Source organism: Streptomyces corynorhini, from assembly GCF_003346515.1.
Classification (GTDB): Bacteria; Actinomycetota; Actinomycetes; order Streptomycetales; family Streptomycetaceae; genus Streptomyces; species Streptomyces corynorhini.
In genome coordinates this window covers 1-57,671 of record NZ_QQNA01000030.1, presented here as the reverse complement: position 1 = coordinate 57,671, position 57,671 = coordinate 1, and the positions used below count along the sequence as shown (strand labels likewise).

The window sequence follows — 57,671 nt, the reverse complement described above, 5'->3', positions numbered from 1 at the left end:
CGTCGCCGAGGAAGGTGCCGTGCTCGATCTGGTAGTCGTCGGCGTTGCGGTCCCACCAGCCGCGGTTGGCGCGGCTGCTCTCCGTACCGTCGGAGTCACGGCGGGTCGCCTCGGGCTCGGCCTGGGGTTCTTGCTCTTGGATCATCATGTCCGTCGTCGTATTCTTCGGGGGATTCGGGGTGCCGCCGCCGGGGCCGTTGGCCTCAGCGAACGCGGGTTGTGCCGGGAATGAGAGGTTCAACCCCGGGTGTGCGCCTTCGCGCATTGACCGTGCCCGGCTGCCCCCGTATGCTAAAGGTTGCGCTGCGGGCTTGCGCGCCTCAGACGTAGCAGCCGCGCTCGCATCTGTGTGTCCCTCGGTTGTCGAGGCGCTTTCCCTTTGTCCGGGGCGGCGCTTCCTCGGCTGTCCGGCTTCTACAGGTGGCGATACGGGCTCCCGGCGTAGCAGTACCTACGACTCACTGTCCGCACCGGAGCCCTTTCCCACATGACGAGCAGCACCGAGACCACCGCCACCACTCCGCAGGTTGCGGTCAACGACATCGGTAACGAGGAAGCCTTCCTCGCCGCGATCGACGAGACCATCAAGTACTTCAACGACGGCGACATCGTGGATGGCGTCATCGTGAAGGTCGACCGGGACGAGGTCCTGCTCGACATCGGTTACAAGACCGAAGGTGTCATCCCGTCCCGCGAGCTTTCGATCAAGCACGACGTCGACCCCAATGAGGTCGTCAAGGTCGGCGACGAGATCGAAGCCCTTGTTCTCCAGAAGGAGGACAAGGAAGGCCGCCTGATCCTCTCGAAGAAGCGCGCCCAGTACGAGCGCGCCTGGGGCACGATCGAGAAGATCAAGGAAGAGGACGGCATCGTCACCGGTACCGTCATCGAGGTGGTCAAGGGTGGTCTCATCCTCGACATCGGCCTCCGTGGCTTCCTGCCGGCCTCCCTCGTCGAGATGCGCCGCGTCCGCGACCTCCAGCCCTACGTGGGCAAGGAGCTCGAAGCCAAGATCATCGAGCTGGACAAGAACCGCAACAACGTGGTCCTGTCCCGCCGTGCCTGGCTGGAGCAGACCCAGAGCGAGGTCCGCCAGACCTTCCTCACGACCCTGCAGAAGGGCCAGGTCCGCTCCGGCGTCGTCTCCTCGATCGTCAACTTCGGCGCGTTCGTGGACCTCGGCGGCGTCGACGGTCTCGTGCACGTCTCCGAGCTGTCCTGGAAGCACATCGACCACCCCTCCGAGGTGGTCGAGGTCGGCCAGGAGGTCACCGTCGAGGTTCTCGACGTCGACATGGACCGCGAGCGCGTCTCGCTGTCGCTCAAGGCGACGCAGGAAGACCCGTGGCAGCAGTTCGCCCGGACGCACCAGATCGGTCAGGTCGTCCCGGGTAAGGTCACCAAGCTCGTTCCCTTCGGTGCGTTCGTGCGCGTCGACGAGGGCATCGAGGGTCTGGTCCACATCTCCGAGCTGGCCGAGCGCCACGTGGAGATCCCGGAGCAGGTCGTCCAGGTCAACGACGAGATCTTCGTCAAGGTCATCGACATCGACCTGGAGCGTCGCCGCATCAGCCTCTCGCTGAAGCAGGCCAACGAGGCGTTCGGCGGTGACCCGGCCTCGGTCGAGTTCGACCCGACTCTCTACGGCATGGCCGCGTCCTACGACGACCAGGGCAACTACATCTACCCCGAGGGCTTCGACCCCGAGACCAACGACTGGCTCGAAGGCTTCGAGACCCAGCGCGAGGCGTGGGAGGGCCAGTACGCCGAGGCGCAGACGCGCTTCGAGCAGCACCAGGCCCAGGTCATCAAGTCCCGCGAGGCCGACGAGGCCGCTGCCGCCGAGGGTGCTGCCGCACCCGCCGCCGGTGGCAGTGCCCCCGCCGCCTCCGGTGGTGGCGGCTCGTACTCCTCGGAGTCCGACGACAACTCCGGCGCCCTGGCGTCGGACGAGGCGCTCGCCGCCCTGCGCGAGAAGCTGGCCGGTGGCCAGAGCTGACGCTCCGGTCGCCGCGTAAGCGGTAGCGGACAGCGGAAGTCGTACGTGAGGCCCGTCCCCTCCGGGGGGCGGGCCTCACGCGTGTCCGGCGGCGACACCACGTGGCTGGTCACCATCGACCACCGCCGCGAACCGGGCGCCCCCGCCGAGGTGTTCACCCACGCCGACGCGAACGCGTACCTCCGCGGCGGGACGGCGCACTGCCGCGTCCTCGGGCGAGGACGAGGGCCTCCTCGGGGTTGGCACCGCGGGGTGCGGGGAATGCCCGCGCTCTGTGGTGCGTTCTCTGTTGGGAACACGAGGAGGAGCGGTAACCGTGCTTGATCCGCAGGGTTTGTACGAATGGGAGCCCAAGGGCCTCGCCGTCGTCGACATGGCACTGGCGCAGGAGTCGGCGGGCCTGGTCATGCTGTACCACTTCGACGGCTACATCGACGCGGGTGAGACCGGCGACCAGATCGTCGAGAACCTGCTGGACACGCTGCCCCACCAGGTGGTGGCCCGTTTCGACCACGACAGACTGGTCGACTACCGGGCACGCCGTCCGCTGCTCACCTTCCGCCGGGACCGTTTCTCCGACTACGAGACGCCGACGCTCGACGTCCGGCTCGTCCAGGACGCCACCGGAGCGCCGTTCCTGCTGCTGTCGGGGCCGGAGCCGGATGTGGAGTGGGAGCGCTTCGCGCTGGCCGTACGGCAGATCGTGGACCGGCTCGGCGTGCGCCTGTCCGTGAACTTCCACGGAATCCCCATGGGCGTGCCGCACACCAGGCCCGTCGGTCTCACGCCGCACGGCAACCGGACGGATCTGATGCCGGGGCACCGCAGCCCCTTCGAGGAGGCGCAGGTCCCCGGCAGCGCCGAGTCCCTCGTCGAGTACCGGCTGATCCAGTCCGACCACGACGTGCTCGGTGTCGCCGCGCACGTTCCGCACTATGTCGCCAGGTCGTCGTACCCGGACGCGGCGCTGACCGCGCTGGAGGCGATCACGGCGGCGACGGGGCTGGTGCTGCCGAGCGTCGCGCACTCCCTGCGTACGGAGGCGCAGCGCACCCAGACCGAGATCGAACGGCAGTTGGGCGAGGGCGACGAGGAACTGGTCACGATGGTGCAGGGGCTTGAGCACCAGTTCGACGCGATCGCGGGTGCGGAGACCCGCGGCAATCTCGTCGCGGAGCCGGCGGAGCTGCCGTCGGCCGACGAGATCGGCCGTGAATTCGAGAAGTTCCTCGCGGAACGCGAGGGCGACGGAAGCGCGTGAGCGCCCAGCGGCCCAGCGGCCCGTGGCCTGTGGCCTGTCGGCCTCCGGAGGAGTTGTCGGCAGGCTCTGGGCGCCGTCTGACGGATCCCGCCTGGCGCGCGACGCCCGGCACGCACCGGCGCCGCGTGCTCGGGGCGCCCGCGTACGTCCCGTACACGGGTGATCCTGCGCCCCTCCGTCTGGCGAGAGCGCTCGGCATCCGGACGACGACAGAGCGTCGGGGCGGAGCGAGCGAGACGAGTGCGGCGCACCAGACGCCGCGCGGCAGGCGGGACTTCGAAGCCAGGGCCTAGGGTGGCTCCATGCTGAGGCTGGGACTTACGGGCGGAATCGGTGCGGGCAAGAGCGAGGTCTCACGCCTCCTGACCGGTTACGGCGCGGTACTGATCGACTCCGACCGGATCGCGCGGGACGTCGTGGCGCCCGGCACCCCCGGACTGGCGGCCGTGGTCGCCGAGTTCGGCCCGGAGGTGCTGACCGGCTCCGGCGCCCTGGACCGTCCGAAACTCGGCGGGGTCGTCTTCGGCGACCAGGACCGGCTGCGCGCGCTGAACGCCATCGTGCACCCGCTGGTCCGCGCCCGGTCCGCCGAACTGGAGGCGGCCGCGGGGCCGGAGTCGATCGTGGTGCACGACGTGCCGCTGCTCGTGGAGAACGGGATGAGCGCCCTGTACGACCTGGTGGTGGTCGTGGACGCGTCGCCGGAGACCCAGCTCGACCGGCTGGTACGGCTGCGCGGAATGACCGCGTCGCAGGCGCGCGAGCGGATGGCCGCGCAGGCGACCCGGGAGGAGCGTCGGAGCGCGGCGGACCTGCTCATCGACAACGACGGCCCGCTGGCGGACCTGGAACCGCAGGTCCAGGAGGTCTGGCGGGAGCTGACCGCGCGCGCCGCGGCCCGCTCCCGGGCCGGCCGGGCGGCCGAGGAATAAGCCTGCGCGGTTCCGGCGTTGAACGCGCGCAGCTAGGGAAGGATGCGATCGTGCCCGAGAGTCCCGAAACCCACGTCATCGACTATCGCGCGGCCGAGCAGCTGCTGGCCGCGCGGGATCCGCGCGGGGCCGTGAAGCTGCTGGACTCGGTCATCGCGGCCCACCCGGAGAACACGGCGGCCCGGCTGCTGCGCGCCCGCGCGTTCTTCGCCGCCGCGCAGCTGCGCCCCGCCGAACTCGAATTCGAGCTGGTCCTGGAGCGGGAGCCGGACAACGCCTTCGCGCACTTCGCCCTCGCCCGTACGTACGAGCGCTCGGGCCGTCCCGAGCAGGCGCAGCGGCACTTCCGGCTGGCGGCGGCGCTTGACCCGAAGCCGGAGTACGTGAAGGCCGCCCGGTTCGACGCCGACGGGGCCTGAGCGGGGGTCGGCGGACCCCCGCTCAGGCCCCGTCGGAGCGGGGGTCGGCCGACCGCTGGCCGCCGACCCGGGCTGGGGGCTCGACCCACCTCACGGGCTCACCTCAAAGGCTCAAAGGGGCGGGCTCAGGATGCCGGGTGCAGCTCAGGATGCCGGGTTCGAAGGGGCGGGCAGGGGCTGTCCGGCCCCTTTGAACCCGGTCAGGAGCGGCGCCGCCCGCCGCCCATGCCCGTACGGTTGCGCCGCTGACGTATCAGATCGCGTTCCCTCTCGCGGTCCTCCGTCAGGATCACGTTCGGCCCGTGCCCGGGTGGATACGGGCCGACGTCCCGCCCCGGCTGGAAGCGCGGGCCCTGGCGGAAGTGGCGCAGGATCACGACGAGGTCGGTCACGACGATCAGCAGGAGCACCGCGCAGGCCAGCGCCCACCAGGGCCGCCCGGCCAGCGCGAACACCACGGTGCCCGCGCCGGTCCAGAACACACCCCACAGGCTCAGCCAGAACCGCATGCGCAGGGGGCTGCGCGCGGTGACAGGTTCGCTTCCGGTACGCGTACGCATGACACATCGCACCTCCCGTCCGTTATGTGCCCATCTTCTATGTACCCACTGTCTTCTATGTACCCACTGTCCCGGCTTCGAATGCGCGTGCGGCCGGTGTCAGTGCACCACGCGGTAGCTCCGCCACGGACCGGCGCCGGGCGCGATCACGTCGGAGACCGTGGTGGCGACATAGATGGAGTCCTTGCCGGTGCAGTCGGTCGTCCGGTACATGACGATGTCGGCCAGAGTGCGGTTGGTGACCGCGACCGCCCCGGCCGGTGCCAGCCGGTGACAGCCCCGGACCGCCGGACTGTCCACCTGGACCATGCGCTTCCGCGCGGTCTCGTACGCGATGGTGCCCAGGGCGCTGCGGCCGAGGCCGGAACAGCCGGTGGTGGCGGCGAGAGCGAGGCACGCTGCCCCGGCCGCGAGGCCGAGGCGCCGGTGCTGGGTCACGGACATGGGCGGTCCTCGTCTGTGCGGGAGCGGCGTACGCGGTGCCGGAGCGGCCGGTCCCCGGCGGGTCCGGCGCTGGAGGTCACACTGCCCGATCGCCGGGGTGGCGGCACCCGGGGCGCGTCCGGCCGGGGGAGCGGGCGGGCGGCGGCGCGGCTCGCGGACCGTTCCGTACCCGCCGGTGTCGCGGCTCTTGGGCCGCACGTCTCGACCGGCGGGTCATACAGGGCATACCGTGGATATGAGCACCATCGGTCCGGCGTCTGGGGGCCCATCATGGTCGAGGAACTGGTCATCGCGGTCATCGCGGTGGTCTGCGCGTGCGCTCTCTACGGGATGGCGGCGGCTCGGGTCGTCAAACAGTACGAGCGGGGCGTGGTCTTCCGCCTCGGCCGACTGCGCGAAGGCGTCAGGGGGCCCGGGTTCACCACGGTCGTCCCGTTCGTGGACAAGCTCCACAAGGTCAATATGCAGATCGTGACGATGCCGGTCCCCGCACAGGACGGCATCACGCGCGACAACGTCACCGTGCGTGTCGACGCGGTGATCTACTTCAAGGTCGTGGACGCGGCCGACGCGGTGATCCGGGTGGAGGACTACCGGTTCGCGGTGTCGCAGATGGCCCAGACGTCCCTGCGGTCGATCATCGGCAAGAGCGATCTCGACGACCTGCTGTCGAACCGGGAGAAGCTGAACCAGGGGCTGGAACTGATGATCGACAGCCCGTCGATCGGCTGGGGCGTGCAGATCGACCGTGTCGAGATCAAGGACGTGTCGCTGCCGGAGACGATGAAGCGGTCGATGGCGCGCCAGGCCGAGGCGGACCGTGAGCGCCGCGCTCGGGTGATCAACGCGGACGCGGAGCTGCAGGCGTCGAAGAAGCTCTCCGAAGCGGCCAAGCAGATGTCCGGACAGCCCGCCGCGCTCCAACTGCGGCTGCTGCAGACCGTGGTGGCCGTCGCCGCCGAGAAGAACTCCACGCTGGTCCTGCCGTTCCCCGTCGAGCTGCTCCGGTTCCTGGAGCGGGCCACACCGGCCGAGGCGGTTCAGGCCGTGCAGGCCGTCTCGGGAGCCGTACAGGCAGCCGGGCCCACCGCACCCACCGCACCTGCCGCACCTGACGCATCCGCCGCGCCTGCCGCCCCCGGACCCGCACCGGCTGCCACCGCGCCTGCCGAGTCGGCCGCGCCTGTCACGCCCGCCGCGCCCGCCGCGCCCGCCGAGCCTGTCGCGCAGGACGAGCCGGCCGAACCCGCCGGGGCCTCGCCGCTCGACGCGGCTTCGGCGGAGCCGGTGCCGCCCCGGCTCTGAAACCGCTGGTCAGAGCCGACTGTCAGACCCCCCGCCTAGACTCGCAGAGGTAATCGGATCTCGGGCCGCCCCTGTGCGGGGCCCCGGGTCCGACGGGTTTTCGGCGGGAGGGAGACGACGACCATGCGGCCGTTCACGGTGCCGGCGGGCTGTGCCGCCGTCTTCCTGCCCGCCGGGCTGCCCCGCGAGGGGCGCGTCGCCTTCTGGTTCCCGGACGCGCCGGACCGCCCGCCGCCCCTGACCCCGGTGGCGGACGCGGGGACGGGGGCCGCCTCGGAGCGTTCGGGGCTCGGCGCGGGCGAGGTGACGGTCGTACGGGACGAGGGAGAGGGCGCTCGGGCGCTCACGGCCCTGGCCGTGCTGCTGCCCGTCGCCGAGGCGCTCCCGCTGCTGGTCGGCGCCCGGCACGACAGGTCGGCCCATCCCGCCGCCGCGTGCTGGGGCGCCGCCGCGCTGCACGCCCTGCATGTGATCGCGCGCGGCAGGCTGCTGCCCGGACTGACCGCGTCCGACCACGACGCCTGGCGGGCAGGACCGCTCGACGCCGACGACATCGCGCAGCTGCGCGCCGTCGCCGCCGCGATGCCCCCCGAGGCGCACGCCGTGCCCCTCACCCGGGAGGGCCCGGACGAGGAGGGGCTGCGGCTGCCCGAGCCGGAGGCCCTCGTCCGGGCGTTCCTGGACGCCGTGGCCGACTCCCTGCCGCGCACCCCGGCCGCCGCGCACGCGGCGGGCGCCCCGTTCGCGGCGCGGGCCGCGCAGCATCTGCCGGGGGCCAGGACCTGGGCGGCGGAGGCTGCGGCGGGGATGGACGCGGGGGTGCGGGTCTCGCTGCGGCTCGACCTGTCGGCGTACGAGCTGTTCGACCGGGCGGAGACGGCCGCCGGGCCGGACGACGCCGTGCGCAGGGCCGGGGCCGCCCTGGTCCAGATCCACAGCCTGGCCGATCCCACCCTGGTCATCGACGCCGCGGCGCTCTGGGCGGGGGAGAGCGCCGACAGCTTCGGCCCGCGCGCCCGGATCGACGCGATGCTCGCGCTGCGCAGGGCGGCCCGTGTCTGGGCCCCGCTCGCCCGGCTCCTGGAGAGCGACGTCCCCGACGCGCTGCCGCTCTCCGAGGACGAGCTGTACGACCTGCTCGGCCCCGGCGCCGCCCGGCTCGCCTCGGCGGGGGTCGCCGTGCACTGGCCCCGGGAGCTGGCCCGTACGCTGACCGCCGCCGCGGTCGTGCGGCCCGCGCCGGGATCCGCCACGGACGGCACGCCGTTCTTCGACAGCGAGGAGCTGCTCAAGTTCAACTGGCAGCTGGCGCTCGACGGAGACCCCCTCACCGAGGGCGAGATGGACGCGCTCGCCGAGTCGCACCGCCCGATCGTGCGGCTGCGCGACCAGTGGGTGGTCGTCGACCCCGCCCTCGTGCGCAAGGCGCGCAAGCGCGAACTGGGCCTGCTGGAGCCGGTCGACGCCCTGGCCGCCGCGCTCACCGGCACCGCCGAGGTGGACGGCGAGACGGTCCATGCCGTCCCGACGGGGGCGCTCGCCGCGCTGCGCGACCGGCTCGTCGCCGGCCCCGCCGCCGTGCCCCAGCCGCCCGCGCTCGCCGCCACGCTCCGCGACTACCAGCTGCGCGGGCTGGCCTGGCTCGACCTGATGACCTCCCTCGGCCTCGGCGGCTGCCTCGCGGACGACATGGGCCTCGGCAAGACCATCACGGTCATCGCCCTGCACCTGCACCGCGCCCGCCGGGCGCCCACGCTGGTCGTCTGCCCCGCGTCCCTCCTCGGCAACTGGCAGCGGGAGGCCGCCCGCTTCGCCCCCGGCGTGCCCGTACACCGCTACCACGGCGCCGGACGCACCCTCGACGGCGTCTCGGAGGGCTTCGTCCTCACCACGTACGGGACGATGCGCTCCAGCGCCGACGCGCTCGCCGCCCACACCTGGGGCATGGTCGTCGCCGACGAGGCCCAGCACGTGAAGAACCCGTTCTCGTCCACGGCCAAGGCGCTGCGCACCATCCCGTCACCCGCCAGGGTCGCGCTGACCGGCACCCCCGTCGAGAACAACCTCTCCGAGCTGTGGGCCCTGCTCGACTGGACCACCCCAGGGCTGCTCGGCCCGCTCAAGGCGTTCCGCGCCCGCCACGCCCGCATCGTGGAGAACGTCGAGAACGCCAGGAGCGCCGACGTCAAGGACGCGGAGAACGAGGAGGCGGTGGAGCGGCTGGCCCGGCTGGTCCGGCCCTTCCTGCTGCGCAGGAGGAAGTCCGACCCCGGCATCGTGCCCGAGCTGCCCCCGAAGACCGAGAGCGACCACCCCGTCGCCCTCACCCGGGAACAGGCGTCGCTGTACGAGGCGGTCGTCCGCGAGACCATGGCGGCCATCGAAGCGTCCGAGGGCATCGCGCGCCGCGGCCTCGTCATGAAGCTGCTCACCTCGCTCAAACAGATCTGCAACCACCCGGCGCAGTATCTGAAGGAGGACGCGGCCCGGCTCACCGGCCGCTCCGGCAAGCTCGCGCTGCTCGACGAGCTGCTCGACACGATCCTCACGGAGGACGGCTCGGTGCTCGTCTTCACCCAGTACGTGTCGATGGCGCGGCTGCTCTCCGCCCATCTCACGGCCCGCGCGATCCCGTCCCAGCTGCTCCACGGCGGCACGCCGGTCCTGGAGCGCGAGCGGATGGTGGACCGGTTCCAGTCGGGCGAGACCCCGGTCTTCCTCCTCTCCCTCAAAGCGGCGGGCACCGGTCTCAACCTGACCAGGGCCGGTCATGTCGTCCACTTCGACCGCTGGTGGAACCCGGCCGTGGAGGAGCAGGCCACCGACCGCGCCTACCGCATCGGCCAGACCCAGCCCGTCCAGGTCCACCGGCTCATCGCCGAGGGGACCGTCGAGGACCGGATCGCCGAGATGCTCGCCTCGAAACGCGCGCTGGCCGACGCCGTCCTCGGCTCCGGCGAGGCCGCGCTCACCGAGCTGACCGACCGTGAGCTGGGCGATCTGGTCTCCCTGCGGAGGCCCGCGTGAAGACGCGCCGCACGCCCCGGCACGACGACCGCCGCCGCACGTTCCCCGCCCTGCCCCCGAGGCCCGGCGCGCAGGGCGAGTTCGCCGCCACCTGGTGGGGCAACGCCTGGGTGGAGTCCATGGAGGAGAGCGCCCTCGACCCGGCCAGACTCCAGCGCGGCCGCCGCTACGCGGACGGGGGCCATGTCGACGCGATCACCGTCACCCCCGGCCGGGTCATGGCGTACGTCCACGGCTCCAGGCCCCGCCCCTACCGTACGGAGATCCGGCTGCGCACCCTCGTCCAGGACGACTGGGAGGATCTCCTCGACGCGGCGGCGGCCCGCCCCGACCACATCGCCGCCCTGCTCGACAAGGACATGCCGCACACGCTCGTGGCCGCGGCCGATCTCCTGCCCTCGGTGGGCGACCTGACGCCGGACTGCTCCTGCCCCGACGACGGCTACCCCTGCAAGCACGCCGCCGCGCTCTGCTACCAGACGGCCCGGCTCCTGGACGAGGACCCGTTCGTCCTCTTCCTGATGCGCGGCCGGGGCGAACAGGAAGTCCTCGCCGACCTGACCCGCCGCAACGCCACCCGCTCCGCCACCGAACGGACCGCGAGCGCACCGCCCATGGCGACGGTCGCGGCCGACGAGGCCCTCGTCCCACGCACCCGCCCGCCCCTCCCGCCGCCGTTCCCCGTCCCCGCGCTGCCCGGCAGGCCGCCCGCCTACCCGGATCTCACCGGCGCGCCCGACCCGCTCGCGCTCGACCTGCTCGCCACCGAGGCCGCCGCCCGCGCGCACACCTTCCTCACCACCGGCCTCGACCCCGTCGGCGCGCTCACCCCGTGGCAGGACGCGGTGCGCCTGGCCGCCGCCCATCCCGGTTCCGGCCTGGCCGCCTCCACCCGCGCCCTCTACCGGGATCTGGCGGCGGCCGTCGACCGCACCCCCACCGACCTGGCCCGCGCCGTCGCGGCCTGGCGCCAGGGCGGCCCGGCGGGACTCGCCGCGCTGGAAGAGGCGTGGGACCCGCCGGCCGGCCCCTTCGACCGGGCCCGCCCCGCCCTGGTCTCGGCGGACTTCCCGCACTTCCGCCCCTGGCGCAACCGGCTCTCCACCGATTCCCTGCAGCTCAGGTTCGGCCGCGACGCCCTCTGGTACGGATACGAGTCGGACCGCGGCCGCGAGGACTGGTGGCCGCGCGGCACCCCCGACACCGACCCGGTCGGCGCACTCGCCGCCCTGCTGGGGAGGTGACCGGTAAGGTCGGACGTCCGTACTGGTTCGGCGGTCGAAGGGGGCCCGGTGGGAGCCGAGTTGGCCATGGCGGTGATGACGGCGGTGCTCCAGCAGGTGGCGACGGACGGCTGGACGCGCGCCCGCGACGGGCTCGTGGGCGTCTTCCGGCGACGGCGCTCCGCGACCTCGGACTCGGTGGAGTCCGAGCTGGAGTCGGCGCGCGCCGCGCTCGCCGAGGCACGCCGCCGGAACGACGACGCGACCGCCGACCGGCTGCTCGCCGACTGGAGCGACCGGCTGCTGCGCAACGTCCTGACGGACCCGGACGCCGAGCCCGAACTGCGCGCCCTGCTGACCGAACTGGCGCCCGGCGCGGTCACCTTCAACGGTGAGGTCAGCGCGGGATCCGCGATCCAGGCGGGCGAGATCAGCACCCTGAACCAGCATCTGCACTTCCACGGCCCCACCGCCACGCAGCGGTCGGCCGGCCCGGCCGCCGTACCGGCGGGCCCGGCGGCCCAGGTGGCCCCGGCGGCCCCGGTGGCGGAACATCAGCTGCCGCTGGAGGAGGAGCCGTTCGAGAACAGGGACGAGCAGCGCGCCCAAGTGCTGCGGGCCCTCGACGAGCACCGCGAATCGCCCCTCGTCCGTCCGCTGACCGTCGTCATCAGCGGAGTCGGCGGCATCGGCAAGACCGCGCTGGCCGTCCGGCTCGCCCACGAACTCGCCCCCCGCTTCACCGGCGGCAGCGCCTACCTCGACCTGGACGAGTGGCGCACCGCCGGATCCGTCGACGCCGACGCGATCCTCAGACACCGGCTGCGCCGCCTCGGAGTGGCGGAGAGCTGGCTGCCGGGGGAGTACCGCGCGCTCGTGGACCTCTACAAGGACAGGACCCGCGGCGCGCGCACGGTCCTGGTCATCGACAACGCGTGGTCCGCCGACGAGGTCACCACCCTGCTTCCGCACTCGGCCGACGCGCTGGTCCTCGTCACAGGACAGCGGCGGCTGCCCGCCCTGGAGGCGCGCGGCGCGATCGGACTCGCGCTGGGGCCGCTGTCCCACGGGCACAGCTCCGACGTGCTCCGCAAGATCGTCACCGCCGTACGGCCCGACGAGTCGCCCCGCACGATGGCCGCGCTCGCCCGCCTCTGCGACGGCTTTCCCGCCGCCCTGCGCGCGGTGGGCACCCTCCTCCACGAACACCCCACCAGACGTACGGAGCGGCTCGTCGCCGACCTCACGTCCCAACTCCACGAGAGGGGCCTGCCCGTGGTGGAGGCGGTCTGGAACACCACGTACGACGAGCTGCCCGCGCCCGCCGCGCTGCTCTACCGGCTGCTGCCCCAGTACCCCGGCTACGACATCACCCCGGAGGCCGCGGCGGCCCTCCTCGGCACGGGCTTCGACGACGCGGAGGACGCCCTCGGCGCCCTGGTGCGGGCCGGGCTGCTGGAGATGTCGCCCACCGCGTCGCCCGCGCACGACGGCCGGTTCCGCCTGCACGGACTGCTGCGCGCGCACGCCACGCGCTGCGCCGACCGGCACGGCGACCCGGCCGAGACCGAGGAAGGGCTGCGCCGGCTCCTCCTCTGGTACCGCAGGCAGGCGGAGCGGGCCGACCGCACGATAGCCGCCGCCCGGCTGCGGCAGGCCGAGCCCGTCGCCGAGCTGCCGTACGCGCCCGACCTGCCGTTCGCGGACGAACCGGAGGCGCGGAGCTGGCTCGACGCCGAACGCAAGGCGCTCTACGGATGGGTGCGGATCGCGGCCGGCCTCGGCGAGGACACCCACGCCTGGGCGCTGTGCGAGCCGCTGTGGAAGCACTACGAGGACCAGGGCAATCACGACGACGCGATCCGCGCCTTCACCATCGGCCGCGACGCAGCCCAGCGCTGCGAACGCCCCGACGCGCTGATCCGGCTGCGCTGCCAGCTCGCCCAGGCACTCTGGTTCGGGGGCAGGGCGGCCGAGGCGGACACCGAGACGGAGCAGGCCGTACGGTCGGCCGAGGCGGTCGTCCCCGGCGGCGGACTGCACGCCTCGGCGCTGGAGTTCCGGGGCAAGTTCCTCGCCTGGCGCGGCGAGCCCGACCGGGCCGCCGACTGCTTCCGGCAGTCCCGCGACATCCATCGCGCGCTGCGCCCCGAGCCCAACGCGTACGGCGTCCTGCTCCAGAGCTTCCTGCTCGGAAGGACCCTGCGCGCCGCCGGTCGGCTGCCCGAGGCGGAGACCGAGACACAGACGGCGCTGGAGCTGGCGCGCGAGCAGCGCCACGACCGTATGATCGCGCGGTCCGAGGCCGAACTCGGCCGGATCCAGCGGGCTCTGGGGCGGCCCGAGCGGGCGGTGGCCGCGCTGGAGAGGGCACTGGAGCTGGAGCGGCGGCGCGGCTCGACGTACGACGAGGCCGTGCTCGGCGAGGAACTCGCGGAGCTGGCCGAGGAGAGCGGCGACCCGCGGGCGGCCCGGGAGTACCGCGCCCGCGCGCGCGAGCTGCGGGTACGGGCGGGGGCGGGAGCGGCGCCGCGGACACCCTGAAGGCGAAGGGCCCGGCGGGGCGCTCGCGAGACGCCCGGCCCGACGGCCTCGCGAGACGCCCTCGCCCGACGCCCTGGCCCGATGCGCCGATCCGGTGCGCCGATCCGGTGCGCCGACCAGATGACCTGAGCCGGTGACCTGAGCCGGTGACCTGCGCCGGTGACCTGAGCCGATGACCTGCGCCGAGGCCCCGCCCGGTGGCCGGGTGGCGCGCTCACAGCTCCGCGTCCGCGCCCCCGTCCGTCCCGTACGCCAGCGTCACCGTCGCGCGCCGCCCTCCCACCACGCAGTCGAGGGTCACCGGCAGGCGGGGTTCCGCGGTCGTCTCCAGCCAGCCGTGGACCCCGCAGAGGACGGCGGCCGGGTCGGGCCGTACCAGCGGCCCGCCCCCGGTGGCGGCTGCCGCGGCGATCCGAACGGACAGCAGCCCCGGTCCTTCGGCGCACGGCGGTTCGCGGCGGCGCAGCACGCAGTGGTCGGGCGCGAGGACGGCCGCGGCGCTCCGGCAGCCGGGGAACTCCGCCAGCACATGGGCGGTCCAGGCCGCCGCTGTCCAGCCCACGGCAGGCCCCGGCGCGCTACCGGGACCGGACTCGGAGCCGGGCCCGGGGCCGGTCGGCCTGGCCCGCCGGACGACGATCCCGGCGCTCCGCATCTCGTTCAGCGTCGAGAGGCCGTCCTCCGCCACCACGTGTCCGTCCCGGGGCCCGCCGTCCAGCGGATGGCGCGCGACCGACACGCTCGTCCCCGCCGTGTCGACCTGGGCCACCAGCGCCGTGGGGCGGCGCGCCGGGATCCGGGGAACGGGCAGCGGACGCGCGGGGACGGGCCCCGGGTACGGATCGAGCCCGAGCAGCGCGTAGCAGTGGGCGCGCAACCGTTCCAGCGAGTGCCCCTGCTCGGCGAAGGCCGCGGCGGCGAGCGCCGTGCCGTCCCCCGGCCGGTGGGCGACGACGGCGGCCTCGACCTGGGCGCCGGGCGGCTCCTGGTCCGACCAGCGGGCCGCTCGGGCGAGGAGCCCGGCCATGGGGCTGGCCGGGATCAGCTCCGTGCCGTCGTCGTAGCAGCCGATCACCGGCCGGTCCTGGGCCGCCGCGTACAGCGCCGTCGACCCGTGGTCGGTCAGTACACAGTCGGCGGCGACGAGGACCGAGGCCCACTCCTCGTGGGGCCGCGCCAGCAGCAGCCCCGACTCCGGCGCGGGCGCGAGCCGCTGCCGCAGCGCGAACTCGCCGAGGTCGCTGTGGACATTGGGGTGGACGACGAGAGCCACCTGATAGGCGTCGAAGGGCAGTTCCGCGGTCAGCAGCGCCGGCAGCCCCGGCCGGCGTGCGAGCAGCGACTCGGGACCCCAGGTGGACACCACGGCCACCAGCCGCCGCCCCCCGGTCCCCAGCGCCTCGCGGAACCGCTCCCGGCGCGGCCCCGAGGCCAGGATCCGGTCGAGCGTCGGGTCCCCGACGACGGCGGCCCGCGCCGCCACCGCGGGCGCCCGCTCGGCGAGCGCGGCCAGCTGGTCGGGGTGGGCGAGGGCGTGGAACGCGGCGAGCGGTGCCCCGTCGCGCAGCAACTGCCGAGGATGCAGACCGGAGGCGGAGTCGTCCCCGGAGGCGTGCGGCAGCCGCTTGTTGAACCCCGCGCCGTGCGGCAGCAGCACCAGCGGCCCCGGCAGCTCGTCCAGCGGCCCGTTCGGACTCGCCGCCACCACGAGATCGTGCCCGCCGCGCACCGCCTCCGGCCACGCCACGGTCCGCGCGCCGACCCCGTCGAGCGCCGCGAGCGCGTCCGTACCGAAGTCGGAGCCGGGCACGAGCGTGAAGCGGGGCCGCACCCGGGGGTCACCGGCGAAGACGGGAACGGCGTCGAGCAACCGGTGCAGCGCGGTCGCCGACCGTACGGCGTACAGCACGGTCCGCTGTTCGGTGTCCGGGTCGGGAGCGTGCGCCGCCCGCGGCGCGCGGTGCGACATGCCGGTCTCCTCAACTGCCCTTACGGCTGAGGGTCCGTGCGGTGGCTCCGGCGACATGGTGAAGATCGTACGCGCAGGGCACACGTCCCGCCCGGTACGTGACAGGCCGGAGCCGGGGGTACGGACGGTCGCGGCGCGGTGCGCGCGCGGTCGCCCGGTACCCCCGGCTCCGGGGCGGATCCGTAGGCCCGGCCGTGGCGGCGGACGGGTGGGGACCGAAGGGTGCGAGGGTCAGGCGGTGTGCAGGGTGAGGCCGTAGCGGCTCAGGATGGGTTTGATCGGCTGGTAGAAGGAGTTGCCGCCGCTGCTGCAGTTGCCCGAGGCGCCCGAGGTGACGCCCTGCGCCTGGTCACCGCTGATGAAGGAGCCGCCGGAGTCGCCGCCCTCGGCGCAGGCGCTGGTCTGCGTCAGCGAGTAGACGAGCTGGCCGTTGCCGTAGTTGACGGTGATGTTCTTGCCCTGGAGGGTGCCGCAGCGCCAGTGGGTCGTGGAGCCGGAGCGGCAGATCGAGGCGCCGACCGGGGCCTCGTTGGAGCCGCGGACCAGCTGGTCGGAGACGGTGCCCCAGCCGAGGACGACCGGGACGGTCCACCAGCCGCTGCCGACGTTCACCCAGGCGTAGTCGTTGCCGGGGAAGGTCGAGCCCTGGAAGTTGCCGATGTACGAGCGGTCCCAGCCGCTGACCGAGGCGCCGGTGCCCCCGCAGTGGCCGGCGGTGACGAAGCCGCCGTGCACGGAGAAGCCGATGGAACAGCGGACGTTGCCGGTGTAGTACGGGTCGCCGCCGACGGTGCCCGCCGCGGTGGTGCTGGGCGCCTGGGTGGTCTCCTCGACGGTGACGGGACCGGCCTTCTCGGCGCGGGCCACGAAGGCGCGGACAGCGCTGTCGTTCCGCTGGTCGGCCACGACGTTCACGACGACCTGGTTGGTCTTCGCGTCGACGCCCCAGCCGGCGACGCCGTCGGGCGCGGACTTGCCGAGCGCGTCGATCTTCGTCTTGGTGGCGTCGAGCAGGCTCGCGCTGTGCTCGACCACGCGTACCGTCGCACCGGTCGCCCGGATGGCCTCCGCCTTGCCGGAGTCGGTGACGGCGACCGTCAGGGTGTCGCTGGCCGCGTTGTACCAGGAGCCGCCGTACGACGCTCCGGCCGCGCGAACGGCCTTGCTCTCCACGGCGGTCGCGGTCTTCTCCGCGGCCAGCCGCGCCTTGGCCTGTCCGGCCGTCAGCCCCAGGTCCTTCTGCATGGCGGTGAGCATTCCGGCCGAGGCGGGTGCCTCCTCGGCGGAGGTGGCCGCGGCGGCGGGGGCGAATCCGGCGGTCGCCCAGCTGCCGACGAGGAGGAGGGCGGACAGGCCGGTACGTATGACTGTCTTGCGTCTCATGGGGGATGGCCCTTCTGGTTCCAACAAGGTGGGGGTGGAGCAGCAGGTGTATGAGAGCGCTCTCTGGCGCTGTCAGCGGGAGCGTAGCCGAGGAGCATTGGCAGGTCCATACCAATGAGGCCGGGAGTTGGGGCCGTCGGCCGGGGCCGATTATTCGTTCGAACTTCCGTCCCTGGCCTTGTTAATGTCCGAACGTGGCGAAATTGAATCAGATCATCGCAGTGGAGAAGGGCGTCAAAGCCAAGGCGCAGCAGGACGTGACGGCCGTTCAGCACGGTCTCCAGAAGCCGGCGCTGCTGGCTGGAATCTCCCGTACGTACCAGCCCAAGGACGAGGAGGGTGAGCAGCTGCCTCCCGAGTCCACCCGGGTCCAGGTCCAGGCCGAGGACGTACTGCGGGAGACGGCCAGGACCCTGACGAGACTGTTCGACGTGACGGCCACCAAGGACTGGGCCAACTGCTCGGCGCGTGCCGACGTCACCGTCGACGGGCGGGTGCTGATCGCCGAGGTGCCGGTGGCCCATCTGCTCTTCCTGGAGAAGCAGCTGACGGATCTGAACACCTTCGTGCGCAGGCTGCCCGTGCTGGACGCGTCGGAGTCCTGGAGCCAGGACCCGTCGACGGACGCGTGGAAGACGGAGGCCGTGCGGACGCTCCGGACGAAGAAGGTGCCGCGCAACCACGTGAAGGCGGAGGCCACGGAGAAGCACCCGGCGCAGGTCGAGGTGTACTACGAGGACATCCCCGTCGGCTACTGGACCACGGTGAAGTTCAGCGGGGCGCTGCCGGCCCGCCGGGTGAACGAGCTGCTCGACCGGGTCGAGAAGCTCCAGCAGGCCGTCAAGTTCGCCCGCGAGGAGGCCAACGGCGCCGAGGTCACCGACCAGCGGGCGGGTGACGCGATATTCGGCTACCTGTTCGGGTAGCCTCTGTGACTCCCCGGCCACCCGCCATGGGCGTGCCGGGGCGCGCGAGGAGCGCACGCTGAAACTGAAGTTTGTCGTGAAGACGCGGTACCGCCGATGAGCGGATCGCGTTCAATCTCAGGCTCTCGCTCCAGATTCAGTATTCGCCGCCGATCGCCGGAACGAACGGGCCCAGACCCCGGACGTCGAAATGCCGGTTCAAGTCCGGCCTGCGCAGCTCGATGCGCGGTGGTCCAAAGGCAGGACGCGGCGACTTCACACTGATCTGGGTTCTTCAATGTGCCGGTGTGCGACATGGGTGGCATCTCAGGGCCCGGGAGGTCGGCTACACCCCCCGGGCCCGCTCCTTTGTGCGGCCTTCTGTGGCCTTCTGCGGCCCGCTGCGGCCTTCTGCGGCCGTTGTGCGGCCCTCTTGCGGCCCTCGCTTCGCGGCCCTCACTGCCGGTAGCCGCTGAGGAAGCGGCCGATACGGCTGATGGCGGCGTCGAGGTCGTCCGCGTACGGCAGCGTCAGGATCCGGAAGTGGTCGGGGCGCGGCCAGTTGAAGCCCGTTCCCTGGACGACCTGGATCTTCTCGCGCAGCAGCAGGTCCAGCACGAACCGCTCGTCGTCGTGGATCTTGTGGACCTTGGGGTCGAGCCGGGGGAACGCGTACAGCGCCCCCCTCGGCTTCACGCACGTGACGCCGGGGATCTCGTTGAGCTTCTCCCAGGCCCGGTCGCGCTGTTCATGGAGCCTGCCGCCCGGCGCCACCAGCTCCTTGATGGTCTGACGACCGCCGAGGGCGGCCTGAATGGCGTACTGGGCGGGCGCGTTGGGGCACAGGCGCATCGACGCGAGCATCGTGAGCCCCTCCAGATAGCTCCGCGCGTGCTGCTTCGGGCCGGAGACGACCAGCCAGCCGGAGCGGAAACCGGCCACGCGGTACGTCTTCGACAGCCCGCTGAAGGTCAGCACGACCAGATCGGGGGCGAGGGCGGCGGCGGTGTGGTGGACCGCGTCGTCATAGACGATCTGGTCGTACATCTCGTCGGCGAACACCATCAGCTGGTGGCGGCGGGCGAGATCGAGGATGCCCTCGACGATCTCGCGCGGATAGACGGCGCCGGTGGGGTTGTTGGGGTTGATGATCACGACGGCCTTCGTCCGGTCGGTGATCTTCGCGGCCATGTCGTCCAGATCCGGGTACCAGTCCGCCGACTCGTCGCACAGATAGTGCACGGCCCGGCCCCCGGCCATCGTCGTGACGGCCGTCCACAGCGGGAAGTCGGGCGCCGGGATCAGGACCTCGTCGCCGTCCTCCAGCAGCGCCTGCACGGACATCGCGATCAGCTCGGACGCCCCGTTGCCGAGGAAGACGTCGTCGACGGTGACATCGGGCAGCCCCAGGGTCTGGTAGCGCTGGGCGACGGCGCGGCGCGCCGAGAGGATGCCGCGCGAGTCCGTGTATCCGTGCGCCTTGGGCAGCATCCGGATCATGTCCTGGACGATCTCCTCGGGCGCCTCGAACCCGAAGAGCGCGGGGTTCCCCGTGTTCAGGCGCAGCACGCTGTGGCCCGCCTCCTCCAGGGCGTCCGCCTGCTCGATGACCGGCCCGCGGATCTCGTAGCAGACCTCGTTCAGCTTGCTCGACTGCCGGAATTCCATGCGGTGGCCTCCCAGACCTTGGTGCGATACTTGGTTTTACCAAGTGTGAGCTTGGAAAGTCCAACGACATGTCTAAACTGAGTCGCATGCCACGCCGTAGAAGCTACGACCAGTACTGCGCCGCCGCCCGTGCCCTCGACGCCGTGGGCGACCGCTGGACCCTGCTGATCGTGCGGGAACTGCTCGCCGGTCCCCGCCGCTACACCGATCTGCACGCCGACCTGCCGGGCGTCAGCACCGATGTCCTCGCCTCCCGGCTCAAGGACATGGAGCGCGACGAACTGGCCACGCGCCGTAAGCTGCCCCCGCCGGCCGCCGCGTACGTGTACGAACTCACCGAGCGCGGGCGTGCGCTGCTGCCGGTCCTCGGGGCGCTGGCGGAGTGGGGCGCGCCCGCGCTGCGCGAGCGCCGGCCGACCGACGCCGTACGGGCGCACTGGTTCGCCGTACCGCTGCTGCGGGCGCTTTCCGGACCGGCCGGCCCGCACGCCGAGGGCGTGGTGGAGGTGCGCCTCGACGAAGGGGTGTTCCATCTGCGGCTCGGCGCGGCCGATCCTCTCGGGGCGCACGCTCCGGGCACCGGTGACACCGGCGTGTACGGGGACGGTCCGGCCGAGCGCCCCGACGCCTGTCTGGTAATGGACGCGGTGGCCTGCCGCGAACTGGGCGAGGGGACGGCGACGGTCGCGGACGGCGTGCGGGACGGGCATGTCGAGGTGCTCGGCGACGGCGTGCTCGCCAAGGCGCTGCGCGGGGAGTGAACCGGCCGGGGGCGCGCGCGGCGCCCCTCGGGGTGAGCGTCCTGGTCGCGCGCGGTCCCGTTTCCGGCCCGGGAAAAAAGGGAAGATTCACACCTGATGTCAGGTTTTCCCACGCGGTGATCGGGGTGGGACGGGCGACGATGACGGGACCGGAGGCACCTACGGATACGGAAGCGGCCACGGGCGGCGACGGAGCGCCCCCGGTCGCCGACGTGGCCACGGCCACGCTCGACGCCCGGGGCATCGTGTCCGCCTGGAGCGCGGGCGCCCGCGCGCTCCTCGGGTACCGCCGCTCCGAGATCGTGGGCCGGCCCGCCGCCCCGCTCCTCGCCGTACCGGCGCCCGGGTCCGGCCGGGCCACGCGCGCCCTGCGGACCCTGGACGAGCGCGGCCGGTGGCACGGGACGGTGACGCTGCGGCGCCGCGACGGCGCCACCGTGGACGTACCCCTGCTGGCCCACTCCCGCAGGACACGGGACGGCACCGACGAGTGGTTTCTCGTCTCCCGCCACGAAAGGCCCGCCGCCCAGGGACCGCCCGCCCGGCGGGCGGCCCCCGGCACGGACCGTGACCGTGACGCTCCGGACGACGAGCTGTTCGAGCAGTCCTTCGTCCAGTCCCCGTGCACGGAGGGCATCTACGACACGCAGCTGCGGCTGCGGCACGCGAGCGAAGGCGTGGAGCGCGTCCTGGGCTTCGCGGAGCGGGACATCCGCGGGCTGCGGCTGTCGGAGTTCGCGCCGGGACCCGTCTCCGACGACATCGAGCGGCATATGCGGCTGGCGGTGGAGACCGGCGAGGCGCAGGAGCTGGAAGTGCCCACCCGGATGGTGGGCCACGCGCGCGAACTCATCTGGTCGCTCTCCATCGCCCCGATACGGAACGCCGACGGCCGGGTGCGCGGTGTGATCGTCGCGGCACACGACAGGACCAGACAGTACGTCGCCCGGCAGCGGCTGCTGCTGGTCAACGAGGCCAGTACCCGCATCGGCACCACCCTCGACGTCGGACGCACCGCCCAGCAGCTGGCCGACGTCGCGGTCCCGCTCCTCGCCGACTTCGTCACCGTCGATCTGCTGCCCGCCGTCACCGACGGCGGTGAACCGCCGCCCGGCCCGCTCAGCGGTGACGTCACACTGCGCCGCGTCGCCCGCGGCTCGGTCCTGGAAGGCAGCCCCGAGCTGGTGGTTCCGCTGGGGGAGACCGCCGTCTACCCGGCTTCCACAACCCCGGCCAAGGCCCTGAGCGGCGGAAAGGGGCTCCTGGAAGCGGTGACCGACCCGGGGACGGCGAGCTGGGAGGCGCAGGACCCGGAGCGCGCCGCCCGCATCAGGGCGTACGGCTTCCACTCCACGATCGCCGTCCCGCTGCTGGCCCGGGGCACCACCCTCGGCGTGGCCACCTTCTCCCGCCACCGTCGGCCCGACCCCTTCGAACAGGACGATCTGCTCCTCGCCGAGGAGATCACGGCGCGGGCCGCCGTCTGCGTCGACAACGCCCGCCGCTACACCCGCGAACGCGAGATCGCCCTCGCCCTCCAGCGCAGCCTGCTGCCCGCGACGCTGCCCGAACACGCCGCGGTCGAGGCCGCCTTCCGGTATCTGCCCACCGACACGGGGGCCGGGGTGGGCGGCGACTGGTTCGACGTGATCCCGCTCTCCGGCTCGCGGGTGGCCCTGGTGGTGGGCGACGTGGTCGGGCACGGCGTGCGGGCCTCGGCCACGATGGGCCGGCTCCGTACGGCGGTCCGCACCCTCGCCGACGTCGATCTCCCCCCGGACGAACTCCTCACCCACCTCGACGATCTCGTCACCCATCTCTCGGCCGAGGCGGCGGGCGGCCGCGGCGCCGACGGCTCCCCGTCCGCCGGGACCGGCGCGCCCGCGGACGGGGAGCCGCAGGACGAGATCAGCGGGGACGTCGGAGCGACCTGTCTGTACGCGGTGTACGACCCGGTCTCCCGCCGCTGTTCCGTGGCCCGCGCCGGACACCCGGTGCCCGCGGTGGTCGGCCCGGACGGGGGAGTCGAATTCCTCGACGTGCCCGCGGGCCCCCCGCTCGGACTGGGCGGACTGCCCTTCGAGAGCGTCGAGGTCGAGCTGGCGGAAGGCAGTCTGCTCGCCCTCTACACCAACGGCCTCATCGCGTCGCGCGAGCGGGCCCCCGACGAGATGCTGGCCGCGCTGCGCACCGCTCTGGCCAGGCCCGCCGCCCCGTTGGAGGACATCTGCGACACCGTCCTCGACTCGCTGCTCCCGGCCCACCCGGCCGACGACGTCGCCCTGTTGCTGGCCCGGACCCGCGCGCTCGGTTCGAGCCAGGTGGTGACATGGGAGCTGGCCTGTGATCCCGCCATCGTGGCGGAGGCGCGCAGAGACGTCTCGGCTCAGCTGGCCGTCTGGGGCCTTGAGGACGCGGTCTTCACCACGGAACTGGTGGTCAGCGAGCTGGTCACCAACGCCATCCGATACGCAGAGGCCCCCATTCAGCTGCGCCTCATCCATGACGGCAGCCTCATCTGCGAGGTCTCCGACGGCAGCAACACCGCCCCTCATCTGCGCCGGGCGCGCGTCTCGGACGAGGGCGGCCGAGGGCTGCTGCTGGTCGCCCAGCTCACCCAGAGCTGGGGCACCCGGCAGGGAGCGGCCGGTAAGACGATCTGGGCGGAACAGACGCTTCCGGTGGAGATCGGCTGAGCCCGGACCGGCTCGGCCCTGGAGCGGCTGTGGTTCGGACCGGCTCGACCGTCCGTGCCCTGGGACTGGCCGGAGCGCGGCTCCCGTGGGACGGCGGGGCGCGGCGCCGGTGAACGAAGATGACCGGGTGCGACTTGAAGCGATCACCTGGGAGCGGCTAACGGACACCCTCGCCGAAAGGGTGCTGAAGACCGTGACGGCGGACGGCGGTGCCTGGCCGCGCGTCGCCGTGGACGGGGCACCGGCCGCGGGGACCGGCGAGCGGGCCGAGGCGCTGGCCGAGGCGCTGCGGCTGCGCGGCCGTTCGGTGCTGGTGGTCGGTACGGAAGGCTTCCTGCGCCCGGCCTCGCTGCGTTACGAGTACGGGCGCGAGGACCCCGACACGTACTACAGCGGCTGGTTCGACACCGGGGCGCTGTGGCGGGAGGTCCTCGGGCCGCTGGACCCCGGCGGTACGGGGCTCGTCCTGCCCGATCTCTGGGACCCGGCCACCGACCGGGCGACCCGCAGCCCGCGCGCCGGACTTCCGCCCGGCGGGGTGCTGGTGCTGCACGGGCCGCTCCTGATGGGGCACTGGTTCCCCTTCGACGTCACGGTCCATCTGCGGCTCTCCCCGGGCGCGCTGCGGCGTCGTACGGCGCAGACGGAGCGCTGGACGCTGCCCGCTTTCGCGAGGTACGAGGCCGAGGTCGCCCCGGCCGAGGCCGCCGACGTGGTGGTGAGGACCGACGATCCGCGACACCCGGCGTGGGGCGGCTTCGGCGGGAGCCACGGCGACCACACGGATCGCGGGGGCCGTACGGACGGCGGGGGCCCCGACGGGCCCCACTGACCTGGCCCCACTGGCTTGGCCCCGGCCTGGCTTGGCCCCGGCCTGATCTGGCCCCGACCTGACTTGGCCCCGACCTGACCCGACCGCCCCTGCCCCGACGCGCCCAGCCTCGACGCGTCCCACTGACCGGCCCCGACCGCTCTGGCCCGGCCGACCCGCCCCGACCGCCCCGGGTCACGGCGTCCGGGGCCGTCCGCCCGGGATCGTCACCGCGTGGGCGCCCGCCCGGCACCCCGCCGCCGCGGCCCGCTCGGGCGTGGCGCCCCTGAGCCGGGCGGCGAGAAAGGCGCCGGTGAAGGCGTCTCCCGCGCCGGTCGAGTCCACCGCTTGGGCCGGTATCGGGGGCAGCCGCGCCGTGACCGCGCCCGCCTCGGCCACCAGCGCCCCGTCGCCGCCGAGGGTCACCACCGCGAGCGGCACCTGTCGGCTCAGTTCGGCGGCGGCGTCCACGGGGTCGCTACGGCCGGTCAGGAGCCGCGCCTCGTCGGCGTTGGGGAGAAGCGTTTCCGCGCCCGTGACGGCCGACAGGAAGCGGCCCGCGCCCCACTCCTCGATGAACCCGGCCGAGGCGGGATCCACACTCACCGGAATCCCGCGCTCCCGCGCCGATTCCATCGCGGCGGCCGCGAGTTCGCGGGCGGTCGCCGCGAAGAAGAGATAGCCGGACAGATGCAGTCGGGCGACCCCCGCCAGCAGCTCCGGCGACCAGTCCGCGGGCGTCAGGCGCAGCGTGGCGCCGCTGTCGGTCAGCAGGGTGCGTTCGGCGGTGGCGTCGACCAGACAGATCACCGTGCCGGTCGGCTCCTTCTCGTCGCGGACGAGGTGCGCGCGTACCCCGGCCCGCCGCAGCCGCTCCTCGTGCCAGTCGTGGGCGTCCGCGCCGACGCGGGCCAGCAGCCGGACATCCGCGCACCCGGCGCGTACCGCCCAGCAGGCGGCGTTGGCCCCGGCGCCGCCGGGCAGCGTACGGATCTCGGCCGCCGTGTCGGTGCCGTGGGCGAGCGGCGTACGGTGGCGGGCCACCACGTCCGTGACCACGTCCCCGATCACCAGCAGCGCCCCGCCGCCCGCCGCCGTGCCGAGGTCCACCGTGCCGGGGCGCACCGCCTCGGGGCTCACCGCTCCGCCGCGGCGGACGCCACGGCGATCCGGGCCGCCAGCCGTACATTGCCGCGCACCGCCGCGAGGTTGGCCTCCAGGGACGCGCCCCCGGTGCGCCGCGTCAGCTGCTCCAGCAGGAACGGGGTGACGGCCTGCCCGCCGATGCCCCGCTCCCGGCACGCGTCGAGCGCCTCGGCCAGGACCCGGTCGTGCAGCGCCTGATCCAGCTGCTCGGACTCCGGCACGGGGTTCGCGACGATGATCGCCGACTCCGGGCCGCCCAGCCCGTCCCGCGCGGCCATCACCGCCGCGACCTCCTCGGGGGTACGGACCGTCCAGTCGACCGGCTCGCCGGAGGAGGCCAGGTAGAAGCCGGGGAACCGGTCCGTCCCGTACCCCAGCACCGTGACGCCCAGGGTCTCCAGCCGCTGGAGCGTGGCCGGTACGTCGAGGATCGACTTGACGCCCGCGCAGACGACCGTGATCCGGGCCGCCGCCAGCAGCCGCAGATCCGCCGACTCGTCCTGGGTCTCGGTCCAGCCCCGGTGCACCCCGCCCAGACCGCCCGTCGCGAAGACGCGGATCCCGGCGCGCGCGGCCAGGAACGCCGTCGCGGAGACCGTCGTCGCTCCGTCGGCGCCCGCCGCGAGCGCGGGGGCCAGATCCCGGTGGCCCAGCTTGCGTACGGAGTCGTCCTCCGCGATCCGCTCCAACTGGTCCTTGTTCAGGCCCACATGGGGTCGGCCGTCCAGGACGGCCACGGTCGCGGGCACGGCGCCCCCGGCCCGTACGAGGGACTCCAGCTCCCGTGCGACCGCCAGATTGCGCGGGCGGGGCAGCCCGTGCGCGATGATCGTCGACTCCAGGGCCACCACGGGGCGGCCCGTGGCGAACGCCTCACGTACCTCGGGGGACAACTGCGACGCGGTGCGGTGCGATGCGGTGTCTGACATGTCCCCATCCATGGCGCGCGCGGGGCCCGCGCAAACGTCGGCCGCCGCCGGAGCCTCCCGGTGGCGGCCGACGGAACGACGATCAGGCGGCCCGCACCCCGTCGAGCGCGCCGTGCGGGTTGAGAACGTACTTGCGGCTCGCGCCGTGGTCGAACTCCTGGTAACCGCGCGGTGCGTCGTCCAGCGAGATCACCGTGGCGTTGACCGCCTTGGCGATGTGGACCTTGTCGTGCAGGATCGCCATCGCCAAGGCCCGGTGATACTTCATCACCGGGCACTGGCCGGTGGAGAGCTGATGGCTCTTCGCCCAGCCGAGGCCGAGGCGCACCTTCAGCGTGCCGGTCCTGGCGTCCTGGTCGACGCCGCCCGGGTCCTCCGTGACGTACAGCCCCGGGATGCCGAGCGCGCCGCCCGCCCGCACCACGCCCATCAGGGAGTTCAGGACGGTCGCCGGAGCCTCCTCGGAGTCCCGGCCGTGGGCGCGCGCTTCAAAGCCGACCGCGTCGACCGCCGCGTCCACCTCGGGCTCGCCGAGGATCTGGGCTATCTGGTCCTCGACCGAACCCTGGGTGAGATCCACGGTCTCGCAGCCGAAGCTGCGGGCCTGCGCGAGCCGTTCGGCGTTGAGGTCGCCGACGATGACGACGGCCGCGCCGAGCAACTGGGCCGAGGCCGCGGCCGCCAGGCCCACAGGGCCCGCGCCCGCCACGTACACCGTCGAACCGACGCCCGTGCCCGCGGTCACCGCGCCGTGGAAGCCGGTCGGGAAGATGTCCGAGAGCATCGTCAGATCGAGGAGCTTCTCACGGGCGGCGTCGCGGTCGGGGAAGCGGAGCAGATTGAAGTCCGCGTACGGCACCATCACATACTCGGCCTGACCGCCGACCCAGCCGCCCATGTCGACATAGCCGTAGGCCGCGCCCGGCCGCGCCGGATTGACGTTCAGACAGATGCCGGTCTGGCGCTCCTTGCAGTTGCGGCAGCGCCCGCAGGCGATGTTGAAGGGCACGGAGACGACATCGCCCACCGTGACGAACTCGACGTCGGGGCCGCACTCCACGACCTCGCCGGTGATCTCGTGGCCGAGGACCAGCCCCTCCGGCGCGGTGGTGCGGCCGCGGACCATGTGCTGGTCGCTGCCGCAGATGTTGGTGGCGAGGACCTTGAGGATCACCCCGTGCCGGCAGGTGCGCCCGACGTTCTCCCGGGCCACCCCCGGTCCGTCCTGGAGCTGGAGCGTCGGGTAGTCCGTGGTCCTCACGTCCACGATGCCGGGTTTGATGTACGCGACCGCTTTGTTTCCACCGCTCATGCCGGTTCGCCGTCCCTTCGGATCTGCTCGTCGGAGTGCTCGTCGGATCGCTCGTCCAGCGGATGACTCGGTCCGGATGGAGTCTGCTACCGCTCGGGCGGTCCGGCCAGGGCCGCGTGCGGGAACGAGGGTGCCGATGCGCCGACTCCGCCGGGCTGTGCGCGCGGTGACGCTCCACCCTCAGCGTAGATCCGGCGCGGAAAGCGGACAAGTGGCGGCAAAACGAACGGATCGCCTCTCCTGGGTTCAGAAGAGCGGCGCGGGGAGCACCCCTTCCAGCGCCAGCAGCCGCCGCTTCGTCTCCAGTCCGCCGCTGAAGCCGCCGAGCCCGCCGTCGCTCTCCACCACCCGGTGGCAGGGCACCACCACCGGCAGCGGATTGGAGCCCATCGCCGCGCCCACCGCCTGCGCGCCACCGGGCCGCCCCACCCGCTCCGCCAGCTCGCCGTATCCCACGACCGTGCCGTACGGGACGCCGACCGCCAGCTCGCGCAGCACCCGCTCGTGGAAGCCGGAGGAGAGCGACCAGTCGAGCGGCAGCCCGAACTCCATCGGCTCGCCCGCGAAATACGCGGACAGCCTGCGTATCGGCTCGGCCAGCAGCCCCGAGGCGCTGGCCACCGGCTCGGCGTCCAGCCGGTCGGCCAGCCGCCCGAGCGCCCGCTCCCGCACCGGCCCCCGGGCGTGGAAGACGACGCTCACCAGCCCCCGCCGGGTCGCGGCCAGCAGCAACGGCCCGAGGTCGCTCGGCACGACCGCCCACTCCAGCGTGGGCCGGGACTCCCCGTACTCGTTCATGCGGACCACGGTACGACCCGCCACTGACAACCGGTCCCGACGCGGTCCCGAGGCCGGTCCGGGCAGCCGCTCCACCCCGCGCCGCCCCACCCGGCAGCCGCCCACCCGGCAGCCGCCGAGCCGCGTGCGTCCCGGGCTCAGCCCAGCGCCTCCCGCACCACGTCGGGACGGTTGGTGATGATCCCGTCCACGCCGAGATCCCTGACCCGTACCGCGCCCGCCGCGTCGTCGACGGTCCAGGTGTGCACCGTGAGCGGCTTTCCGCGGGGCCCCTTCAACCGGTGCGCCGCCGCGACGAGACCGGCGGTCAGCGACGTGTGCGAGGGATTGATCTGGTCCGTGAACTCCGCGTACCCGGGCAGGTCGGCCACCTCGGGCGTGCCCAGGAACCCCGTCGTGATCTCCGGCCGCCGCTCGTGCACCGTACGGACGCTCTCCGCCGAGAAGCTCTGGACGACCAGCCGCCGCGCGACGTGCGAGCGGTCCAGCCAGCCCTCCGCGCGCAGCACGCGCAGGAGATCGCCCTCGACGCCCGGGTACAGCTCGGGGGACTTGACCTCCAGCAGCAGCTTCTGCCCGTTGGCCTCGACGGTCCGCAGATACCTGCTCAGGGTCGGCACCCGCTCACCCGCCCACCGCGAGCCGAACCAGCCGCCCGCGTCCAGGCGCGCGATCTCCGCCGCCGTGAAGTCCGCGACCTTCCAGGGCGCCCGGTCGGGGAAGACCCGCGCGGCGTCGGTGGTCCGCGCCAGGGTGGTGTCGTGGATCACCACCAGTTCACCGTCCCTGGTGCGCTGGACGTCGTTCTCCACCCAGTCGATGCCCAGCTCGTGGGCCTTGTCGACGGCGGCCAGGGTGTTCTCCGGGGCGTACGCCGAAGCGCCCCGGTGCGCGATGACCAGGGGCTGTCCGGACCGCGCGGCCGCCCCCTCGGCGGAGCCGGCGGCCGTGCTGGTGCCCGGCGCGACCAGTAACGCGACACCCAGCAGTACGGCGGTCAGCGCCGCGGAGGATCGTGTCTTCAACGGAACTCCTCGTGCTCGTGAGAGACGTGAATCGAGGCCGCGGACGCACGGCGGACCCGAGTGAGGCCAAGGTCATATCGACAAATCGGCAGAGATCTGTTTGATTCGCGTGCTTGCCGTCCTACCCTCCCGGAACCAGCGCATCCGTACAGTAAGCACAAGGGGCGAAGGGCACACGACTATGCAGGGCACCATCGACGGATTCAGCTACGGCCTCGTCACACCCGTGGCGGCCTTTCTCATGGCCTGGCTCGGCGCGGCGCTCGGCCTGCGCTGCACCGTGAGATCCCTGCGCGCCCGCAGCTCCTGGAAGCCGGGCGGACTCGCCCTCGGCGCGGCCTCGATCGGCTCCGGCATCTGGACCATGCACTTCATCGCGATGACGGGTTTCTCCATCGCGGAGGCGCCGATCGGCTACGACGCGCTGACGACTTTCGCCAGCCTGGCCGTGGGGATCGTCATGGTCGGGATCGGGATCTTCATCGTCGGCTACCGGGGCTCGACGCGGATGGCGCTGGTCACCGGCGGCATCATCACCGGTCTTGCCGTCGCCACCATGCACTACCTGGGCATGGCCGGGATGCGGGTGAACGGGCGCGTCGACTACGACATCGCGACCGTCGCCCTGTCCGTTCTGATCGCCGTCGGCGCCGCGACCGCCGGGCTGTGGATCGTCGTCTCGCGCCGCGGCTTCCTGGCCGGCCTGACCGCCAGTCTGGCGATGGGCGTCGCACCGACCGGCCTGCACTACACGGGGATGGCCGCCGTCCACGTCCACCTGGCGGACGTCAACAGCGCCCCCGGCGGGGAACCGGCCGCCGACCTGCTCATTCCGATGCTGATCGGCCCGGCGGTCTTCCTGCTGCTGGCCGGGGTGGCCGTGCTGTTCGACCCGTTCATGGTGGCCGGCCGGGACCGCGCCCAGGAGCGGAGCCGGGAGGAGGAGCCCGCCGCACCGGGCGTTCCCGGTCCGTGCGGGCAGACGGGAGTGCCCGCGCAGCGCACCCGGGCACGGGCCCCCCACCGCGAGTCCGCGGACCGGGCCGCGGCCCGCTCCGCCCGGCCGCGCAGCGGCTCCCAGGACCTCCACGACTGGTGAGCCGGGCGCTGCTCCCGGGGGCGGTCCGCCGCCGGGGACCCCCGACTGTCGGTGCGGGGTCGTACGGTGGATCCATGCGGCCCGTTTCCAAGATCGAACGTACGGTGGCGCCTTTCGAGGTCGTCAGCTCCTACCAGCCCAGTGGCGATCAGCCGACGGCCATCGCCGACCTGGAGCGGCGCGTCCGCGCGGGCGAGAAGGACGTCGTCCTGCTCGGCGCGACCGGCACGGGCAAGTCGGCGACCACCGCCTGGATGATCGAGAAGCTCCAGCGGCCCACCCTGGTCATGGCGCCGAACAAGACGCTCGCCGCCCAGCTGGCGAACGAGTTCCGCGAGCTGCTCCCGAACAACGCCGTCGAATACTTCGTCTCCTACTACGACTACTACCAGCCCGAGGCGTACGTCCCGCAGTCGGACACCTACATCGAGAAGGACTCCTCGATCAACGAGGAGGTCGAGCGGCTGCGCCACTCGGCGACGAACTCGCTGCTCACCCGCCGTGACGTGGTCGTCGTCGCCTCGGTCTCCTGCATCTACGGCCTCGGTACCCCGCAGGAGTACGTGGACCGCATGGTGCCGCTGAAGATCGGCGCGGAGATGGACCGCGACCAGCTGCTGCGCCGCTTCGTGGACATCCAGTACACGCGCAACGACCTGGCGTTCACGCGAGGCACCTTCCGGGTGCGCGGCGACACCATCGAGATCTTCCCGGTCTACGAGGAGCTGGCCGTCCGCATCGAGATGTTCGGCGACGAGATCGAGGCGCTCTCCACACTGCACCCGCTCACCGGCGAGGTCATCAGCGACGACCAGGAGCTGTACATCTTCCCCGCCAGCCACTACGTGGCCGGACCCGAGCGCATGGAGAAGGCCGTCAACGGGATCGAGCGCGAGCTGGAGTCCCGGCTGGCCGAGCTGGACAAGCAGGGCAAGCTGCTGGAGTCCCAGCGGCTGCGCATGCGCACGACGTACGACATCGAGATGATGCGGCAGATCGGCTCCTGCTCCGGCATCGAGAACTACTCGATGCACTTCGACGACCGCGGCCCCGGCTCCCCGCCCAACACCCTCCTCGACTACTTCCCCGAGGACTTCCTGCTGGTCATCGACGAGTCCCATGTCACCGTGCCGCAGATCGGCGCGATGTACGAGGGGGACGCCTCCCGCAAGCGGACCCTCGTCGACCACGGCTTCCGGCTGCCGTCCGCGCTCGACAACCGGCCGCTGAAGTGGGAGGAGTTCCAGGAGCGGATCGACCAGACCGTCTACCTCTCCGCCACCCCGGGCACCTACGAGATGTCCCGCTCCGACGGCTTCGTGGAGCAGATCATCCGCCCCACCGGGCTCATCGACCCGGAAGTCGTCGTCAAGCCCACCGAGGGCCAGATCGACGACCTGGTGCACGAGATCCGCGAACGCACCGAGAAGGACGAGCGCGTCCTGGTGACCACGCTCACCAAGAAGATGGCCGAGGACCTCACCGACTACTTCCTGGAGCTGGGCATCCAGGTGCGCTATCTCCACAGCGACGTCGACACCCTGCGCCGGATCGAGCTGCTCCGCGAGCTGCGCGCCGGGGAGTACGACGTCCTGGTCGGCATCAACCTGCTGCGCGAGGGCCTCGACCTCCCCGAGGTCTCGCTGGTGGCGATCCTCGACGCGGACAAGCAGGGCTTCCTGCGCTCGGGCACCTCGCTGATCCAGACCATCGGCCGGGCGGCGCGCAACGTCTCCGGGCAGGTCCACATGTACGCGGACAAGATCACTCCGGCGATGGAGCAGGCCATCGACGAGACGAACCGCCGTCGCGAGAAGCAGATCGCGTACAACACCGAGCGCGGCATCGACCCCCAGCCGCTGCGCAAGAAGATCAACGACATCGTCGCGACCATCGCGCGCGAGGAGGTCGACACCGAGGCCCTCCTCGGCACCGGCTACCGGCAGACGAAGGACGGCAAGCCCGCCAGGGCTCCGGTGCCCTCGCTCGGCGCGAAGGCCGGCCGGAAGGCGGGCGCGGCGGGCGCGGTGGTCACGGACCGCCCCGCGGCGGAACTGGCCGGGATCATCGAGGAGATGACCGACCGGATGCGGGCCGCCGCCGCCGAGCTGCAGTTCGAGGTGGCCGCCCGGCTGCGGGACGAGGTGGGCGAGCTGAAGAAGGAGCTGCGGCAGATGAAAGAGGTGGGACTCGCCTGACCCGCCGGGACATCCGGTGTGTCGCGGGAAGGCCACAGAACCGGGCCGGGTCTGCCGCGTCGCGCACGCGCCTGCGTAAGGTTCCGCACAACCGCACACGGACGGTTGCGGGGGACCGGTCGAGAAGGGGAGAGCGCGTGGCGGACGTGACGAAGGGCAGCCCGCCCGGCGGCCCTGGGGTCAATCTGGCCAAGGGGCAGGCCATCAGCCTGGAGAAGACCGGCGGCGGCACCCTGGCCGCGGTGCGGATGGGGCTCGGCTGGCAGGCCGCGCGGCGCCGGGGCCTGTTCGGCTCCCGCACGCGCGAGATCGACCTCGACGCCTCGGCGGTCCTCTTCGCCGAGAAACAGCCGGTCGACGTCGTCTTCTTCCGCCACCTCGTCAGTGACGACGGCTCCGTGCGGCACACCGGCGACAACCTGGTCGGCGGAGCGGGCCTGGGCGGCGACGACGAGGCGATCCTCGTCGACCTGGAGCGGGTCCCGGCCCATATCGACCAGATCGTCTTCACGGTGAACTCGTTCACCGGCCAGACCTTCCAGGAGGTGCGGAACGCGTTCTGCCGCATCGTCGACGAGACGAACGGCCAGGAGCTGGCCAGGTACACCCTCGACGGCGGCGGCCAGTACACCGCGCGGCTCATGGCGAAGGTCCACCGCTCGGGCGGCGGCTGGCGGATGACGGCCCTGGGCACCCCGGCCAACGGCCGCACGTTCCAGGACCTGATGCCCGCGCTCCTGCCGCATCTGTAGCCACGGCCCCGCGGCCACGGCCCGACAGCCGCACGCGGTCCCCGGCGACCGGTCGCCGCGCGCGATCCACCGGGGACTGCCACGATGACACCCTGAATAGCGTTTTGCGCCAAGTGGCGCGGAAGCATCGGTCCCAACGTTGCTGACCTGCGGTTTTGGGACTCCTTTACCTTTCTCTTTACCTTCTCTTGGTTTTTGCTGTAGTCTTCTCCGCAGCGGAGGGGAGTACTCCCACCATCGCGACGTACCCGTCAATACGGACCGCCACCGGTCCCGGGGCGTCGGCCCGGGACGCGGCTGAGCCGCTCGGGTGGAGGAGACCTCCGGCAGCGGACAACGCTGATCAGTTGCCGTACCAAGCCGGAGGACCAGTGGACGTCTCGTTGAACCTGTGGGTGCTGACCATTCTCGGTCTGTCCGCCCTGATCGCCGTCGACTTCTTCATCGGGCGCAAGCCCCATGACGTGTCGATGAGGGAAGCCGGTATCTGGACCGTCGTCTGGATCGCCCTCGCCGCGCTGTTCGGCCTCGGCCTGATGCTGTTCGGCACGGCGCAGGCGTCCGGAGAGTTCTTCGCGGGCTTCATCACCGAGAAGTCACTCAGCGTCGACAACCTCTTCGTCTTCGTCCTGATCATGGCGAAGTTCTCGGTGCCCACCCACCTCCAGCAGCGCGTACTGCTGATCGGGGTGCTGATAGCCCTGGTCCTGCGGGCCGTGTTCATCGCCGCCGGCGCCGCCATCATCGCCAGCTTCTCGTGGGTCTTCTTCATCTTCGGCGCGTTCCTGATGTACACCGCCTGGAAGCTCATCCAGGAGGCGCGCTCCGACGAGGAGGAAGAGGAGTTCGAGGAGAACCGTCTCCTGAAGTCCATCGAGAAGCGCTTCGGCGTCGCCGACCGCTACCACGGCACCAAGCTGTTCATCCGGGCCAACGGCAAGCGGATCCTGACCCCGCTGATGGTGGTCATGCTCGCCATCGGCACCACCGATGTGCTCTTCGCGCTGGACTCCATCCCCGCGATCTTCGGCCTGACCCAGGACCCGTACATCGTCTTCACCGCCAACGCGTTCGCCCTGATGGGGCTGCGCCAGCTCTACTTCCTGATCGGCGGCCTGCTCAAGAAGCTGGTGCACCTCAGCTACGGCCTGTCGGTGATCCTCGGCTTCATCGGGGTGAAGCTGGTGCTCCACGCGCTGCACGAGACCGGGGTGCACGTCCCCGAGATCTCCATACCGGTCTCGCTGGCCGTCATCTGCGGCGTGCTGGTGATCACCACGATCACCAGCCTCATCGCCTCCAAGAGGCAGGCGGAGCGCGCGGCGGCCGAGGCGGACGGCGACGAGGGGAGCCGGGGCGGCGAGTCCGGCAAGGACAGCATCCAGGTCTGACCCACGCGGTCAGAAGCGCGGGGCGAGTGCCGGAGCCGCCACTCGCCCCGCGTGCCCGGGTCACCGGACGGACGGCCGCCCGGGGGCCCGGCCGCCCGTGACCTGGCCGCCGCCCCCGCGGCTACCAGCCCCGCTCCCGCCACTCGGCCAGGTGCGGGCGCTCGGCGCCCAGCGTGGAGTCGTTGCCGTGGCCCGGGTAGATCCACGCCTCGTCCGGCAGGGCACCGAAGATCTTCGCTTCGAGCCCGTCCAGCAGGCTGGTGAACCCGGCCGGGTCCGTCGTCCGTCCCGGGCCGCCGGGGAAGAGGCAGTCACCCGTGAAGACATGCGCGTGACCGTGCGGGTCGTCGTAGACCAGCGCGATGGAACCGGGGGTGTGGCCCACCAGGTGCAGCGCCCTGAGGCTGCTCTCCCCGACCTTGACGGTGTCCCCGTCGTCGACCGGTACGTCGGTGGGGACGGGGATGCCCTCCGCGTCGTACCGGCCCGCGTAGGTCGTCGCGCCCGTGGCGGCCACGACCTCGGCGAGTGCCTGCCAGTGGTCCCCATGGCGATGGGTGGTGACGACGGACGCGATGCCGTCGTCGCCGATCAGGGTCAGCAGGGTCGGCGCGTCATCGGCCGCGTCGATCAGCAGCTGCTCGCCGGTTGCCCGGCAGCGCAGCAGATAGGCGTTGTTCTCCATCGGCCCGACGGCGACCTTGGAAATCATCAGGGCGGGCAGTTCGTGCACGTCCGCCGGTCCGCCGACCTTCACCGCTCCGCTGTATGTCATGCCGCGCAGCCTATCGCCGAGGCCCGGCCACTCGGCTTCTAGAGCGGCGGGAGTACGGGCAGCCCGCCGCCCGCGCAGTCCAGCGCGGCGCCGTCCCGCCGGCCCGCCAGCCACCCCAGCAGATCGGGGGCGGAGCCGGTCACCGCGAGGGCGGTTCCTTCCTCGCGGCCGGTGCGCCAGGTGCCTCCGCCGGGGGCCGCCAGCGTCAGTGAAGGCACCTCGGGGTTGCCCGAGAAGCGCTCCGTCAGGAAACCGATCTCACGTCCGGTGAAATCCTCGGACAGATCTTCGAGTTCCCGGCCGACCCCCAGATCGACATGGTGCAGCTCGATCTCGATCCAGCGCCGGAACGGCACCCGCGCGGCCAGGTCCGTCACACCGTTGCGCAGCGCGACCACCCGGCTCCAGTCGGCGGGCCGGGCCGCGGAATGCCGGAAGCGGTCCGCGGTGTTGCGTACATCGTCGAGCTGGACGGCGAGGGGTCTCGGTGCGTCCCGCTCGATGTCCGCGTCACGGGTCGAGCTGTCCGGATACATGGGCCGGCCTTCGAGGACGTTCGTCAGTGCGTCCGCGTTGCGGGCGATGTGCGCCAGTACATGGCCGCGGCTCCAGCCCGGCAGCCGTGACGGCTCGGCGACGGCGGCGTTGTCCAGTGCGGCGGCCGCGCCGAGGAGTCGTTCGGTCGCTTCCCGTAGGGATTCCAGGTCACGCGCGTGATCGATCATGCCGTCGACGATAGCGCCGCCACTCGATCGGGTGAAGACGACCGAGGGCGGCCATAAATCGAATGCACGTGCTATAAGCTCGGAAGAGGCATCCTGGCATGTAGGCAATCCGATCCGGGCGCTCCCAGGCCCGGCTCCGCAGCCCGGCGGACCACCGCTTGGCGATTCATTCGTTCCGGCGATCCCCGAGGTCCGGACCCGACAGGTCCGGCCGGGGCTCTGCCCCTGTCTCTCTTCAGAAAGGTGCGGACCGGCGTGGCCGACCGTCTCATCGTCCGTGGCGCGCGCGAGCACAATCTCAAGAACGTCTCGCTCGACCTCCCGCGTGACTCACTCATCGTCTTCACCGGGCTCTCCGGGTCGGGCAAGTCCTCTCTCGCGTTCGACACGATCTTCGCCGAGGGGCAGCGCCGGTACGTGGAGTCGCTCTCCTCGTACGCCCGGCAGTTCCTCGGCCAGATGGACAAGCCGGATGTCGACTTCATCGAGGGGCTCTCCCCGGCCGTCTCCATCGACCAGAAGTCGACCTCGCGCAACCCGCGCTCGACGGTCGGCACGATCACCGAGGTGTACGACTACCTCCGGCTGCTCTTCGCCCGCATCGGCAAGCCGCACTGCCCCCAGTGCTCCCGGCCGATCTCCCGGCAGTCGCCGCAGGCCATCGTGGACCGGGTCCTGGAGCTGCCCGAGGGCAGCCGCTTCCAGGTGCTCTCCCCGCTGGTGCGCGAGCGCAAGGGAGAGTTCGTCGATCTCTTCTCCGACCTCCAGACCAAGGGGTACAGCCGGGCCAGGGTCGACGGCGAGACGGTCCAGCTCACCGAGCCGCCCACGCTCAAGAAGCAGGAGAAGCACACCATCGAGGTGGTCGTCGACCGCCTCACGGTCAAGGACGGCGCGAAGCGCCGGCTCACCGACTCCGTCGAGACCGCCCTCGGGCTCTCCGGCGGCATGGTCGTGCTCGACTTCGTCGACCTCCCCGAGGACGACCCCGAGCGCGAGCGGATGTACTCCGAGCATCTGTACTGCCCGTACGACGACCTCTCCTTCGAGGAGCTGGAGCCCCGCTCCTTCTCCTTCAACTCGCCCTTCGGCGCCTGCCCCGACTGCACGGGCATCGGTACGCGCATGGAGGTCGACCCCGAGCTGATCGTCCCCGACGAGGACAAGTCCCTCGACGAGGGCGCGATCCACCCCTGGTCCCACGGCCACACCAAGGAGTACTTCGGCCGGATGATCGGCGGCCTCGCCAAGGCCCTCGGCTTCCGTACGGACATCCCCTGGGCCGGACTGCCCCAGCGCGCCAAGAAGGCCCTGCTGCACGGGCACAAGACGCAGGTCGAGGTCCGCTACCGCAACCGGTACGGACGCGAGCGCGCCTACACGACCCCCGCCTTCGAAGGCGCGGTCTCCTTCGTCAAGAGGCGGCACACCGAGGCCGAGAGCGACACCAGCAGGGAGCGCTTCGAGGGCTACATGCGCGAGGTGCCCTGCCCGACCTGCGCGGGCACCCGGCTCAAGCCGATCGTCCTCGCGGTCACGGTGATGGACAAGTCCATCGCCGAGGTCTCCGCCCTGTCCATCAGCGACTGCGCCGACTTCCTCGGCAGGCTGACGCTCAACGCGCGCGACAAGAAGATCGCCGAGCGGGTGCTCAAGGAGGTCAACGAGCGGCTGCGGTTCCTGGTCGACGTCGGCCTCGACTACCTCTCGCTCAACCGCGCGGCCGGCACCCTCTCCGGCGGCGAGGCGCAGCGCATCCGGCTGGCCACCCAGATCGGCTCGGGTCTGGTCGGGGTGCTGTACGTCCTGGACGAGCCCTCCATCGGCCTGCACCAGCGGGACAACCACCGGCTCATCGAGACCCTGGTCCGGCTCCGCGACATGGGCAACACCCTGATCGTCGTGGAGCACGACGAGGACACCATCAACGTGGCCGACTGGGTGGTCGACATCGGCCCCGGCGCGGGGGAGCACGGCGGCAAGGTCGTGCACTCGGGCCCCTTGAAGGGGCTGCTGGCCAACAAGGAGTCGATGACCGGCCAGTACCTCTCGGGCAAGCGGTCCATCCCGACCCCGGACGTCCGCCGCCCGGTCGACCCGGCGCGTCGGCTCACGGTGCACGGAGCCCGCGAGAACAACCTGCGGGACATCGACGTCTCCTTCCCGCTGGGCGTGTTCACGGCGATCACCGGAGTCTCGGGCTCCGGCAAGTCGACGCTGGTCAACGACATCCTCTACACGCATCTGGCGCGCGAGCTGAACGGCGCGAAGTCGGTGCCGGGACGGCACACCCGGGTCGACGGCGACGACCTGGTCGACAAGGTCGTCCATGTCGACCAGTCGCCCATCGGCCGTACGCCCCGCTCCAACCCGGCCACGTACACCGGTGTCTTCGACCATGTCCGCAAGCTCTTCGCGGAGACGATGGAGGCCAAGGTCCGCGGCTACCTCCCCGGGCGCTTCTCCTTCAACGTCAAGGGCGGCCGCTGCGAGAACTGCTCCGGCGACGGCACGATCAAGATCGAGATGAACTTCCTGCCGGACGTCTACGTCCCGTGCGAGGTCTGCCACGGGGCGCGCTACAACCGGGAGACGCTGGAGGTCCACTACAAGGGCAAGTCCATCGCCGAGGTGCTGGACATGCCGATCGAGGAGGCGCTGGACTTCTTCGAGGCCGTTCCCACCATCTCGCGCCACCTGCGGACGCTCAACGAGGTCGGTCTCGGCTATGTCCGGCTCGGCCAGTCCGCGCCGACCCTCTCGGGCGGCGAGGCCCAGCGCGTGAAGCTGTCGAGCGAGCTGCAGAAGCGCTCCACGGGCCGTACGGTCTACGTCCTGGACGAGCCGACGACCGGGCTGCACTTCGAGGACATCAGCAAGTTGATCACCGTGCTGTCGGGACTGGTCGAGAAGGGCAACTCGGTGATCGTCATCGAGCACAACCTGGACGTCATCAAGACGGCGGACTGGGTGATCGATATGGGTCCCGAGGGCGGGAACGGCGGCGGTCTCGTCGTCGCGGAAGGCACCCCGGAGCAGGTCGCCGCGGTCCCCGCCAGTTACACCGGCAAGTTCCTGAGCGGCATCCTGGACGCCGAGCGGATCAGCGACGCGGCGGTCCCGGCGAAGAAAGCCACGGCGAGGAAGACAGCGACCAGGAAGGCCGCGGCGACCAAGCAGCCGACCGCGGCGAAGACCCCGGCGGCGAAGATCCCAGCCGCGAAGACCCCGGCCGCCGCCAAGAAGGCGGCCGGGAAGAAGTCCGCCACCGGCTCGCGCCGTTCCTGACCCGCGTCCGTCCCGTCCGCCTCACCGGAGGCGTACGGGACGGACGACGGCCGGGGCGTGCGCCCTACCAGGCGACGGGCAGCTCGTGGACGCCGTACACGAGCATGTCCTCCTTGAAGCGGAGTTCGCCGTCCGGGACGGTGGTGCGCAGGCCGGGGAAGCGCCGCAGCAGGGCCGGATAGGCGAGCTGCAGCTCGGCGCGGGCCAGATTCTGGCCGAGGCACTGGTGGCTGCCGTGGCCGAAGGCGATGTGGCGGCGCACCTCGGGCCGGTCGATGTCGAGACGGTCGGGGTCGGGGAAGACGGTCCCGTCCCGGTTCCCCGCGTCGTTGGCGAGGACGACTCCCTCGCCCGCGCGGATGACCGTGCCGGCGATCTCCACGTCCTCGGTCGCCACGCGGCGCCGCCCGCTGTGGGTGATGGTGAGGTAGCGCAGCAGCTCCTCCACGGCGTTGGCCACGCGAGCGGGGTCGTCGCTGTCGCGGACGACGGCGAGCTGTTCGGGGTGGTGGAGCAGGGCGAGGGTGCCCAGGGCGGTCATGTTCGCGGTGGTCTCGTGGCCCGCGCTCAGCAGCAGAATCGCGTTCTCGACCAGATACTCCCGGCCCAGTTCGCCGGTGCGTACGCGCTCCGCGACCAGGCTGCTGAGCAGATCGTCGGCGGGCTCGCGCTCTTTGACGGTGATCAGATGGTCCAGATAGTCGGCGAGTTCCCCGGCGGCGGCCCTGGACTCCTCCGCCGTGCTGGCGAGGGTGACCAGGGTGCGCGCGGCGCGCTGGAAGAGGCCGTGGTCCCGGTGGGGGACGCCGAGGAGTTCGCTGATGACGAGCGAGGGCATCGGCAGGGCGAACGCGCTCACCAGATCGGCAGGCGGTCCCGCCGCCTCCATCCGATCCAGGAGCCGATCGATGATCTCCTGGATGCGGGGCTTCATGGCGGCGACGCGCCTGACCGTGAAGTGAGCGGTGAACATGCGCCGTTGGTGATTGTGCTCGGGGTCGTCCTGGGCGATGAAGGGCAGCCGGTCGGGGGCGCGCCTGGCCTGGACGCCCGCGCTCTGGGCCGGGTGCCCCGGGCGGGTGACGTCGGCGCTGAACCGCGGATCGGCGAGTACGGCGCGCTGGTCCGCGTAACGGGTCAGCAGCCAGGCGACCTGCCCGTTCCAGAGCCGGATCGGGGAGACCGGCTCTTCCTCGCGCAGCGTCGCGTAACGGGGTGGGGGGTCGAAGGGGCAGCCGGACGCGCGGCTGAGCGGAAAGGTGGGGACGGCCGTCTCGGGCATGACGCTTCCTCCGGGCAGTAGGGGTGGCCGGTCGGTCGTGTGGATCTCAGGCGCTGACCTCGATGGCCGCCGCCGGGCACAGGGTCGCCGCCTCCCGCGCCCGGTCGAGGGCGCCCGCGGGCGGCGCGGCGTCGAGCAGGACGACGACACCGTCCTCGTCGCGCTGGTCGAAGAGATCGTCGGCCGCGAGGACGCACTGTCCCGCGGCGCAACACTTGTCCTGGTCGATCGCGATGCGCATGGGCCTTCTCCACTTCTCCGCGGATACCGGTTCTCCGCGGAGAACGGCGCGCGGGGCTGAAGTTAGTTACCTTAAGTAGCTTCTCCTTGATGCGTGTATGGGGCAAGTACGTCTTCGGCCAACTCCGCGCCGCCGGTCCCGGGGCCGCGCCGCGCGTGACCTCACCGCCCCGTCTGTCGCACCGCTCCGTTCTCGCGCCTCGGATGTCCCGCCGCGCCTCGGCCGTGTCTGACAAATCCCGCCTGGCTCGCGGCGTCTGGCACGCACGCTCGCTGCGTTGTCGGAGTCGCCCGAGTACGTCCAGTACACGGGCGATCCTCCGCCTTGCGATCGCACGCACCAGACGCCGCGAGCCCCGCCCTACGGGCGGACGGCGCCATTTGTCAGACACGGCCTAGGCGCCACCGCTCTCCGGCATGATGGCCGTGTGCACGGTTCATCCGACCGGACGGGACGCGGCATCGCCGAGCTGCAGGCGCTGCTGTCCGCGCTCGCCTACGACCTCACCCGTCCCCGGACCCACGAGCGGATCGTCGCCCTGGCCGGAATGCCGGTCGACCGTGCCGGGCTCGCTCTCCTGCGCGTGCTGGTGGAGGAGGGGCGGCCGCTGCGGATCGGACGGATCGCCGAGCGCCTCGGCGTCCGTACGCCCCATGTCACCCGGCAGGTACGGGAACTCGAACGGCAGGGCCTGGTCGAACGCGTATCGGAGCCGAGGGACCGCAGAGTGCAGCGCATCACGCCCACCCCGCTGGGCGCGGACACCCTGACACGCGTCGACCGCGCCTTCCAGGCGTCGCTGTCGGAGAGCCTCGACGGAGTGGCCGCGCACCGCATCGACGCCGCCGTGGAGGTGCTGCGGCGGATCTCCAGCCACCGCCGTACCGGCGGGACCGGCTCCGGCGGCGGCGCGGGGCGTGACGCCGGGAGCGACGCCGGGGACGACGCCGCCGAGGGCGGCCCCTGACCGGCCGCCGGGAGGGTATCGGTATCGTCAGGTATGTCACCGACCCCCTGAGCAGTGGAGACACCATGGCCGGCCCCGCAGCCCCTCGCCGTACCGTGCTGAAGGGCGCCGCCCTCGCCGGGATGGCCGGACTCGGGGCGGCGGCCTGCTCCACCGACTCGAAGCTCGGCCACGCGGAGACGCCCACGCCCACCGCGCCGGTCGATCTCGGCGAGGCGTCCGAGGTGCCCGTCGGCGGCGCCAAGCTCTACAAGGAACAGCGCGTGGTGGTCAGCTGCCCGGCGAAGGGCCGGTACAAGGCGTTCAGCGCGCAGTGCACGCACGCGGGCTGCCTGCTGGAGAAGCTGGAGGGCACCGTGGGGGACTGCCCGTGCCACGGCAGCAAGTTCGACGTCACCACCGGCGAGGTGCTCCACGGCCCGGCGACCGCGCCGCTGCCCGAGGTCCCGGTGACGGCGGCCGGCGGCAAACTCGTCGCGGGCCCGCGGAGCTGACGGCCCTGACGGCGGACGAGCGCGGCGGCGGACGAGCCGCCCCGCGCCGCCCTGCGCCGCCCCGCTGTCGGTGCCCGACAGTAGGGTGGAGTGCATGGCCGACCCCTCCAGCTACCGCCCCAAGCCGGGACAGATCCCCGACTCGCCGGGGGTCTACAAATTCCGCGACGATCACCGCCGGGTGATCTACGTCGGGAAGGCGAAAAGCCTGCGTCAGCGGCTCGCCAGTTACTTCCAGGACCTGTCGGGGCTGCATCCGCGCACCCGTTCCATGGTCACCACCGCCGCCTCCGTCGAGTGGACCGTCGTCTCCACCGAGGTCGAGGCGCTCCAGCTGGAGTACTCCTGGATCAAGGAGTACGACCCCCGGTTCAACGTCAAGTACCGCGACGACAAGAGCTATCCGTCCCTCGCCGTCACGCTGAACGAGGAGTTCCCCCGGGTCCAGGTGATGCGCGGCGCCAAGAAGAAGGGCGTGCGCTACTTCGGACCGTACGGACACGCCTGGGCCATCCGCGAGACCGTCGACCTGATGCTCCGTGTCTTTCCCGTACGGACCTGCTCCGCAGGGGTGTTCAAGAACGCGGCGCGGACCGGCCGCCCCTGTCTCCTCGGCTACATCGACAAGTGCTCGGCGCCCTGCGTGGGCCGGGTCACCCCGGAGGAGCACCGCGAACTGGCCGAGGAGTTCTGCGACTTCATGGCGGGCCGCACCGGCACGTACCTCCGCCGCCTGGAGAGGCGGATGACCGAGGCGGCCGAGGAGATGGAGTACGAGAGGGCGGCCCGGCTGCGCGACGACATAGCGGCCCTGCGCCGCGCCATGGAGAAGAACGCCGTCGTGCTGGCCGACGCCACCGACGCCGATCTGATCGCGGTCGCCGAGGACGAGCTGGAAGCCGCCGTGCAGATCTTCCACGTCCGCGGCGGCCGGGTCCGCGGCCAGCGCGGCTGGGTCACCGACAAGGTCGAGGCCGTCGAGACGGCGGGCCTGGTGGAGCACGCGCTTCAGCAGCTGTACGGGGAGGAGCGCGGCGACGCCGTCCCCAAGGAGGTGCTCGTCCCCGCGCTGCCCCGGGACGCGGACGAGACCGAGGCGCTCGCCCAGTGGCTGAGCGAGCGCAGGGGAGCCCAGGTCTCGCTGCGCATCCCGCAGCGCGGGGACAAGAAGGACCTGATGGTGACGGTCGCGCGCAACGCGCAGCAGTCCCTGGTCCTGCACAAGACCAAGCGCGCCAGCGACCTCACCACCCGCTCGCGCGCGCTGGAGGAGATCTCCCAGGCGCTCGACCTGGACAGCGTGCCGCTGCGCATCGAGTGTTTCGACATCTCGCACCTCCAGGGCGACGACGTCGTGGCGTCCATGGTGGTCTTCGAGGACGGCCTCGCCCGCAAGAGCGAGTACCGCCGCTTCCAGATCAGGACATTCGAGGGCCAGGACGACGTACGGTCGATGCACGAGGTGATCACCCGCCGCTTCCGGCGCTACCTCCAGGAGAAGGAGCGCACCGGCGAGTGGTCGCAGCAGCCGGAGACCGCCGACCGGCCGGAGACCCCGGCGCGGCCGGACGACACCACCCCGCCCGACGGCACCGGCCCGCCGGACGACACCACCCCGCCGAGCGGTGCCGCTCCGCGGGACAGCACCGACCAGGACCGGGCGCCCGAGGTACCTGAGGTGTCCGAGGTGTCCGAGGGACCTGAGGCGTCTGAGGTGTCCGAGGTGCCTGAGGGACCTGAGGCGTCTGAGGTGCCCGAGCCTCTCACCGAGGACGACGGCCGCCCCAAGCGGTTCGCCTACCCGCCCCAGCTCCTCGTGGTGGACGGCGGCCGTCCCCAGGTCGCCGCCGCCCAGCGGGCCCTCGACGAGCTGGGCATCGACGACATCGCGGTCTGCGGCCTCGCCAAGCGCCTCGAAGAGGTCTGGGTGCCCGGCGAGAGCGACCCGGTCGTCCTGCCCCGCTCCAGTGAAGGGCTCTATCTGCTCCAGCGCGTGCGCGACGAGGCGCACCGCTTCGCCATCACCTATCAGCGCGCCAAACGGGCCAAACGCGTCAGGACCAGCCCGCTGGACGACGTGGCCGGGCTGGGCGAGGCCCGCAAGCAGGCCCTCATCAAGCATTTCGGCTCGGTGAAGCGGCTGCGGCAGGCGACAATCGACCAGATCTGCGAGGTGCCCGGCGTCGGCCGCAAGACAGCCGAGTCGATCGCCGTGGCCTTCGCCGCGGCGGCCCCGGCGACACCCGCCGTGAACACGGCAACAGGAGAGATCATGGATGACAACGGGGGCACCACGCATGACTGAGCACGACCGGGACGGAGCAGGGCACGTGAGTACGGACAGTACGGGCGCGAGCGGTTCGGGCACCCCGAAGGAGAACGGCGAGGCCACCGAGGCGGCCATCCCCGAGCTGGTGATCATCTCCGGGATGTCCGGGGCGGGCCGCAGCACCGCCGCCAAGTGTCTGGAGGACCTCGGCTGGTTCGTCGTCGACAACCTGCCGCCCGCGCTCATCCCCACCATGGTGGAGCTGGGCGCCCGCTCGCAGGGCAATGTGGCGCGGATCGCGGTCGTCGTGGACGTCCGGGGCCGGCGCTTCTTCGACAACCTCCGCGAATCCCTCGCCGACCTCGACGCCAAGCAGGTCACCCGGCGCATCGTCTTCCTGGAGTCCTCCGAAGACGCGCTGGTCCGCCGCTTCGAATCGGTCCGCCGTCCGCACCCCCTGCAGGGCGACGGCCGGATCGTCGACGGCATCGAGGCCGAGCGCGATCTGCTGCGCGAGCTGCGCGGCGACGCCGACCTGGTGATCGACACCTCCGACCTCAACGTCCACGAGCTGCGCAGCAAGATGGACGCCCAGTTCGCCGGGGACGAGAAGCCGGAGCTGCGGGCCACTGTCATGTCCTTCGGCTACAAGTACGGGCTGCCGGTCGACGCCGACCTGGTGGTCGACTGCCGGTTCCTGCCCAACCCGCACTGGGTGCCGGAGCTGCGCCCCTTCACCGGGCTCAACGACGAGGTCGCCACCTACGTCTTCAACCAGCCCGGCGCCAAGGAGTTCCTCGACCGCTACACCGAGCTGCTCCAGCTGATCGCCACCGGCTACCGCCGCGAGGGCAAGCGCTATGTGACCGTCGCCGTGGGCTGCACCGGCGGCAAGCACCGTTCCGTCGCGATGTCCGAGAAGATCGGCGCGCGCCTGGCCTCCGAGGGCGTCGAGACCGTGGTCGTCCACCGGGATCTGGGGCGCGAGTGACCGGACGGACCTTCCGTATGCGCCGACTGCGCCGGGGCGTACCGACGCTGTCGGCACGCGGGCGCGGGCGCGGCGCCCAGCCGAAGGTCGTCGCCCTCGGCGGCGGCATGGGGCTGTCCGCCTCCCTGACCGCGCTCCGCCGGATCACCGGCGACCTCACCGCCGTCGTCACCGTCGCCGACGACGGCGGCTCCAGCGGCCGGCTCCGGGAGGAGCTGGGCGTCCTGCCCCCCGGTGACCTGCGCAAGGCGCTCGCCGCGCTCTGCGGGGACGACGACTGGGGGCAGACCTGGGCACAGGTGATCCAGCACCGCTTCCAGTCCCAGGGCGAGCTGCACGAGCACGCGGTCGGCAATCTGCTGATCGTCGCCCTCTGGGAGCAGCTCGGCGACCATGTCCAGGCCCTCGACCTGGTCGGCAAGCTCCTCGGCGCCCACGGCCGGGTGCTGCCCATGTCCGCCGTACCGCTGGAGCTGCAGGCGCTGGTACGGGGGCACGACCCGGCCCTCCCCGACCGGATCGACACCGTACGCGGCCAGGCGACCGTGGCGCTCACCCGGGGCGAGGTGCAGTCCGTGCACCTCGTGCCGCAGGACCCGCCGGCCGTCCCGGAGGCCGTCGCCGCCGTCCTGGACGCCGACTGGGTGGTGCTCGGCCCCGGCTCCTGGTTCTCCTCGGTGATCCCGCATCTGCTGGTGCCCGAACTGCTCGACGCGCTCGTCGAGACCAAGGCCCGCCGGGTCCTCTCGCTGAACCTCGCTCCGCAACCCGGTGAAACCGATGGCTTCTCCCCGCAGCGTCATTTGGAGGTTTTGGGGCGACACGCCCCTAAACTCGCCTTGGACGTGGTGCTGGCCGACGAGGCCGCCGTGCCCGACTGTGATTCTCTCTCCGATGCCGCGAAACGGTTCGGTGCCGCGGTCGAGCTGGCGCCGGTGGCAGCGCCCGACAGTTCGCCGGTCCATGATCCCGAGCTGTTGGCAGCCGCGTACGACCGTATTTTTCGGATGCATGGAAGGATCGGCCCATGGCGATGACGCCAGCGGTGAAGGACGAGATCGCCCGCCTCCCCGTCACCCGGACGTGCTGCAGGAAGGCGGAGGTTTCGGCGATCCTCCGGTTCGCGGGCGGGCTGCACCTGGTGAGCGGCCGCATCGTGATCGAAGCGGAGCTGGACACCAGCATCGCCGCGCGCCGACTGCGCAAGGACATCCTGGAGATCTTCGGGCACAACTCGGAGCTGGTGGTGATGGCCCCCGGCGGGCTGCGCCGCGGCAGCCGTTACGTCGTACGGGTGATCACCGGCGGTGATCAGCTGGCCCGGCAGACGGGGCTGGTGGACGGCAGGGGGCGCCCGATCCGCGGGCTTCCCCCGCAGGTCGTCTCCGGCGCCACCTGTGACGCCGAGGCCGCCTGGCGCGGCGCTTTCCTGTCGCACGGCTCGCTCACCGAGCCGGGCCGCTCCTCGTCGCTGGAGGTGACCTGCCCGGGGCCCGAGGCCGCCCTCGCGCTGGTCGGCGCGGCCCGCAGGCTGCAGATCGCCGCCAAGGCCCGCGAGGTGCGCGGGGTGGACCGGGTGGTCGTACGGGACGGGGACGCGATCGGCGCGCTGCTGACCCGGCTCGGGGCGCACGAGTCGGTGCTGGCCTGGGAGGAGCGGCGGATGCGCCGCGAGGTCCGCGCCACGGCCAACCGGCTCGCCAATTTCGACGACGCGAACCTGCGCCGCTCCGCCCGCGCGGCGGTCGCCGCCGGTGCCCGGGTGCAGCGCGCGCTGGAGATCCTCGGCGAGGAGGTGCCCGAGCACCTCGCCGCCGCGGGCCGGCTGCGCATGGAGCACAAGCAGGCGTCCCTGGAGGAGCTGGGCGCGCTCGCCGACCCGCCGCTGACCAAGGACGCGGTCGCGGGACGGATCCGGCGGCTGCTGGCCATGGCCGACAAGCGGGCGCAGGACCTGGGCATCCCGGGCACGGAGTCCAACCTCCACGAGGAGCTGGCCGACGGTCTCGTCGGCTGACGCCGCGGGACCGGTCCGTACTCGCCGGTCATGGCGGGTGCGGGCGGCCGCCGGATCCCGGGGCCACTCGATGTCACCGCGCGGCCCGGGGAGAGGTAGGGTCATAAGCGGTCGGGGACATCCCATACAACTCGCCGGCGTCGAAACCCGGCGTACCAACGAGGAGATCGGTTCGTGACGATCCGCGTAGGCATCAACGGCTTTGGCCGCATCGGTCGTAACTACTTCCGCGCGCTGCTGGAGCAGGGTGCAGACATCGAGATCGTGGCTGTCAACGACCTGGGTGACACTGCGACCACGGCGCATCTGCTGAAGTACGACACCATCCTGGGCCGCCTCAAGGCCGAGGTGTCCCACACCGCCGACACCATCACGGTCGACGGTCATGTCATCAAGGTGCTCTCCGAGCGCGACCCGGCCGACATCCCCTGGGGTGAGCTGGGCGTCGACATCGTCATCGAGTCGACCGGCATCTTCACCAAGAAGGCCGACGCCGCGAAGCACATCGCCGGTGGCGCCAAGAAGGTCCTCATCTCGGCTCCGGCCTCGGACGAGGACATCACCATCGTCCTCGGCGTGAACGAGGACAAGTACGACCCGGCGAACCACCACATCATCTCCAACGCCTCCTGCACCACCAACTGTGTGGCGCCGATGGCCAAGGTCCTCCTGGAGAACTTCGGCGTCGTCTCGGGTCTCATGACCACGGTCCACGCCTACACCAGCGACCAGCGTCTGCAGGACTTCCCGCACAAGGACCTGCGCCGCGCCCGCGCCGCCGCCGAGAACATCATTCCGGCGAGCACCGGTGCGGCCAAGGCCCTCGGCCTGGTCATCCCGGAGCTGGCCGGAAAGCTCAACGGCATGGCCATGCGGGTGCCGGTCCCGACGGGATCCGTCACCGACCTGGTCGTCGAGACGGAGCGCGTGGTGACCAAGGAAGAGGTCAACGCCGCGTTCCAGAAGGCCTCCCAGGGTGAGCTGAAGGGCTACCTGGACTACACCGAGGACCCGATCGTCTCCTCGGACATCGTCAACTGGCCGGCCTCTTGTACCTTCGACTCCTCCCTGACCATGGTCCAGGGCAAGAGCGTGAAGATCATCGGCTGGTACGACAACGAGTGGGGCTACTCCAACCGTCTGGTCGACCTGACCGTCTTCGTCGGCGGCCAGCTCTGATTCAGGGCCTCCGTATTCAGGGCCGGTAGGCACCTCGACATGAGCGACAGGGCTCGGGCGGCGCGCTGGACACGTTCCAGTGGCGCTGTTCGAGCCCTGTCGGTCTGTCCAGACATCCCCAAGGAGTCCAGCAGCAGATGAAGACGATCGACGAACTTCTCACCGAAGGGGTCGCGGGCAAGCGCGTATTCGTCCGCGCCGACCTCAACGTGCCGCTCGACGGCACCACCATCACCGACGACGGCCGGATCCGCGCCGTCGCGCCGACCATCGCCGAGCTGGCCCGCGCCGGCGCGCGCGTGATCGTCGCCTCGCACCTGGGCCGCCCCAAGGGCGCCCAGGACCCCGCCTTCTCGCTCGCGCCCGCCGCCGCGCGCCTCGGTGAACTCCTCGGCGCTCCCGTGGCGTTCGCGACCGACACGGTCGGCGAGTCCGCCAGGGCGACGGTCGCGGACCTCGCGGACGGCCAGGTCGCCGTCGTCGAGAACCTCCGCTTCAACCCCGGCGAGACCTCGAAGGACGACGCCGAGCGCGGCGCCTTCGCGGACGAACTGGCCGGGCTGGCCGATCTGTACGTGGGCGACGGCTTCGGCGCCGTGCACCGCAAGCACGCCTCGGTCTTCGACCTGCCCGCCCGGCTGCCGCACGCCGCCGGTCATCTCATCGCCACCGAGGTCGGTGTCCTGCAGAAGCTGACCGACGACGTGAAGCGGCCGTACGCCGTCGTTCTCGGCGGCGCCAAGGTCTCCGACAAGCTCGCCGTCATCGACCACCTCCTGGAGCGGGCCGACCGCATCCTCGTCGGCGGCGGCATGGTCTTCACCTTCCTCAAGGCGCAGGGCCACGAGATCGGCTCCTCGCTCGTGCAGGAGGACCAGATCCCGGCCGTCCGGGAGTACCTGGACCGGGCGAAGGAGCGCGGCGTGGAGTTCGTCCTCCCCGTCGACGTCCTGGTCGCCGCCGAGTTCCCCGACCTCAGGACCAAGGCGCCCGCCCACCCCGAGACGGTGGCCGCCGACGCCATTCCCGCCGGACGGATGGGCCTGGACATCGGCCCGGAGACCGGCCGGCTCTACGCCTCGAAGCTCGCCGACGCGGCCACCGTCTTCTGGAACGGCCCGATGGGCGTCTTCGAGCACCCCGACTACGCCGAGGGCACCCGCGCGGTGGCCCAGGCGCTCGTGGACTCCCCGGGCTTCTCGGTGGTCGGCGGTGGCGACTCCGCCGCCGCCGTCCGGATTCTCGGCTTCGACGAGAACGCATTCGGCCATATCTCGACCGGTGGCGGCGCCAGCCTCGAATACCTCGAAGGCAAGACGCTTCCCGGCCTTGCCGCACTGGAGGACTGAACACTTCATGACCGCCGTAACCGAACAGACCGGCCGCACCCCGCTGATGGCGGGCAACTGGAAGATGAACCTCAACCATCTTGAGGCCATCGCGCACACCCAGAAGCTGGCCTTCGCGCTGACCGACAAGGACTACGACGCCGTCGAGGTCGCCGTACTGGCGCCCTTCACCGACCTGCGGTCCGTACAGACCCTGGTCGACGGCGACAAGCTCAAGATCAAGTACGGTGCCCAGGACATCTCGGCGCACGACTCCGGCGCGTACACGGGCGAGATCTCGGGCCCGATGCTCGCCAAGCTCAAGTGCGCCTACGTGGCCGTCGGGCACTCCGAGCGCCGGCAGTACCACGCCGAGTCGGACGAGGTCTGCAACGCCAAGGTGAAGGCCGCCTTCAAGCACGGTCTGACCCCGATCCTCTGCGTCGGCGAGGGCCTCGACGTCCGCAAGGCCGGGCAGCAGGTGCCGCACACGCTCGCCCAGCTCGACGGCGGCCTCAAGGACGTCCCCGCCGACCAGGCCGCGACCGTCGTGATCGCGTACGAGCCGGTGTGGGCCATCGGCACCGGCGAGGTGGCCACCCCCGAGGACGCCCAGGAGGTCTGCGCGGCGATCCGCGGGCGGCTCGCGGAGCTGTACTCGCAGGAGCTGGCCGATCAGGTCCGCATCCAGTACGGCGGCTCCGTGAAGTCCGGGAACGTCGCCGCGATCATGGCGCAGCCCGATGTGGACGGCGCTCTGGTCGGCGGGGCCGCGCTGGACACCGACGAGTTCGTCAAGATCGTCAGGTTCCGCGACCAGTAAGTATGCGGTAGCACGGATCCGTCGTACCCTGGCGGGGGCCGAGAACGCTCAACCGAGTATGCGGAGCGCGACTCCACGTATTCGGGGTCGGCGAAATTCGGCCCCCGTTCGTCCGTTTATCAGTCCTGTCAGTTCTTAGTCCTGCCAGTCCGAGGAAGTTGGTCCAGCCGTGGTTATGGGGTTCTCGATCGCCCTCATCATCTTCAGCCTGCTGCTGATGCTGCTGGTGCTGATGCACAAGGGAAAGGGCGGCGGCCTCTCCGACATGTTCGGTGGCGGAATGCAGTCGTCCGTCGGTGGTTCCTCGGTCGCCGAGCGTAACCTCGACCGCATCACCGTTGTTGTCGGTCTGCTGTGGTTCGCGTGCATTGTCGTGCTGGGCCTGATGCTGAAGCTGGACAGCTGAGCAGAGGTACGGTACGACGCCGCGGGCGCGGCCTATCATGGGGTTCCGCGCCGGGCGTCGGGGGAGTAACTCCCTTCACTGCAAGCGCGTTGGGCCTTACGTAGACTCTGGCCAGCCCGGCAGCGGAGCTGCCTACCGATGCATTGCGGCACCATCACGCAGGGAGTTACGACCGTGGCAAGTGGCAACGCGATCCGGGGAAGCCGGGTCGGAGCGGGGCCGATGGGTGAGGCCGAGCGCGGCGAGTCAGCGCCCCGCCTGCGCATCTCCTTCTGGTGCTCCAACGGGCACGAGACGGTGCCGAGCTTCGCCAGCGACGCGCAGGTTCCGGAGACGTGGGACTGCCCGCGCTGCGGCTTCCCCGCGGGCCAGGACCGGGACAACCCGCCGGACCCGCCCCGCACCGAGCCGTACAAGACGCACCTCGCCTACGTACGGGAGCGGCGCAGCGACGCGGACGGCGAGGCGATTCTGGCCGAAGCCCTGGCCAAGCTTCGCGGCGAGTTCTAGCCACTTTTTCCGGCCGGACACTGAACAGGTGTCCGGCCGAAACATTTCTCCCCGGCAGGGGCCCGGTTTCCGGGCCGCCGGTCTCCGCGCGTGGCCGCCGGTTTCCCAACGGCATTGTCAGTGGCACCCCTTACGGTCTGTATCACTCGACCCGAGGAGGTAACGGTGACGACTGCCGAAGCGGTGGCAACAGCGGCACCGCCATGGCGGGGCGGGTTCGGACGGCTGTGGTCGGCCGCGATCGTCTCCCGCTTCGGTGACGCGCTGCGCACCGCGGCGCTGCCCCTGCTGGCCGCCTCGCTCACCGACGATCCGCTGCTGATCGCCTCCGTGACCGCCTGCGGCTATCTGCCGTGGCTGCTGTTCGGTCTGCTCGGCGGGGCGGTCGCGGACCGGGTCGACCAGCGGCGGGCGATGTGGGGCGTCGATCTGGTGCGGGGTGCGCTGATGGCGGGCTTCGCGGTCGCCGTGGGCCTCGGTGAGGCGTCGATCGCGCTGCTGATCCTGCTCGCCTTCGTGCTCACGACGCTCCAGACGCTGTTCGACAACGCGGCGACGGCCCTGCTGCCCTCCGTGGTGGACCGGCGGGAACTCGGCAGCGCCAATGCCCGGCTGATGACCGGGCAGCAGATAGCCGGCGGCCTGGTCGCCGCGCCCCTGGTGCCGCTGCTGCTCGTCCTGGGCGTGGCGATGCCGCACGCGGTGAACGCGGTCACGTACGGGCTGGCGGCGCTGCTGATCTTCTCGCTGCGGGCCGGGGCCCCGGAGCGGGCGCCGCGCCGGACCGGCTCCACGCTGCGGGCCGAGATCGCCGAGGGGCTGCGCTTCCTGGCGCGGGACCGGACGCTGCGCGGGCTGTGCCTGGCGACGACTCTCTGCAACGTGGGGATGAGCGCGCTGATCGCCACCCTGGTGCTCCATGTCACGGGCTGGCTGGGCGCGGGCAACGGAGGCTACGCCCTGACGCTCACCGCCTTCGGGGTGGGCAGCGTGGCGGGCGGGCTGCTGGCGAAGCGGCTCGCCCGGCTGACGGGCCGGGTGCGTGCCATGTTCCTCGCAGGGACCGTCCAGATCGGGTCACTGGTGGTGCTGGGATCGGTGCGCGAGCTGGGCGCGGCGGTCGGCTGCCTGGGAGTCTTCGGCGCCATGAACATGGTGTGGAACGTGCAGCAGGCGACCCTGACGCAGGAGCGCGCTCCCCGGGACATGCTGGGCCGGATCAGCTCCGCCTTCCGCACACTCGCGCTGGCGGGAGCGCCCCTCGGCGCGCTGCTGGGCGGTGCCGCGGCGGCCGGCTGGGGGCTGAACGCGCCCGCCCTGCTGACCGCCGGTCTCTTCGTACTGGCTATCGCATCGCTGGGCCCTCTGATCAATTAAGTTGGACGGACAGCGGGGTTCGCGTACAGGCACGAGAAGAAGTGGGCTGATGTCCGAATGAACGCAGAGGGACGCACGAAGCTCAACCGGCTTCCCGAGTGGAGCGCGCTGGGCAAGCACCGGGAGCAGCTGGGCGGGACAGGGCTGCGCGAGCTGTTCGCCGCCGACCCGGCGCGCGGTACCGGCTACACCCTGCGGGTGGGCGATCTGCATCTGGACTACTCCAAGCACCTGGTGACCGACGAGACGCTCACGCTGCTGCGTGAGCTGGCCGCCGCCACCGGAGTGGAGCGGCTGCGGGACGCGATGTTCCGCGGCGAGAAGATCAACACGACCGAGGACCGCGCGGTGCTGCACACCGCGCTGCGCGCCCCCCGCGACGCCGTGATCGAGGTGGACGGCGAGAACGTCGTCCCGGCGGTGCACGCCGTACTCGACAAGATGACCGCTTTCGCCGAGCGGATCAGGTCCGGCGAGTGGACCGGCCACACCGGCCGGCCCATCAAGAACGTCGTCAATATCGGCATCGGCGGCTCCGACCTCGGCCCCGCGATGGCCTACGAGGTGCTGCGCTCCTTCACCGACCGCGAGCTGACGCTGCGCTTCGTCTCCAACGTGGACGGCGCCGACCTGCACGAGGCGCTCCGCGACCTGGACCCGGCCGAGACGCTGTTCGTCATCGCGTCGAAGACCTTCACCACCATCGAGACCCTCACCAACGCCACCTCCGCGCGCGACTGGCTGCTGACCGGCCTGCGCGCCGATACGAGCGCCGTCGCCAAGCACTTCGTGGCCCTCTCCACGAACGCCGAGAAGGTCTCCGACTTCGGCATCGACACCGCCAACATGTTCGAGTTCTGGGACTGGGTCGGCGGGCGCTACTCGTACGACTCGGCCATCGGGCTCTCCCTGATGATCGCGATCGGCCCCGACCGGTTCCGCGAGATGCTCGACGGCTTCCACCTCGTGGACGAGCACTTCCGCACCGCGCCGCCCGAGGAGAACGCCCCGCTGCTGCTCGGGCTGCTGGGCGTCTGGTACGGGGCGTTCTTCGACGCCCAGTCGCACGCGGTCCTGCCGTACAGCCACTACCTGTCGAAGTTCACCGCCTACCTCCAGCAGCTCGACATGGAGTCGAACGGCAAGTCGGTGGACCGCGAAGGGAACCCGGTGGAGTGGCAGACAGGACCCGTCGTCTGGGGCACGCCCGGCACCAACGGCCAGCACGCCTACTACCAGCTGATCCACCAGGGTACGAAGGTCATCCCGGCCGACTTCATCGGCTTCGCCCGGCCGGTCGCCGACCTGCTGCCCGGACTGGTCGCCCAGCACGACCTGCTGATGGCCAACTTCTTCGCGCAGACCCAGGCGCTCGCCTTCGGCAAGACGCCCGAGGAGGTACGGGCGGAGGGCGTGCCCGAGGAGCTGGTGCCGCACAAGACCTTCCGGGGCGACCACCCGACCACCACCATCCTCGCCGAGTCCCTCACCCCGTCCGTGCTCGGCCAGCTGATCGCCCTGTACGAGCACAAGGTCTTCGTCCAGGGCGCCGTCTGGAACATCGACTCCTTCGACCAGTGGGGCGTCGAGCTGGGCAAGGTCCTCGCCAAGGAGATCGAGCCCGTGCTCACCGGGGACGCGGCCGACGACCGGCTGGACACCTCGACGGCGGCGCTCGTCGCCACGTACCGCTCGCTGCGCGGTCGCTGAGTCGATGGGGGAGGGGGTACGGCTCCGGCCGCCGAACAACACACCGGCCGCGCGCGCCGTCGGCTGGTGGCGCGCGCAGTGGCTGTCGCTGACCCTGGTTCCGGTCGCCGTCCTGGCCGTGCTGGGGGCGCTCATCGCCCCGGCGCGGACCTGGCTGCTGGTGCCCGCCGCCGTACTCGCCGTGCTGGGGCTTCTCGCGGCGGCCCTGGTCCCCGTCTGGTGGTTCCGGGTGCACCGGTGGGAGGTGACCGACGAGGCGGTCTACGTCCGTACCGGCTTCTTCTGGCAGGAGTGGCGGATCGCGCCGATGTCCCGGATCCAGACGGTGGACACCGTGCGCGGCCCGCTGGAGCAGCTCTTCCGGCTCTCCACGGTGATCGTCACCACCGCGTCGTCCAAGGGCGCCGTGCAGATCGCGGGGCTCGACCACGAACTGGCCGCCGAGCTGGCCGAGCGGCTGACACACATCACCCAGGCCACCCCGGGGGACGCCACATGAGCGAACCCGCGCAGTTCGCGGAGCCGCTGCCGGGCGCCGCCGAAGCGGTCACCCCCGTCGCCACCGGCTCTCCCCGGACGGCCGGGGCCGAGGGCGAGGGCGAGTGGCGGCGGCTGGATCCGCGCACCCTGCTCGTGACGGCCGTCGTCCTGGCCGGGGTCGTCCTCGGCGCCGGGGTGCCCGCCGCCATCGGGATGGCCGGCCGGATGGGGCCGTGGCGCGCGCTGTCCTGGGTGGCCGCGGGAGCGGTGCTGGTCATCGGCTTCGGGCTGTGCGGCGAGTACATCCGCTGGCGCCGCACCCGCTATCGCGTCGGGCCGGAGCGCGCCGAACTCCACACCGGCCTGTTCCTCGTCAAACGACGCTCCCTGGCACGTGAACGCATCCGCAGTGTCGATCTCACCGCCCACCCGCTGCTGCGGATCCTCGGCCTGGTCACGGTGCGCATCGGCACCGGCGAACGGACCGGCGGCGAATCCACGCTGGAGCTGGAGCCGGTCACGAAGGCCGAGGGCGAGCGGCTGCGCACCGTACTGCTCGCCCGTGCCGTCACCGGCGAGCCCGACGCCGACCGCGACGGCACGCTGGCCGTCCTCGACCTGCGCTGGATGCGGTACGCGCCGGTCTCGTTCCTCGCCCCCGTGCTCGGCGGCGCGTCGATCGGGGCCGTCCTCCAGGTGAGCGACTGGTTCGGCGTACAGGCCCGGCTCTTCCACTGGGTCGGCGACCGCTTCCACGACACCCCGCTCGGCTGGCTGATCGCCTCCGTCGTGGCCGCCGCCGCCCTCGCCGGGGTGATCGGCGCGCTCGGGCTGTGGACCGAGATGTGGTGGAACTACCGGCTGGAGCGGGAGCCCGGCGCCACCCTGCGGGTCCGCCGCGGCCTGCTCACCTCCCGCTCGGTCTCCCTGGAGGAACGCCGGGTGCGCGGGGTGGAGCTGGTCGAGCCGCTCGGCGTACGGCTGGCGGGCGCGGCCCGGCTCGACGCCGTCGCTACCGGTCTCGCCCGGGACGAGGACGACCAGCACGCCGACCACAAGACCCTGCTGCCCGCCGCGCCGCGCGCCGTCGCGGACGAGGTGGCCGCGCGCGTGCTGCGCGAACCCCTCTCCCCGACCCGTACCGCCCGGCTCGCGCCGCACCCCCGCGCGGCCCGCGGCCGACGGCTGCGCTGGGCGCTGGCCGCCGCGCTGGCACCGGTCGCCGTCCTCGCCGTGCTGGGGGCCCTGCTGACCGGCGTACTCCTGTGGATCGCGGCGGTCTGCGCCCTGCTGGGGCTGCCCCTCGCCGTACTCCTCGCCCTCGACGCCTACCGCAACCTGGGCCACGGACTGAGCGGCCGCTACCTGGTGGCCCGCTCGGGCACCCTGCGCCGCACGACCGTGGCGCTCCAGCGCAGCGGGGTGATCGGCTGGACCGTCACGCAGTCCCTCTTCCAGCGCCGCGCCGGACTGCTCACGCTGACGGCCACCACGGCGGCCGGAGAAGGCGCCTACCACGTCCACGACGCGGCGAGGGACGAGGGACTCGCCTTCGCCGCCGAGGCCGTACCGGGGCTGCTGGAGCCCTTCCTCGTGAGGGATCCGGTACCGGACCGCACGCCGGAGTCCGGCAAGGCGGCGCCCCCGCCGTCCCGCTGACTCCCCGGCGTCCGGATCATTACGGCAGGACACATGCCGTACCGCCGTGTGGTGCCCACCGTCCGGCCAGCGCCGCCGTGAGCGGCCCCGTACCGCCCCGGCCCGGCACACACGTCGGCCCGCCCCCGGACCTGAGCAGGTACGGGGGCGGGCCGACGGTGGCGTCAGGCGGACGCCGGGGGATACAGCGCGCGCGGCAGGGCCGAGGCCGCCGCCGCGTCCAGCAGCCACAGCGTGCGGCCGAGGCCGTACGCGCCGGCCGCGGGCGCCTGGATCTCGCCCGCTCCCGACAGCGCGATCTCCGCCGCCTTCGCCTTGTCCTCGCCCGCCGCCAGCAGCCACACCTCGTGCGCCGCGCGGATCGCGGGCAGCGTCAGCGAGATCCGGACCGGCGGCGGCTTGGGCGCGCCGTGCACGGCGACCACCGTCAGCTCCGTCTCCCGCACGCCCGGCAGCTCAGGGAAGAGCGAGGCGACATGGGTGTCGGGACCGACGCCCAGCATCAACACGTCGAACGTCGGCACCCGCCCGTGGTCCCCTGGCCGGGCCGCCGCCGCCAGCTCCGTGGCGTAGGCGGCGGCCGCCGCCTCCAC

Annotated in this window: 48 protein-coding genes (1 of these 48 running past the window's edge); 32 read left to right on the top strand and 16 right to left on the bottom strand. The window is 72.0% G+C overall.

What is annotated here, in order from left to right; translation table 11 throughout:
* Positions 1 to 148, bottom strand: the 5' portion of a protein-coding gene (locus tag DVH02_RS05365) for a class I SAM-dependent methyltransferase (RefSeq protein ID WP_114622515.1). 683 nt of this gene lie to the left of the window's left edge; only the first 148 of its 831 coding nucleotides appear in the window; it begins with the start codon at positions 146 to 148; its stop codon lies beyond the left edge, outside the window.
* Positions 149 to 487: 339 nt separating this feature from the next.
* On the opposite strand from DVH02_RS05365, the gene rpsA reads away from it, so the two are divergent.
* The 4 genes from rpsA (at position 488) to DVH02_RS05345 (ending at position 4,611) form a co-directional block, all read left to right on the top strand.
* Positions 488 to 1,999, top strand: a complete 1,512-nt coding sequence (rpsA, locus tag DVH02_RS05360; RefSeq protein WP_114622514.1) for a 30S ribosomal protein S1 — start codon at positions 488 to 490, stop codon at positions 1,997 to 1,999.
* 316 nt (positions 2,000 to 2,315) lie between these two features.
* Positions 2,316 to 3,260 carry a PAC2 family protein gene (locus DVH02_RS05355; RefSeq protein ID WP_114622513.1) on the top strand — a complete coding sequence of 315 codons (945 nt, stop codon included), beginning with the start codon at positions 2,316 to 2,318 and terminating at the stop codon, positions 3,258 to 3,260.
* Between the two features lie 302 nt (positions 3,261 to 3,562).
* Positions 3,563 to 4,192: a dephospho-CoA kinase gene (gene coaE, locus DVH02_RS05350; RefSeq protein WP_114622512.1), complete on the top strand. Its 630-nt coding sequence runs from the start codon at positions 3,563 to 3,565 to the stop codon at positions 4,190 to 4,192.
* Positions 4,193 to 4,242: 50 nt separating this feature from the next.
* Positions 4,243 to 4,611 (top strand): tetratricopeptide repeat protein, encoded by a 369-nt coding sequence (locus DVH02_RS05345; protein ID WP_114622511.1) that lies wholly within the window; start codon positions 4,243 to 4,245, stop codon positions 4,609 to 4,611.
* A gap of 200 nt (positions 4,612 to 4,811) precedes the next feature.
* On the opposite strand, the gene DVH02_RS05340 is transcribed toward DVH02_RS05345, so the two are convergent.
* Both DVH02_RS05340 and DVH02_RS05335 read right to left on the bottom strand, forming a co-directional pair.
* Entirely contained in the window at positions 4,812 to 5,171 is a 360-nt protein-coding gene (locus DVH02_RS05340) for a DUF6343 family protein (protein ID WP_114622510.1), read from the bottom strand.
* A 99-nt stretch (positions 5,172 to 5,270) separates the two neighbouring features.
* Entirely contained in the window at positions 5,271 to 5,615 is a 345-nt protein-coding gene (locus DVH02_RS05335; RefSeq protein WP_114622509.1) for a hypothetical protein, read from the bottom strand.
* Positions 5,616 to 5,885: 270 nt separating this feature from the next.
* Here DVH02_RS05335 and DVH02_RS05330 point away from each other — a divergent pair, with 270 nt between their 5' ends.
* From DVH02_RS05330 to DVH02_RS05315, 4 genes are all read left to right on the top strand, one after another.
* Positions 5,886 to 6,920, top strand: coding sequence for a slipin family protein (locus DVH02_RS05330; protein WP_114622508.1), 1,035 nt, complete (start codon positions 5,886 to 5,888; stop codon positions 6,918 to 6,920).
* Positions 6,921 to 7,043: 123 nt separating this feature from the next.
* The gene (locus DVH02_RS05325) at positions 7,044 to 9,947 is read left to right on the top strand and encodes a DEAD/DEAH box helicase (RefSeq protein WP_114622507.1); all 2,904 of its coding nucleotides are present in this window, start codon (positions 7,044 to 7,046) and stop codon (positions 9,945 to 9,947) included.
* The gene (locus DVH02_RS05320; RefSeq protein ID WP_114622506.1) at positions 9,944 to 11,191 is read left to right on the top strand and encodes an SWIM zinc finger family protein; all 1,248 of its coding nucleotides are present in this window, start codon (positions 9,944 to 9,946) and stop codon (positions 11,189 to 11,191) included. Before DVH02_RS05325 ends, DVH02_RS05320 begins: the two co-directional genes overlap by 4 nt.
* A 48-nt stretch (positions 11,192 to 11,239) precedes the next feature.
* Positions 11,240 to 13,714, top strand: coding sequence for a tetratricopeptide repeat protein (locus tag DVH02_RS05315; RefSeq protein WP_147286001.1), 2,475 nt, complete (start codon positions 11,240 to 11,242; stop codon positions 13,712 to 13,714).
* A gap of 214 nt (positions 13,715 to 13,928) precedes the next feature.
* Here DVH02_RS05315 and DVH02_RS36715 read toward each other — a convergent pair whose 3' ends face one another.
* Together DVH02_RS36715 and DVH02_RS05305 are read right to left on the bottom strand one after the other, a co-directional pair.
* Complete coding sequence (locus DVH02_RS36715) at positions 13,929 to 15,683, bottom strand: translation initiation factor 2 (protein WP_267899048.1); 1,755 nt, start codon at positions 15,681 to 15,683, stop codon at positions 13,929 to 13,931.
* 231 nt (positions 15,684 to 15,914) lie between these two features.
* Positions 15,915 to 17,066 (bottom strand): S1 family peptidase, encoded by a 1,152-nt coding sequence (locus tag DVH02_RS05305; RefSeq protein WP_114622504.1) that lies wholly within the window; start codon positions 17,064 to 17,066, stop codon positions 15,915 to 15,917.
* 194 nt (positions 17,067 to 17,260) lie between these two features.
* Between DVH02_RS05305 and DVH02_RS05300 the strand changes: the two genes are divergently transcribed.
* Positions 17,261 to 17,992, top strand: coding sequence for a DUF7873 family protein (locus DVH02_RS05300; protein WP_114622503.1), 732 nt, complete (start codon positions 17,261 to 17,263; stop codon positions 17,990 to 17,992).
* 435 nt (positions 17,993 to 18,427) lie between these two features.
* Here the strand turns inward: DVH02_RS05300 and DVH02_RS05290 are convergent, their stop codons facing one another.
* Complete coding sequence (locus DVH02_RS05290) at positions 18,428 to 19,639, bottom strand: pyridoxal phosphate-dependent aminotransferase (RefSeq protein ID WP_114622501.1); 1,212 nt, start codon at positions 19,637 to 19,639, stop codon at positions 18,428 to 18,430.
* 86 nt (positions 19,640 to 19,725) lie between these two features.
* Between DVH02_RS05290 and DVH02_RS05285 the strand changes: the two genes are divergently transcribed.
* The 3 genes from DVH02_RS05285 to DVH02_RS05275 all read left to right on the top strand — a co-directional run bounded on the left by DVH02_RS05285 (position 19,726) and on the right by DVH02_RS05275 (position 23,928).
* Positions 19,726 to 20,400, top strand: a complete 675-nt coding sequence (locus DVH02_RS05285) for a winged helix-turn-helix transcriptional regulator (protein WP_114622500.1) — start codon at positions 19,726 to 19,728, stop codon at positions 20,398 to 20,400.
* A 140-nt stretch (positions 20,401 to 20,540) separates the two neighbouring features.
* Positions 20,541 to 23,096, top strand: a complete 2,556-nt coding sequence (locus DVH02_RS05280) for a SpoIIE family protein phosphatase (protein ID WP_114622519.1) — start codon at positions 20,541 to 20,543, stop codon at positions 23,094 to 23,096.
* A gap of 127 nt (positions 23,097 to 23,223) precedes the next feature.
* The gene (locus DVH02_RS05275; RefSeq protein ID WP_233518044.1) at positions 23,224 to 23,928 is read left to right on the top strand and encodes a nucleoside/nucleotide kinase family protein; all 705 of its coding nucleotides are present in this window, start codon (positions 23,224 to 23,226) and stop codon (positions 23,926 to 23,928) included.
* 174 nt (positions 23,929 to 24,102) lie between these two features.
* Here DVH02_RS05275 and DVH02_RS05270 read toward each other — a convergent pair whose 3' ends face one another.
* From DVH02_RS05270 to DVH02_RS05250, 5 genes are all read right to left on the bottom strand, one after another.
* A complete protein-coding gene (locus DVH02_RS05270; protein ID WP_233518043.1) occupies positions 24,103 to 25,047 on the bottom strand; it encodes a carbohydrate kinase family protein in 945 nt (314 codons plus the stop codon).
* Positions 25,044 to 25,982, bottom strand: coding sequence for a pseudouridine-5'-phosphate glycosidase (locus DVH02_RS05265; RefSeq protein WP_114622499.1), 939 nt, complete (start codon positions 25,980 to 25,982; stop codon positions 25,044 to 25,046). The genes DVH02_RS05270 and DVH02_RS05265 overlap by 4 nt, the downstream gene beginning before the upstream one ends.
* 82 nt (positions 25,983 to 26,064) lie before the next feature.
* The gene (gene fdhA, locus DVH02_RS05260) at positions 26,065 to 27,294 is read right to left on the bottom strand and encodes a formaldehyde dehydrogenase, glutathione-independent (protein WP_114622498.1); all 1,230 of its coding nucleotides are present in this window, start codon (positions 27,292 to 27,294) and stop codon (positions 26,065 to 26,067) included.
* Positions 27,295 to 27,540: 246 nt separating this feature from the next.
* Positions 27,541 to 28,092, bottom strand: coding sequence for a methylated-DNA--[protein]-cysteine S-methyltransferase (locus DVH02_RS05255; protein WP_114622497.1), 552 nt, complete (start codon positions 28,090 to 28,092; stop codon positions 27,541 to 27,543).
* Positions 28,093 to 28,229: 137 nt separating this feature from the next.
* Entirely contained in the window at positions 28,230 to 29,117 is an 888-nt protein-coding gene (locus tag DVH02_RS05250; protein WP_114622496.1) for a glycerophosphodiester phosphodiesterase, read from the bottom strand.
* A 181-nt stretch (positions 29,118 to 29,298) separates the two neighbouring features.
* Here DVH02_RS05250 and DVH02_RS05245 point away from each other — a divergent pair, with 181 nt between their 5' ends.
* The 4 genes from DVH02_RS05245 (at position 29,299) to DVH02_RS05230 (ending at position 34,557) form a co-directional block, all read left to right on the top strand.
* Positions 29,299 to 30,216 (top strand): MHYT domain-containing protein, encoded by a 918-nt coding sequence (locus DVH02_RS05245; RefSeq protein WP_114622495.1) that lies wholly within the window; start codon positions 29,299 to 29,301, stop codon positions 30,214 to 30,216.
* A gap of 74 nt (positions 30,217 to 30,290) precedes the next feature.
* The gene (gene uvrB, locus DVH02_RS05240; protein WP_114622494.1) at positions 30,291 to 32,414 is read left to right on the top strand and encodes an excinuclease ABC subunit UvrB; all 2,124 of its coding nucleotides are present in this window, start codon (positions 30,291 to 30,293) and stop codon (positions 32,412 to 32,414) included.
* Positions 32,415 to 32,599: 185 nt separating this feature from the next.
* The gene (locus tag DVH02_RS05235) at positions 32,600 to 33,166 is read left to right on the top strand and encodes a TerD family protein (RefSeq protein ID WP_114622517.1); all 567 of its coding nucleotides are present in this window, start codon (positions 32,600 to 32,602) and stop codon (positions 33,164 to 33,166) included.
* Positions 33,167 to 33,537: 371 nt separating this feature from the next.
* Positions 33,538 to 34,557, top strand: a complete 1,020-nt coding sequence (locus DVH02_RS05230; RefSeq protein WP_114622493.1) for a TerC family protein — start codon at positions 33,538 to 33,540, stop codon at positions 34,555 to 34,557.
* A gap of 121 nt (positions 34,558 to 34,678) precedes the next feature.
* Here the strand turns inward: DVH02_RS05230 and DVH02_RS05225 are convergent, their stop codons facing one another.
* Both DVH02_RS05225 and DVH02_RS05220 read right to left on the bottom strand, forming a co-directional pair.
* Positions 34,679 to 35,332 carry an MBL fold metallo-hydrolase gene (locus tag DVH02_RS05225; protein ID WP_114622492.1) on the bottom strand — a complete coding sequence of 218 codons (654 nt, stop codon included), beginning with the start codon at positions 35,330 to 35,332 and terminating at the stop codon, positions 34,679 to 34,681.
* A gap of 38 nt (positions 35,333 to 35,370) precedes the next feature.
* Positions 35,371 to 36,057, bottom strand: coding sequence for a maleylpyruvate isomerase family mycothiol-dependent enzyme (locus DVH02_RS05220; protein ID WP_114622491.1), 687 nt, complete (start codon positions 36,055 to 36,057; stop codon positions 35,371 to 35,373).
* 255 nt (positions 36,058 to 36,312) lie between these two features.
* On the opposite strand from DVH02_RS05220, the gene uvrA reads away from it, so the two are divergent.
* On the top strand, positions 36,313 to 39,345 hold the full coding sequence (gene uvrA / locus DVH02_RS05215; protein WP_114622490.1) for an excinuclease ABC subunit UvrA: 3,033 nt from the start codon (positions 36,313 to 36,315) through the stop codon (positions 39,343 to 39,345).
* A gap of 64 nt (positions 39,346 to 39,409) precedes the next feature.
* Here the strand turns inward: uvrA and DVH02_RS05210 are convergent, their stop codons facing one another.
* Positions 39,410 to 40,627, bottom strand: coding sequence for a cytochrome P450 (locus DVH02_RS05210; RefSeq protein ID WP_114622489.1), 1,218 nt, complete (start codon positions 40,625 to 40,627; stop codon positions 39,410 to 39,412).
* Positions 40,628 to 40,673: 46 nt separating this feature from the next.
* Positions 40,674 to 40,868 (bottom strand): ferredoxin, encoded by a 195-nt coding sequence (locus DVH02_RS05205; protein ID WP_114622488.1) that lies wholly within the window; start codon positions 40,866 to 40,868, stop codon positions 40,674 to 40,676.
* Positions 40,869 to 41,295: 427 nt separating this feature from the next.
* Between DVH02_RS05205 and DVH02_RS05200 the strand changes: the two genes are divergently transcribed.
* From DVH02_RS05200 to DVH02_RS05130, 15 genes are all read left to right on the top strand, one after another.
* The gene (locus DVH02_RS05200; RefSeq protein ID WP_233518042.1) at positions 41,296 to 41,835 is read left to right on the top strand and encodes a MarR family winged helix-turn-helix transcriptional regulator; all 540 of its coding nucleotides are present in this window, start codon (positions 41,296 to 41,298) and stop codon (positions 41,833 to 41,835) included.
* A 65-nt stretch (positions 41,836 to 41,900) separates the two neighbouring features.
* Positions 41,901 to 42,329, top strand: a complete 429-nt coding sequence (locus DVH02_RS05195; RefSeq protein WP_114622487.1) for a Rieske (2Fe-2S) protein — start codon at positions 41,901 to 41,903, stop codon at positions 42,327 to 42,329.
* A 94-nt stretch (positions 42,330 to 42,423) separates the two neighbouring features.
* Positions 42,424 to 44,634, top strand: coding sequence for an excinuclease ABC subunit UvrC (uvrC, locus tag DVH02_RS05190; RefSeq protein WP_114622486.1), 2,211 nt, complete (start codon positions 42,424 to 42,426; stop codon positions 44,632 to 44,634).
* Positions 44,627 to 45,589 carry an RNase adapter RapZ gene (gene rapZ, locus DVH02_RS05185; RefSeq protein WP_199566173.1) on the top strand — a complete coding sequence of 321 codons (963 nt, stop codon included), beginning with the start codon at positions 44,627 to 44,629 and terminating at the stop codon, positions 45,587 to 45,589. The genes uvrC and rapZ overlap by 8 nt, the downstream gene beginning before the upstream one ends.
* The gene (locus DVH02_RS05180) at positions 45,586 to 46,626 is read left to right on the top strand and encodes a gluconeogenesis factor YvcK family protein (RefSeq protein WP_114622484.1); all 1,041 of its coding nucleotides are present in this window, start codon (positions 45,586 to 45,588) and stop codon (positions 46,624 to 46,626) included. Before rapZ ends, DVH02_RS05180 begins: the two co-directional genes overlap by 4 nt.
* Positions 46,617 to 47,606, top strand: a complete 990-nt coding sequence (whiA, locus tag DVH02_RS05175; RefSeq protein WP_114622483.1) for a DNA-binding protein WhiA — start codon at positions 46,617 to 46,619, stop codon at positions 47,604 to 47,606. Before DVH02_RS05180 ends, whiA begins: the two co-directional genes overlap by 10 nt.
* Positions 47,607 to 47,780: 174 nt before the next feature.
* Positions 47,781 to 48,785 (top strand): type I glyceraldehyde-3-phosphate dehydrogenase, encoded by a 1,005-nt coding sequence (gap, locus tag DVH02_RS05170; RefSeq protein WP_114622482.1) that lies wholly within the window; start codon positions 47,781 to 47,783, stop codon positions 48,783 to 48,785.
* A gap of 137 nt (positions 48,786 to 48,922) precedes the next feature.
* On the top strand, positions 48,923 to 50,134 hold the full coding sequence (locus DVH02_RS05165) for a phosphoglycerate kinase (protein WP_114622481.1): 1,212 nt from the start codon (positions 48,923 to 48,925) through the stop codon (positions 50,132 to 50,134).
* Between the two features lie 7 nt (positions 50,135 to 50,141).
* Positions 50,142 to 50,936, top strand: coding sequence for a triose-phosphate isomerase (tpiA, locus tag DVH02_RS05160; RefSeq protein ID WP_114622480.1), 795 nt, complete (start codon positions 50,142 to 50,144; stop codon positions 50,934 to 50,936).
* A 175-nt stretch (positions 50,937 to 51,111) separates the two neighbouring features.
* On the top strand, positions 51,112 to 51,342 hold the full coding sequence (secG, locus tag DVH02_RS05155; protein ID WP_114622479.1) for a preprotein translocase subunit SecG: 231 nt from the start codon (positions 51,112 to 51,114) through the stop codon (positions 51,340 to 51,342).
* Positions 51,343 to 51,516: 174 nt separating this feature from the next.
* Positions 51,517 to 51,852: an RNA polymerase-binding protein RbpA gene (locus tag DVH02_RS05150; protein WP_114622478.1), complete on the top strand. Its 336-nt coding sequence runs from the start codon at positions 51,517 to 51,519 to the stop codon at positions 51,850 to 51,852.
* 165 nt (positions 51,853 to 52,017) lie between these two features.
* Entirely contained in the window at positions 52,018 to 53,229 is a 1,212-nt protein-coding gene (locus DVH02_RS05145; RefSeq protein ID WP_114622477.1) for an MFS transporter, read from the top strand.
* Positions 53,230 to 53,286: 57 nt separating this feature from the next.
* Complete coding sequence (pgi, locus tag DVH02_RS05140) at positions 53,287 to 54,939, top strand: glucose-6-phosphate isomerase (RefSeq protein WP_114622476.1); 1,653 nt, start codon at positions 53,287 to 53,289, stop codon at positions 54,937 to 54,939.
* A 4-nt stretch (positions 54,940 to 54,943) separates the two neighbouring features.
* The gene (locus DVH02_RS05135; protein WP_114622475.1) at positions 54,944 to 55,438 is read left to right on the top strand and encodes a PH domain-containing protein; all 495 of its coding nucleotides are present in this window, start codon (positions 54,944 to 54,946) and stop codon (positions 55,436 to 55,438) included.
* A complete protein-coding gene (locus tag DVH02_RS05130) occupies positions 55,435 to 57,078 on the top strand; it encodes a PH domain-containing protein (protein ID WP_114622474.1) in 1,644 nt (547 codons plus the stop codon). Before DVH02_RS05135 ends, DVH02_RS05130 begins: the two co-directional genes overlap by 4 nt.
* A 164-nt stretch (positions 57,079 to 57,242) precedes the next feature.
* Here the strand turns inward: DVH02_RS05130 and pgl are convergent.
* A partial coding sequence (gene pgl, locus DVH02_RS05125) for a 6-phosphogluconolactonase (protein WP_114622473.1) occupies positions 57,243 to 57,671 on the bottom strand: 429 nt, incomplete at its 5' end.

Coding starts and splice junctions, on each gene's coding strand:
- uvrC (WP_114622486.1), top strand. CDS start 42,424: ATGGCCGACCCCTCCAGCTACCGCCCCAAGCCGGGACAGATCCCCGAC.
- coaE (WP_114622512.1), top strand. CDS start 3,563: ATGCTGAGGCTGGGACTTACGGGCGGAATCGGTGCGGGCAAGAGCGAG.
- DVH02_RS05305 (WP_114622504.1), bottom strand. CDS start 17,066: ATGAGACGCAAGACAGTCATACGTACCGGCCTGTCCGCCCTCCTCCTC.
- DVH02_RS05330 (WP_114622508.1), top strand. CDS start 5,886: ATGGTCGAGGAACTGGTCATCGCGGTCATCGCGGTGGTCTGCGCGTGC.
- rapZ (WP_199566173.1), top strand. CDS start 44,627: ATGACTGAGCACGACCGGGACGGAGCAGGGCACGTGAGTACGGACAGT.
- tpiA (WP_114622480.1), top strand. CDS start 50,142: ATGACCGCCGTAACCGAACAGACCGGCCGCACCCCGCTGATGGCGGGC.
- DVH02_RS05205 (WP_114622488.1), bottom strand. CDS start 40,868: ATGCGCATCGCGATCGACCAGGACAAGTGTTGCGCCGCGGGACAGTGC.
- DVH02_RS05245 (WP_114622495.1), top strand. CDS start 29,299: ATGCAGGGCACCATCGACGGATTCAGCTACGGCCTCGTCACACCCGTG.
- DVH02_RS05290 (WP_114622501.1), bottom strand. CDS start 19,639: ATGGAATTCCGGCAGTCGAGCAAGCTGAACGAGGTCTGCTACGAGATC.
- DVH02_RS05280 (WP_114622519.1), top strand. CDS start 20,541: ATGACGGGACCGGAGGCACCTACGGATACGGAAGCGGCCACGGGCGGC.
- secG (WP_114622479.1), top strand. CDS start 51,112: ATGGGGTTCTCGATCGCCCTCATCATCTTCAGCCTGCTGCTGATGCTG.
- DVH02_RS05265 (WP_114622499.1), bottom strand. CDS start 25,982: ATGTCAGACACCGCATCGCACCGCACCGCGTCGCAGTTGTCCCCCGAG.
- DVH02_RS05340 (WP_114622510.1), bottom strand. CDS start 5,171: ATGCGTACGCGTACCGGAAGCGAACCTGTCACCGCGCGCAGCCCCCTG.
- pgi (WP_114622476.1), top strand. CDS start 53,287: ATGAACGCAGAGGGACGCACGAAGCTCAACCGGCTTCCCGAGTGGAGC.
- fdhA (WP_114622498.1), bottom strand. CDS start 27,294: ATGAGCGGTGGAAACAAAGCGGTCGCGTACATCAAACCCGGCATCGTG.
- DVH02_RS05225 (WP_114622492.1), bottom strand. CDS start 35,332: ATGACATACAGCGGAGCGGTGAAGGTCGGCGGACCGGCGGACGTGCAC.
- whiA (WP_114622483.1), top strand. CDS start 46,617: ATGGCGATGACGCCAGCGGTGAAGGACGAGATCGCCCGCCTCCCCGTC.
- uvrB (WP_114622494.1), top strand. CDS start 30,291: ATGCGGCCCGTTTCCAAGATCGAACGTACGGTGGCGCCTTTCGAGGTC.
- DVH02_RS05195 (WP_114622487.1), top strand. CDS start 41,901: ATGGCCGGCCCCGCAGCCCCTCGCCGTACCGTGCTGAAGGGCGCCGCC.
- DVH02_RS05325 (WP_114622507.1), top strand. CDS start 7,044: ATGCGGCCGTTCACGGTGCCGGCGGGCTGTGCCGCCGTCTTCCTGCCC.
- DVH02_RS05220 (WP_114622491.1), bottom strand. CDS start 36,057: ATGATCGATCACGCGCGTGACCTGGAATCCCTACGGGAAGCGACCGAA.
- DVH02_RS05255 (WP_114622497.1), bottom strand. CDS start 28,092: ATGAACGAGTACGGGGAGTCCCGGCCCACGCTGGAGTGGGCGGTCGTG.
- DVH02_RS36715 (WP_267899048.1), bottom strand. CDS start 15,683: ATGTCGCACCGCGCGCCGCGGGCGGCGCACGCTCCCGACCCGGACACC.
- DVH02_RS05165 (WP_114622481.1), top strand. CDS start 48,923: ATGAAGACGATCGACGAACTTCTCACCGAAGGGGTCGCGGGCAAGCGC.
- DVH02_RS05135 (WP_114622475.1), top strand. CDS start 54,944: ATGGGGGAGGGGGTACGGCTCCGGCCGCCGAACAACACACCGGCCGCG.
- rpsA (WP_114622514.1), top strand. CDS start 488: ATGACGAGCAGCACCGAGACCACCGCCACCACTCCGCAGGTTGCGGTC.
- DVH02_RS05210 (WP_114622489.1), bottom strand. CDS start 40,627: ATGCCCGAGACGGCCGTCCCCACCTTTCCGCTCAGCCGCGCGTCCGGC.
- DVH02_RS05285 (WP_114622500.1), top strand. CDS start 19,726: ATGCCACGCCGTAGAAGCTACGACCAGTACTGCGCCGCCGCCCGTGCC.
- DVH02_RS05130 (WP_114622474.1), top strand. CDS start 55,435: ATGAGCGAACCCGCGCAGTTCGCGGAGCCGCTGCCGGGCGCCGCCGAA.
- DVH02_RS05335 (WP_114622509.1), bottom strand. CDS start 5,615: ATGTCCGTGACCCAGCACCGGCGCCTCGGCCTCGCGGCCGGGGCAGCG.